We start from the raw sequence: 56,618 nt of genomic DNA, 5'->3' as shown, positions 1-56,618 counted from the left end.
GGTAGCGCCGAGCCGTGCTCGGCGAGCGCAGCGGTAATGGAGCAACAGCGTGATGACCAACGGTCGTCACCCACCAAAGCAGGAGCGTGACGACCAACGGTCGTCACCCACCAGGGCAAGAGCATGACGGCCAGCGGCCGTCACTACCGGGCTCAGGCGGCGGTCAGGCCGAAGCCGGCGCCGCCGGCGAGGCTGTCGAAGCCGGGGAACGAGGTGGCGACGTTGGCCACGTCGTTGATCCGCACTTCGCCCTCGGTCAACTGGCCGGCAATGGCGAAGGCCATGGCGATGCGGTGATCACCGTGGCTTTCGATGGTGCCGCTGCCCAGCACGGCACCGCCGTGGATGGTGGCGCCGTCTTCGGTTTCGTCCACCTGCACGCCCAGCGTGCGCAGGCCGGTGGCCATCGCGGCCAGGCGGTCGGATTCCTTGACCCGCAGTTCGGCCGCGCCGGTTACCACGGTCTGGCCTTCGGCCGCCGCGGCCGCCACGAACAGCGCGGGGAACTCGTCGATCATGTCGGGCACCAGCGCTTCGGGAATCTGCGCGCCCTTCAACGGGGCATAGCGCACCACCAGGTCCGCCACCGGCTCACCGCCTTGCTCGGCCGGGTTTTCTTCGGTGATGTCCGCGCCCATCAGCCGCAGCGCGTGCAGCAGGCCGGTGCGTCGCGGGTTCAGGCCAACCTGCTGCAGCCGCAGTTCGGAACCGGGAATGATGCTGGCCGCCACCAGGAAGAACGCGGCCGAAGAGAAGTCTGCCGGCACCACGATATCGGTGGCGCGCAGGCGCTGGCCGCCGCGCAGGCGGGCCTTGCCGGGCGAGTACGTGATCTCCACGCCGAAGGCGGCGAGCATGCGTTCGGTGTAGTCACGCGTCGGGTGCGGTTCCACCACGGAGGTCTCGCCTTCGGCGTACAGCCCGGCCAGCAGCACCGCGGATTTGACCTGCGCGCTGGCCACCGGCGAGGCGAAATCGATGCCCTTCAGCGCCTGGCCACCGTGCACGTGCAGCGGCGGGGTGCCATCGTCCTGGGTATCGATGCGCGCGCCCATCTGCGCCAGCGGCCCGGTGACCCGGCGCATCGGGCGGCGCGACAGCGACTCATCGCCGACCAGCACGCTGTCGAAGGCCTGCCCGGCCAGCACGCCGGCAATCAGGCGCATGCCGGTACCGGCGTTGCCGCAGTCCAGTTCGCCATCCGGTGCCTGCAGGCCGTCGATGCCCACGCCGTGCACCACGCGCCGTGACGGCGACGGGGTTTCCATGCGCGCGCCCATCTGGCTGAAGATGCGCGCGGTGGCGCGGGTGTCTTCGCCTTCCAGGAAGCCGTCGATGGTGGAGGTGCCGTCGGCCAGCGCGGCAAACATCACCGCGCGATGGGAAACCGATTTGTCGCCGGGAATGACCAGGCTGCCCTGCAGGGGCTGGCCCTTGCGGGCGATCCAGTGTTGCGCGTTGCTCATCGTCTGTTGCTTCCGTCAGCGCCGCGGTGCGGCGAGGGATCTGGGCGCGGGAGCGCGTGGGCACTCCCGCGGAACTTACTCAGGGCACGGCCACCGGATAGGAGCCGAGCACCTTGATCTGGGCCGCATGCCCTTCCAGTTCGGCCAGCGCGGCCTGCATCGGCGCATCGTCGATATGGCCGGACAGGTCGATGAAGAAGCCGTATTCCCACTTGCCGTGGTGCGAGGGCCGCGATTCGATGCGGTTCATGCTGATGCCATGGCGGGCGAACGGGCTGAGCACATCGAACAGCGCGCCGGGCTTGTCATGGATCAGCACCAGCACCGAGGTGCGGTCATGGCCGGAACTGGGGAACAGGCTGCGGCCGATCACCAGGAAGCGGGTGGTGTTGTCGGCATCGTTCTGGATCGGCTTGGTGACCACCTTCTTCAGGTTGTACACGTGGCCGGCGTTCTCACCGCCGATCGCCGCTGCGTCGTCGGCATTGCGGGCGCGCCGCGCGCCTTCGGCATTGCTGGACACGGGGATCTTCTCGGCCTTGGGCAGGTTGGCGCGCAGCCAGGCCGAGGTCTGCATGAACGACTGCGGATGCGCGTAGATGCGCTCGATGTCTTCCAGGTGGCCACTGCGCGACATGATGTACTGCTGCACGCGCAGCTCTGCTTCGCCGCAGATTTTCAGGTTGGAGGTCAGGAACATGTCCAGGGTGATCTGGATGGTGCCCTGCCCCGAGTTTTCCACCGGCACCACGCCGAAATCGGCGTTGCCCGCTTCCACTTCCTGGAACACTTCTTCGATGCTGGCCATCGGCAGGCCCAGCGCCGAACGGCCGAAGTGCTTGAGCACGGCCTGCTGGCTGAAGGTGCCTTCCGGGCCGAGGTAACCGATCTTCAGCGGCTCCTGCTGGGCCAGGCAGGCGGACATGATTTCGCGGTAGACATGCACCAGCAGTTCATCGCTGAGCGGGCCTTCGTTGCGGTCCACCACCATGCGCAGCACCTGGGCTTCGCGTTCGGGGCGGTAGTAATCCACGGCGGCGGCCAGCTTGCCCTTGGCCTTGCCGACCTGGTGGGCGAAGCGCGCGCGCTCGGCGATCAGTGACTGGATGTCGCGGTCGATCTGGTCGATCTTGCCGCGCACATCGGCCAATACCGGCGGTGCACTGGCGGGGGTTTCGGGCTTGGCGGGCTTGCTGGCCCGGGCCTTCGGCGAGGCCTTCTTCGGTGCTGCAGCGGGGGCCTTGGGGCTGGCCGGCTTGGCAGGTTTGCGTGCCATCGGTGTTCCTTGGTACAGGGCGCGCGGTCAGCGCGCGCCGGGGGTAGACACAGTGAAGCGGCTCAACCGTGACGCTGCTGGAAATCGGCCATGAAGGCAACGAGTGCCTCGGCACCCGCGACCGGGATGGCGTTGTACAGCGAGGCCCGGATGCCACCAACCGCCTTGTGGCCCTTCAGCGCGAGCAGGCCTGCGGCCTTGGCATCGGCGACAAAGCGCGCGTCCAGATCGGTGCTAGGCAGGAAGAACGGGATGTTCATCCGCGAGCGCGCCGACACGGCCACTTCGTTGCGGTAGAAGCCGCCGGAGGCGTCGATCGCCGAGTACACCAGCGCGGCCTTGGCGGCGTTGCGGCGGGCAAACTCGACCACCCCGCCTTCGGCCAGCATCCACTTGAACACCAGCCCGGCCAGGTACCAGTTCCAGGTAGGTGGGGTGTTGAGCATGGAGTCGCGGGCGGCGTGGGAGGCGTAAGTGAAGATGTCCGCACGCGGTTGGCCGGTGCGCTCGAGCAGGTCGCGGCGGATGATCACCACGGCGATGCCGACCGGGCCCAGGTTCTTCTGCGCACCGGCGTAGATGACGCCGAAACGGCTGATATCCAGCGGTTCGCTGGCGATGGACGAACTGAAGTCAGCCACCAGCGGGACATCGCCGGTATCGGGAATGTCACGGAACTCCACGCCATGGATGGTTTCATTGGCGGTGATGTGCACGTAGGCGGCATCCGGCGACAGCTGCCAGTCGGCGCGCGCGGGGATGTCACGGAAGGCGTTGGCTTCGCTGCTGGCGGCGATGTGCGCGCTGACATACGGCGAGGCCTGCTTGACCGCGGTCTTTCCCCAGTGGCCGGTGAGCACGTAGTCGGCACGCTGGCCGGGGCTGGCGAAGTTCATCGGGATCAGCGCCTGCTGGGTGGTGGCACCACCGGGCAGGAACAGCACCGCGTAGTCGTCGGGCACGCTGAGCAGCTGGCGCAGGTCGGCTTCTGCGGCGGCCGCGACGGCCATGAATTCCGGGCCGCGATGGCTCATTTCCACGATGGAGGCACCGGCGCCATGCCAGTCCAGCATCTCTTCCTGCGCCTGGCGCAGGACCACTTCCGGCAACGCTGCAGGGCCGGCACTGAAGTTGTACGCGCGGGTCATGTCACACCTGTGGGGCAAGACCCCTAGTATGCCGCAGCGCATCAGGCTTTAGACCGCGCCGTTCAAGGGAAATTTGGTTGCATTGGTATCCATTGGCGGCGATGACGGCCAGCGGCCGTCACTACCGGGCCCGGGGTGCTGGTAGCGCCGAGCCGTGCTCGGCGAGCGCAGCGGTAACCGGGCAACAGCGTGACGACCAACGGTCGTCACCCACCAGGGCAGCGGCAACAGCGTGACGACCAACGGTCGTCACCCACCAGGGCAGCGGCAACAGCGTGACGACCAACGGTCGTCACCTACCAGGGCAAGGGCAGCAGCGTGACGGCCAGCGGCCGTCACTACCGGTTCGCGCGGGCGTCGTTGCCGGGCTCAGCGGGCGCCGAACCACAGCAGCAGGCTCAGCACGCCGGCCAGCAGCAGGGCGCTGACCAGCAGCCACGGCCAGCGGCGCACGCGGCGCGGGGCCTGCGGTTCGGCCGCTTCGTCCACGTCGTTGAAGACGAACTCTTCCGTCGGCAGCGGGCGCTGGCGCGGGTCGTCGGGCAGTTCCAGCACGAAGCGGTGCTGGCCATCGAACACCACCTGGTCGCCGCCCTGCAGCCAGCAGTGGCGCACGGCCACGCCGTTGACCCGGCTGCCTTCGCCGGTGCCCAGGTCGCGCAGCAGGATCCGCTCGCCGTGGCTTTCGATGCGCGCGTGCTGGTCGGCAAACGCCGGCTCGTCGATCTCGATGTCCGCTTCGCTGCTGCGGCCCACCAGCAACGGTCCGTGCAGCGGGTAGCCGCGGCCGTGGTGCGGCCCGCCCACGCCGCGCAGCAGGCGCGGTTCGTCGGACTGTACCGCTGCCTGTGGCGAGGGCGGCAGCATCGGCGTATCCACTTCGCCCTGGATCAGCAGTTCCACGCCTTCCACGTACACCGCATCACCGGCGCGCAGCAGCGCCATGCGCTTTACCGGGCGTCCATTGACATGCACCCCGCGCACGCCGGCGGCCACCTGCAGCCACAGGCCGCGCTGGTCCAGGCTGAGCTGGGCCAGCAGCAGGCTGCCCTGGCTGGCTTCGACCAGGCGGATGCTGCCGTTGGCCTGGCGCACGATCTTCTGCACCCCCGGCACCAGCGGCTGGTCGGGTTGCGAGGGTTGGCTGTAGTGCACGAGCAGTTTAGGCATGCGGCGCAGACTAGCAGTTGGCTGGCATTCGCAGAAGAACCCTCGCTTGGCGTTTGCGCGGCTGATGCGCACAATGCACGCCCTGTCACCGCCCCACCCCGCAAAGGAACCCGCATGTCCAGCATCGATATCGTCCACGCCCACGCCCTGGCCGCACCGGCCGCGCGCCAGGCGATCGAGGAAGTGGCCGCCAAACTGGCTGATCGTTTTGGCCTGCAGTCCACCTGGCGCGGCGACGTGCTGGATTTCACCGGCAGCGGCGTGGACGGTGCCATCGAACTGCAGCCCAGCGCGGTGCGCGTGACCGCCAAGCTCGGCTTCCTGCTGTCGGCGATGAAGGGCATGGTGGAAAGCGAGATCCAGCGCGTGCTGAAGGAAAAACTGGGCTGATCCGACCGCAGGCTGAACTGCCGGCCGACGCTGCCGGCGGCCATCACGCCGCCCCAGCAGTTGCAGCGCTAGTCTGGTCCCTGCATCCGCCCATGCAGGAGACCCCATGAACCAGTATGACGAGCACGACCCCCGCAACGACGGACAGGACAAAGCCTCCTTCCAGGACCAGGCAGAGCGCGTTTCGCGCAAGCTCAGTGATTCGGCGCAGCAGGTCTGGCTGGCCGGCCTGGGTGCGCTGGGCCGCGCGCAGGCCGAAGGCAGCCGCTTCTTCGATGGCCTGGTGAAGGAAGGCGAAGCCTTCGAGAACCGCCGCCGCGAGAAAGCCACCGAAGACGGCCCGGGCTGGCGGGACAACGTGGAAGAACAGCTGGGCCAGGCGCGCGAGAAGGCCTCCGGCACGTGGGACAAGGTGGAAAAAGCCTTCGAGGACCGCGTGCACGGGGTGCTCAAGCGCCTGCACGTGCCCAATGCCGAAGACGTGACCGCGCTCAATGCACGCATCGATTCGCTGACCGCGCGCTTGAACCGCCTGGAAAGCCGCCAGGCCAGCCCGGCCAGTGGTGAACCGACCCCGGGCAGCCACCAGTCGCCCACCGGTAGCTGATCCTGCCGGAACGCTGTGTTGCCTGCCGCTTTGTTGCAACGCAGCAGACGGTGGGCGACACTGCAATCAACCCGTCATTACCCCGTTTGTCCCTCCCCTCACGGATTCGGTAATGGCGGGTTTTTCGTGCCTGCCGTTTGAGACGTGCGCCCCGCTTTGTGGGGATTGCCCTGACGCTATAAGCACTGCGCCCCAGTACACTGTCCGCCCCTTCCTGCGTTGTGCGTTGCTGCCTGCATGTTCTCCTGGATACTGGCCCTGCTGTTGGCCGTCACCTGTTTCGTCCTCGCCACCGGTTTTTTGTGGCTGGTCAAACGGCGTCGCAAGGAAATGCAACTGGGGCTGCAGGCCTTGGCGGGCATGCACTGGCGCGATTTCTCCGAACTGGTCAAGCGCGCCCTGCACGAGCGCCGCGGGCTGACCGAAATGAGCCGCCACGAGGACGATACCCGCGAGCCGCGCAGCGACTTCCTGATGGCCGATGCCAGCGGGCACTTCCTGGTGACCTGCAAGCATGGGCTGGCCTACCGCATCGGCACCGCGGCGATCAACGAACTGGGCGCGGCGGCGCGGCTGGCCGGCGCCCGCGGCGGCATCCTGATCACCGAAGGCCTGGTGGATGGCGATGGCCAGGCCATTGCGGAAAAGCAGGCCGTGGAAGTGCTGGATGGCCGCCGGCTGTGGCCGCTGCTGTCGCCCTACCTGCCCGGTGACATCGAATCGGGGGTCAAGAATGCGGCCCGCCACGAGGCGATCCGGCGTATCGTGATCGCTGCCTTCGCCTCCAGCACGCTGGGCCTGCTGGTGGGCATGGGCTACCAGACCGTGCAGGTGGCCGCGCCGGCTCCGGTGCAGGCCCCGGCCGTCGTCCAGGCCCCGGCTGCTGCACCTGCGGCGACCGCGGCTACCGATACCGCACCTGCAACTGCCGCCGCCGATCCGGCGCCGCCGGCCACGCAGGCCCCGGTGGCCGGCCCGGACCTCAACCCGGATACCGAAACGCTGGATCGCTACCAGCAGGAAATCTCCCGCGCCCTGAGCAAGCTGCCCGGCGTGCACAGCGGCATCTGGCAGACCCGGCAGACGCTGGTGGTGAACCGCAGCGGCGAACTGGACCAGGTGTGGCCGATGATCTGCGACCAGGTGACCCGCTACCCCGCACTGAGCAACGTGCGCATCCAGCTCAATTCCCGCCCCGGCGTGGACGAGCCGGTCCGCTGGCGCCAGTGCACCACCCTGTAACCGGGTAGTGACGGATGGGCTGGGTGACGACCGTTGGTCGTTACGCTATTTGCTTCAGGCCAGAGCGTGACGACCAACGGTCGTCACCCAACGACGCCGAGCCCGCCCAAGCAATCAACGATTATTCCCAGGCGCGAACCGCGCCACCAGATCCCACGCATCCCCCAGGAATATCTGCCGTACCCGCGTGATCGCCTGATCCCCGCGCCAGGTATGCCGCTCGATCACCAGACACGCCGTGCCCGCTTTGACATCCAGCAGCCTGGCGCTGGCCGCATCGGCCCCCCACGCACTGATGCGGTGCTGGGCACGCGTCCACGACACGTTCTGCAGCAGCCAGCTGCCCGGTGCGGTCACCGCGAAATCCACCTCCAGCACCTCCGGCACGCCGGTCGGGCTGATCAGCCGGTGTTCCAGCGCCAGCGGTCGGTCATCGGCCAGGTGCAGGCAGTCCATCGCCAGCAGGCTCGCCTCACCGGCCAGTTCCTGTTCGCCGTCATCGCCGTCGCGGGCGCTGCGCAGCTGGCGGCGCAGCAGCCGGTACGCATATTGATGGCCCATCGCGGTGACCTGCATGGCGATATCCGGGATCGCCAGCGCCACCTGTTCCAGGTGCGGTGACTGCCGCGCCACGAACGAACCGGCGCGCCGCCGGCGTTCGATCATCCCGCTTTCGGCTAGTGCGGTCAGCACCTTGTTCACCGTCATCCGCGAGCAGCCGTACTGCTCCATCAGCTCATGTTCGTACGGGATGCGGAATCCCGGCGCCCATTCGCCACTGAGGATGCGGCCTTCCAGTTCGCTGCGGATGCGCTGGTTGAGCGTGGCGGACTTGCTGGCCTTCACTGTGGTCTCGATTCGGAAAGAGGATCAGCCCAGCACGCCGCGCAGGGCCTGGGCAAAACGGGCGGTGATGGCGTCGCGCTGCAGGTGGCGGCCGTCGGCCACGCACTGGCGACCGCGCCGCCATGCCGAGCGCAGCGCGCCATTACGTGCGGCGAACACCCAGCTGTCAAGCAAGGCATCGCCGTCGCGGGCGAGCATCGCCGGGTGCCCGGCATCCAGTTCCAGCAGGTCGGCACTGGCGCCGGGCTGCAATCCGGCCAGCACGCCCAGCGCCTGCGCACCGCCGTGCTGCGCGCCATCGAACAGGAACCGGCCGCTGCTGCGCTGCGCATCCGGGGCAATGACGTTGCGCCCGCGCAGGCTGAGGCGCTGGCCGTATTCCAGCAGGCGCAGCTCTTCGGCCGCATCGATCAGCACGTTGGAATCCGAACCGATGCCGAAGCGTCCGCCTTCGCGCGCGAAGGCCTGCATCGGGAACAGGCCATCGCCGAGGTTGGCTTCGGTGATCGGGCACAGGCCGGCCACGGCGTGGCTGGCAACGATGCGCGCGCGTTCGTCGTCATCGATATGGGTGGCATGCACCAGGCACCAGCGCGCGTCCACCGCCGCGTTTTCATACAGCCAGCGCACCGGGCGCAGGCCGCTCCAACCCACGCAGGCATCCACCTCGCGCAGCTGTTCGGCAATGTGGATGTGCACCGGCCCGTCGTTCAGCGGCAACAGGGCAGACAGCTCCTCACCGGTCACCGCGCGCAGGCTGTGCGGGGCGATGCCGAGCACTGCATCGGGCAGCACGCGCAGGGCCGTGCGCGCGCCATCCAGCAGCTGCGCGAACCCGTCCACGTCGTGGATCAACCGGCGCTGGGCCGGATTGGGCGCGGCACCGCCGAAGTCGGCATGCGCGTAGAACACCGGCAGCAGGGTCAGGCCAATGCCGGTCTGCGCGGCGGCGGCGGCGATGCGCGCGGACATCTCGGCGCGGTCGGCATACGGCCGGCCATCGGCATCGTGGTGCAGGTAGTGGAACTCACCGACGCGGGTGAAGCCGGACTCCAGCATTTCCATGTAGGCCTGGGCGGCGATCGCCTCCACCGCTTCCGGCACCAGCCGGGCCAGGAAGCGGTACATCAGTTCGCGCCAGCTCCAGAAACTGTCGCCATCGCCACCACCGATTTCGGTCAGCCCGGCCATGCCGCGCTGGAAGGCGTGGCTGTGCAGGTTGGGCACGCCCGGCACCAGGATCTGCACGCCCTGGTCGCCCGCCTGCGTCGGCACGCCGACGTGGATCTCCCCGATGCAGCCATCGTCCACGGTCAGCCGGACATCGCGCGCCCAGCCCTGTGGCAGCAGTGCGCGGGCGGCGTGGAAGGCAGGGGGAGACAACGAATCCGTCATGGCTGGACAACCGGAAAGGGACGCCTATATTGTATAGACATATCAGCTCAGCCGTGTAGCCCAGCCCATGCACTGCGACACCCTCTGGACCAACGTACACCTGATGACCCTGCAGGGCGACGGCCTGGGCGTGATCGCCGATGCCGAACTGGCCAGCCTTGACGGTCGCATCGTGCATGTCGGCGCGGCCGGCAGTGGCGCGCAGCTGCAGCCGGCCACGCGCATCGACGGCGAAGGCCGCTGGATCTCGCCCGGGTTGATCGACTGCCACACCCACCTGGTCTACGCCGGCAACCGGGCCAACGAATTCGAGCAGCGCCTGCAGGGCGTCAGCTATGCCGACATCGCCCGCGCCGGCGGTGGCATCGTGTCCACCGTGCGTGCCACCCGCGCGGCCAGCCACGCAGAGCTGGTACGCCAGAGCCGCCCTCGCCTGCTGGCGATGCGCGCCGAAGGCATCACCACGCTGGAAATCAAATCCGGTTACGGGCTGGCCCTGGACGATGAGCGCAAGCAGCTGCAGGTCGCGCGCCAGCTTGGCGTGGACTGCAACGTGCACGTGGTGCCGACCTTCCTCGGCGCGCATGCGGTGCCGCCGGGACGGCAGGCGCAGGAGTACATCGATGAAGTCTGCAAGCTGATGATCCCTGCCATCGCCGCCGAAGGGCTGGCCGAGGCGGTGGACATCTTCTGCGAGGACATCGCGTTTTCCACCGCGCAGGCAGCGCAGGTCTTCGAGGCGGCACGCGCGCACGGGCTGGCGGTGAAGATCCATGCCGAGCAGCTCAGCAACCAGCACGGGGCCGAACTGGCCGCGCGCCACGGGGCGCTTTCGGCCGACCACATCGAGCACCTGGACGCGGCCGGCATCGCGGCGATGGCGGCCGCGGGCACGGTCGCCGTGCTGCTGCCCGGCGCGTTCTACTTCACCCGTGACACCACCCTGCCGCCGATCGAGGCGCTGCGTGCGGCCGGCGTGCCGCTGGCGCTGGCGACCGACAGCAACCCCGGTACCTCCCCGCTGACCAGCCCGCTGCTGGCGATGAACATGGGCGCCACGCTGTTCCGGCTGACCGTGGACGAATGCATCGCCGGCTTCACCCGCAACGCCGCGCGCGCGCTCGGCCGCGCCGACCGCATCGGCCAGCTGGCCGTGGGCATGGACGCAGACCTGGCGATCTGGGACATCGACGCCCCCGCCGACCTGGTCTACCGCATCGGCTTCAACCCGCTGCACGCGCGCGTGGTGCGCGGGCAGCCTGATCCCTTCTGATGGAGCACGCTTCAATGCAGCATGGAACACCCGACACCCTGGTGCTTCGCCCCGCCCACGTGCCGCTGGCGCAGTGGCGGCAGGTCTACCGTGGCGCGCGCATCGCGCTGGACGCGGCGGCCCTGCCGGCCGTGCGCGCCAGTGCCGCCACCGTCGAAGCGATCGTCGCCAAGGGCGCGCCGGTGTATGGCATCAACACCGGCTTCGGCAAGCTGGCCAGCGTGCGCATCGAACCGGAAGACCTGGCCACCCTGCAGCGGAACATCGTGCTGTCACATGCCGCCGGCGTCGGCGAACCGATGCCGCTGCCGGTGGTGCGGCTGATGATGGCGCTGAAGCTGGTCAGCCTGGCGCAGGGCGCCTCCGGCGTGCGCGTTGAGACACTGCAGCTGCTGGAAGCGCTGCTGCAGCAGGATGTGGTGCCGGTGATTCCGGCGCAGGGTTCGGTCGGTGCCTCCGGTGACCTGGCGCCGCTGTCCCACCTGGCCAGCATGATGATCGGCGTCGGCGAAGCGTTCGTTGGCGGACAGCGTCTCAGCGCTGCCGACGCGCTGGCGCGTGCCGGCCTGCAGCCGCTGCAGCTGGGAGCGAAGGAAGGCCTGGCGCTGCTCAACGGCACCCAGTTTTCCACCGCCTACGCGCTGGCCGGCCTGTTCGAGATCGAGATCGTGTTCCAGGCCGCCCTCGTCACCGGTGCGCTGTCGGTGGAAGCGGCCAAGGGTTCGGATACCCCGTTCGACCCGCGCATCCACAGCATCCGCGGCCAGCGCGGGCAGATCCTCACCGCCGCTGCGCTGCGCACGTTGATGCAGGGTTCGGCGATCCGCGAATCGCACCGCGACAACGACGTACGCGTGCAGGACCCGTACTGCCTGCGCTGCCAGCCGCAGGTGATGGGCGCGGCGCTGGACATCATCCGCCAGGCCGCCACCACGCTGGAAATCGAAGCCAACGGGGTGTCCGACAATCCGCTGGTGTTCACTGATACCGGTGAAGCGCTGAGCGGCGGCAACTTCCACGCCGAGCCGGTGGCCTTTGCCGCGGACATGCTGGCGATGGCGATCTGCGAGATCGGCTCGATCAGCGAACGCCGCACGGCGATGCTGGTGGACCCGGCGCTGTCCGGCCTGCCGGCGTTCCTGACCCCGCGTCCGGGCTTGAACTCCGGCTTCATGATCCCGCAGGTCACCGCCGCCGCGCTGGTATCGGAGAACAAGCAGCGCGCCTATCCGGCCAGCGTGGATTCCATTCCCACGTCGGCCAACCAGGAAGACCATGTGTCGATGGCCGCGCATGGCGCGCGGCGCCTGCTGCAGATGGCCGAGAACGCCGCCAACGTGGTCGGCATCGAGCTGCTGGCCGCCGCGCAGGGGTGTGATTTCCACGCGCCGCTGCAGTCCAGTGGCCCGCTGGAAGCGGTCCGCGTGCTGTTGCGCGCACAGGTGCCGACGCTGGAAGAAGACCGTTACTTCCATCCGGACATGCTGGCTGCCACCGACCTGGTGCGCAGTGGCGCGCTGGCGTCCGGGCTGGCCGATGTGCTGCCCAACGTGGAGCCGGTGGCATGAGCACGCAGCCGCCGTGGCTGGAGGTGCACGAAGGCGATGCGCCGCTGCTGATCAGCTTCCCGCACACCGGCACCGCGCTGCCGGACGACCTCGCCGGGCGCTTCGTCTCGCCGTGGCTGGCCCGGCGCGATGCCGACTGGTGGGTGCATGAGCTGTACGCCTTCGCGCGCGGACTCGGCGCGACCACGGTGCGTTCATCGATCTCGCGTTCGGTGATCGACCTCAACCGCGATCCCAGCGGGGTGTCGCTGTATCCGGGCCAGAACACCACCGGCCTGTGCCCGCTGACCACCTTCGACAACCAGCCGCTGTACAAGCCGGCGCAGGAACCGGACGAGGCCGAGATCCTGCGTCGCCGCGAGGCGTACTTCGCGCCTTACCACGCGGCGCTGGCGTCACAGATCGCCCGCCTGCGCGCGCGCCACGGCACCGTCGTGGTGTATGACGCGCATTCGATCCGCTCGCGCATCCCGCACCTGTTCGACGGCGAGCTGCCGCAGTTCAACCTGGGCACCGCCGGCCCGACCGGCGAAGTGGACACATCCTGCGACAACGCGCTGTCCGACGTGGTGGAAAACCTGTGCCGGCTGAGCGGCCTGCCGCACGTGCGCAACGGCCGCTTCAAGGGCGGCTGGATCACCCGCCATTACAGCGACATCCCCGGCGGCGTGCACAGCCTGCAGATGGAACTGGCCTGCCGCGGCTACATGGCCGAACCGGCCGCCGAGGCGCTGGATGCCCACAGTTGGCCCACCCCGTTGGATGACGACCACGCCACACCGCTGCGCCACACGCTGGCGCAGGTGCTCACCGCCTGCCTTGAATTCGCATCCAACCGGAGCGCCGCATGACCCGTAACGACCCGTCCCGCACCATCATCGCGCCGACCGGCACCACGCTGACCGCCAAGAGCTGGCTGACCGAAGCGCCGCTACGGATGCTGATGAACAACCTGCACCCGGACGTGGCCGAACGGCCGCAGGAACTGGTGGTGTACGGCGGCATCGGCCGCGCCGCGCGGGACTGGGAAAGCTTCGATGGCATCGTCGATGCGCTGACCCGGCTGGAGGACGACCAGACCCTGCTGGTGCAATCCGGCAAGCCGGTGGGGGTGTTCCGCACCCATGCCGATGCGCCGCGCGTGCTGATCGCCAATTCCAACCTGGTGCCGCGCTGGGCCAACTGGGACCACTTCAACGAACTGGATAAGAAGGGCCTGGCGATGTACGGCCAGATGACCGCCGGCAGCTGGATCTACATCGGCGCGCAGGGCATCGTGCAGGGCACTTTTGAAACCTTCGTGGAGATGGGCCGCCAGCACTATGACGGCAGCCTGGCCGGCAAGTGGCTGTTCACCGGCGGCCTGGGCGGCATGGGCGGCGCGCAGCCGCTGGCGGCGGTGATGGCCGGCGCCTCGTGCCTTGCGGTGGAATGCCGCAGGAGCAGCATCGAAATGCGCCTGCGCACCGGTTACCTGGACACCTGGACCGATGACCTGGATGAAGCACTGCGCCTGATCGAAGAATCCTGCACGGCGAAGAAGCCGCTGTCGGTCGGCCTGCTCGGCAATGTCGCCGACGTGCTGGACGAACTGCTGGTGCGCGGGATCAAGCCGGACCTGCTGACCGACCAGACTTCCGCGCATGACCCGGTCAACGGCTACCTGCCGCAGGGCTGGACGGTAGAGGAATGGGACGACAAGCGCGTGTCCGCGCCGAAGGTGGTGGAGAAAGCCGCGCGCGAATCGATGGCCAACCACATCCGCGCGATGCTCGCCTTCCACGCGCTGGGCGTGCCGACCGTGGACTACGGCAACAACCTGCGCCAGATGGCGCTGGAGGAAGGCGTCGAGGATGCGTTTGATTTCCCCGGTTTCGTGCCGGCCTACATCCGGCCGCTGTTCTGCCGCGGCATCGGCCCGTTCCGCTGGGCCGCGCTGAGCGGCGATCCGGAAGACATCGCCAAGACCGATGCCAAGGTCAAGGAACTGATACCGGACAACCCGCACCTGCACCGCTGGCTGGACATGGCGGCCGAGAAGATCAAGTTCCAGGGCCTGCCTGCGCGTATCTGCTGGGTCGGGCTGGGTGACCGCGATCGGCTTGGGCTGGCGTTCAACGAGATGGTGGCCAGCGGTGAACTGAAGGCTCCGGTGGTGATCGGCCGCGACCATCTGGACAGCGGCAGCGTGGCATCGCCGAACCGCGAAACCGAAGCGATGGCCGACGGCTCCGATGCGGTATCCGATTGGCCGCTGCTCAATGCCTTGTTGAACACCGCCAGCGGCGCGACGTGGGTGTCGCTGCATCACGGCGGCGGCGTGGGCATGGGCTTTTCGCAGCACGCCGGCATGGTGATCGTCTGCGACGGCACCGAAGCGGCCGCCAAGCGTATCGCCCGCGTGCTGTGGAACGACCCCGCCACCGGCGTAATGCGGCATGCCGATGCGGGTTATGAGATCGCCATCGACTGCGCAAAGGAAAAGGGCCTGGACCTGCCCGGCATCCTGCGCTGACCCGGTAGTGACTGCCGCTGGCCGTCACGCTCCTGCGTCGGTGGGTGACGACCGTTGGTCGTCACGCTCCTGCTTCGGTAGTGACGGCCGCTGGCCGTCATGCTCCTGCTTCGGTGGGTGACGACCGTTGGTCGTCACGCTTCCGCCCCTGCCGCTGCGCTCGCCGAGCACGGCTCGGCGCTACCAACGCCGCCCCATGCATCCACGTCTCGACAACCTACGAACACCCTGTTAACTTTCGCCGCCTCTACGTGGTTTACAGGATTCGTCCCCCAGCCGCGACCCACTCCGCTGCTGGCTCTACTGCTCATGACTTCTGCTCTCCCGCGCACCTGCGTGCTCACCGTTGCCGTGCTGACCGCCCTCGCCGCCCTGCCCGCCCATGCGGAAACGGCTGCCCAGCCCACCACCCTGGACCGCGTCGAAGTCACCGCCGCCGAGACCACCGATGCCGCGCGCAAGGCGCTGGCCCGCGTACCCGGCGCGGGCAACGTGATCGATCTGGCCAAGGTCGCGCAGGGCCGCGTCGGCGGCACCGCCGATGTGCTGGCCTACCAGCCGGGCATCAGTGCGCAGTCCCCCGGCAACGAAGGCACCAAGGTGTCCATCCGCGGTTCGGGCATCAACCGCGGCCCGGGTGCGCATGCCTCCGGTATCGCGGTGTCGCTGGATGGACTGCCGCTGACCGCCGCCGGCGGCACCCCGTACGAGCTGCTGGAACCGTTGTGGCTGTCGCGCGTGGACGTGCTGCGCGGCGCCAACGGCTTCGAGCGCGGCGCGCTGGCGCTGGGGGGTGCGATCAACTACGTCAGCCGCAGCGGCCGCGATGCACCGGGCCTGGAACTGCACTACGAAGCCGGCAGCCGCGGCTACCAGAAGCGCAGCCTGGGCTATGGCGGCGTGCAGGACGCGGTGGATTACTACTTCGCCTACACCGACACCGAATTCGACGGCTACCAGAAACATGCGAGCGGCGATGGCAAGGGCGCAATGGCCAACATCGGCTGGCAGATCAATCCGGACCTGCAGACGCGCTTCTTCCTGCGTTACCGCGAAACCAACCACGAAACACCCGGGCGGCTGACCCGCGCGCAGATCCGCAACGACCCGCGCGCGGCCAACCCGGCCAACCTGGCCATCGACGCGAAGCGGCCGCAGCCGGGCAGCACCTGGATCGGCAACATGACCACGCTGCAGTTGGACGAAGATTCCTCGCTGCAGGCCGGGCTGGTGTACCACAAGTACCCGATGGACTTGAACGAAAGCCTGTACCGCCAGCAGCTGGACTACGCCAACCTCAATGCCACGCTGGACTACCTCCGCCGGCACACCCTGTTCGGCCATGACAGCGTGACCACGCTCGGCCTGCGCGTCACCCACGACCTGGATGCCGACGTACGCGAGACGCTGCGCTTCGCCAGCAACGGCTATCCGGCCGGTACCCACACGCGTGACTTTTCCCACCACGGCACCGACAGCACGCTGCACGTGAGCAACGAACTGCAGCTGAGCGATGCACTGCGCGTGCAGACCGGGCTGGCGCTGGTGCAGACGCGGCGCACGGTGGAAGTCACCTGGCCGCGCACCGACGCGCGCTTGAACGAGCGCGACTGGGACTACGCGCCGCGGCTCGGCTTCACCTGGCAGGCCTCGCCGGCCGCGCAGTGGTTCGGCAACCTCAGCCGCTCGGTGGAGCCGGCCCATCCCTGGTCGATGATCTGGGGCTCCAACCAGTATTTCGCCGCCGGCAACGGTGCATCCAGCGGCCGCCAGCGCGCGCCGGTGGAGCTGGACAACCAGACCGCCACCACGCTTGAACTTGGCGCACGCGGCGAGGGACGCATCGGCCGCTGGGAGCTCACCGGCTACTACGCGCACGTCAACCATGAGCTGCTGAGCGTGGAAGTGGTGCCGGTGCCGAACCTGTTCATCGCCGAAAACAACGCCAGCCCCACCGTGCACCGGGGCATCGAAGCCGGACTGGACAGCACGCTGTGGCAGGGAGGAACCGGGCGTCTCTCGCTGCGCCAGGCGTACACCTTCAGTGACTTCCGCTACCGCCATGACGACCGCTTCGGTGACAACCGCCTGCCGGGCCTGCCGGTGCACTTCTACCAGGCCGAACTGCGCTACGACCATGCATCGGGCGCGTATGCCGCGTTGAACACCGAATACGCTTCCAGGGTGTTCGTCGACTACGCCAACAGCGTGCGTGCCGACAGCCATCTGATCTTCGGCAGCCGCGTGGGCTTCGACGCGCCCAGTGGGCGCTGGCAGGGCTGGCTGGAGCTGCGCAACCTGGGCGACCGCCATTACGCCGCCACGGTGACGCCGGGCTATGACGATGGCGGGCGCGATGTGGCGCGCTCCACGCCGGGCGAAGGCTTCGGCGTGTATGCCGGTGTGCGCCTGCGTTTCGAGTAAGACCCGGCAGCAGCGCGACCCGCCTTCACAGGGTGTTGGCGGGAAGGTTGGCAAAAAAGGCGATCCCTGAACGTCCGCGCCTGCCATGTCCCTTGCCCTGACCGACGCGCTCGCCATCGACGCCATCCTCGACGACACCCGCGTGGGGGTGTGGCAGTTCGATACCGTCACCCGCCAGCTGCGTGCCTCGGATACGGCCAGCGCACAACTGGCCGGCATCGGCGCGCAGGCACTGCGCAGTGCGTGGCGGCGCATCCTGCGGCAGGAACAGGACCAGCCGGTCTTTGAAATCGAGCTTCCGTGGACCGATGGCATCAGCCGCCGCTGGCTGATGCTGCGCGGCCGCCATGATCGCGCGCTCGGGCAGGTGCACGGCATGTGCGTGGACATGACCCGCCGGGTGCGTGCCGAACAACTGGTCCGCGAGCAGGCGATCCTGTTGGATACCCTGGCCCGTGGTACGCCGCCGCGCGAATGCCTGCGGGTACTCACCGAGGCCATCGAGCGCCTGAAGCCCGGCTTGCGCAGTGCCTTCTTCGTCACCCCCGGCGACCGGCAGCGGCCTGGTTATGGCAGCAGCTGCAACGTGCACCCAGCGATCACCGCACTGCTGGAACATGCCGACGCGGCGCCGCAGGCAGCGCATCTGGAACTGCCCGGCGGGGGCGACGCTGCCACCGACACGGCGTGGCACGCGAACTGGCGGGCCGCATGCATCGATCACGGCAGCCCCGCCTGCAGGCCCATCGCGGTGGCTCGGCAGGACCAGCCCGAACGTGCGTGGCTGCTGCTGTTCCTGTCCACGCCGCGCGCGCTCAGCGGCTGGGAACAGGAAGTGGCCAGCTTCGCTACCCGCATCGCCGCGCTGGTGCTGGACCGCGAAGACCAGCAGGTCGCCCTGCAGCAGGCCGCCGATGCGGTGGGCCGTGCGCTGCATGACACCGAGCGCGAGCGGCGCAGACTGCAGGCGTTCCTGAACAGCTCGCCCGACCTGGCCTACGTGTTCAACCTGGAGCATCGTTTCACCTACGCCAACCGTGCGTTGCTGCGCATGTGGGGCAAGACCGAAGAAGAGGCGCTGGGCCGCACCTGCCTGGAGCTGGGCTATCCGGACTGGCACGCGGCGATGCACAGCCGCGAGATCGAGCAGGTGATCGCCACGCGTCGGCCGATCCGCGGCGATGTTCCGTTCGAAGGTCCGCTGGGGCGGCGCATGTACGACTACATCTTCGTGCCGCAGCTGGGGTTGGATGGCGAGGTGGAGGCGATCATCGGCACCACGCGCGATGTCACCGAGCGCAGCGAACACGAAGACGAGCGCGCCCGCAACGAATCGCTGCTGCGCATGCTGGTGGACGAGCTGCAGCACCGCACCCGCAACATCATGTCGGTGGTGCGTGCGATGGCCAGCCGTACGCTGGCCACCAGCCGTGACATGGCCGATTTTTCCATCCGTTTCGATGCGCGTCTGGATGCGCTGGCACGCGCGCAGAGCCTGCTGTCGCGGCTGGGTGAACTGGATCGCGTGCAGTTCGACGTGCTGCTGCGCGCCGAGCTGTCCGCCCACGTGGATCCTGCCGCGCACGATGATCAGATCGTGCTGGAAGGACCGGCCGAGGTGCCGTTGCGTTCGGGCACGGTGCAGCCGCTGGCAATGGCCCTGCATGAGCTGGCCACCAATGCGGTCAAGTACGGGGCCCTGCGCCAGCAGGGCGGCCGCCTGCACGTGCGCTGGAACCTGGTCGGTGCAGGGGCATCCGAAGCGGCCAGCCCGCGCCTGCGCGTGGACTGGCAGGAGCATGGCGTGCGCGACCTGCCTGCCGACCCAGCGAGCATCCGCGGTGGCGGCGCCGGCCGCGAGCTGATCGAACGCGCCCTGCCGTACCAGATCGGTGCGAAGGTGGACTACGGTTTCGCCGAAGACGGACTGCGTTGTTCGATCCTGCTGGCGGTATCGGAGCAGGCGGTCGCGCTGGCCGACTGAGGCCTGCGCGCCTGGCCGCGACGCAGGCGGTCAGCCACCCGCAGCGCACCTGCCTGGCAAGCGGCGCCAGCGGGCGCCGTCGCTACAGGCCGTCCGCAGGGCGCTCAGGCTCAGCGCGGGGCGGTGCCGCCGATGACCGCTCGGCCCGCCGCCAACCGAGTACGTGCCATGCGCACAGGTAAGCTGCGAACAGTACCCCGGGGGCGACGAACAGGGCGAAAATCCAGCCGCGCGGCAGCATCCAGCAGGTGGCCATCAGCGTGCCGACCAGCGGCCATCTCCAGTGCAGCGGACGATTCTCCAGCCAGCGAAGGGTCAACACACCCAGCATCGGCCAAGCTGCCAAGCTGGCCAGGACGGCACACAGCAACCAAAGGCTTTGCCAGGACGGCGGCCACGCCAGCTCGGCCAGTTGCATGCCGAACAGCGTCGTCCCCATCGTGCTGTGCACGAACATGCCCGGCACGCAACTCAGCCAGATCAACAGCGAAACCACGCCGCGTCCGCTCATGGCATGGTGCCGCACGCGATGGGCGCGATCGGGCCAGTGTCGGCGGGTCCTTCCTGGCAAAGGGTGATGGTCATGGCGCACACCGTAGCGGTCATGCCACGGCGCCTCAAGCCGGTCAGCGCAGGAAGCCGGCGACGGCGAAGCCCAGCCCCACCAGACCGGCGGCCAGCAGCGGATAGGTCGCCCAGACCGGCGTCCCCTGGCCATGGCTGAAAGCGACGAATGCCGCCCGCACACTGCGCCCGCTGAGCCACGGCACCACCATCAGCGCCAGCAACGGCAGCAGCGAGGCCAAGCCGAAGGCCAGCAACAACGGACGCGGATCATTGGGCGCAAAGCCGCCCAGCGGATACAGCGCCACCCCCGACAACAATCCGGCGAAGAACAGCGTATTGGCGATGCGTATTTCCGTGCGATGTCGACGCGACAACGCGCCGCGCGACCAGCCCTTGTAGTGGCGGGGCAACCGCCGCGTCCACCAGGCCACCAGCATGCTGGCCAGGGTGCCGCCCAGGACCCCACTTTCCACCGCGCCCCACGCCTGTATCCCCAGCATCCCCGTCCCTTTGATGGATTGGATCAGCGGCCCAGTGCCGCCGCCACCGCGGCTTCGGCCAAGGGGGCCATCTTTGCATAGCCCGCCGGCGTGGGATGCACGCCATCATCGGCCAGCGCCTTGTCCAGTCCGCCGTCCGCATTGCCCAGCGCTGCGTGGTAATCCAGGTACACCAGCCGCTGCTGGTCCGCGTAGCGCTTCAATGCGTTATTCAACGCGCGCACGCTGGCGGCCGGCTGCAGGCCGGGACGCCACGGGTAGGCACTGACCGGCAGCACCGAAGACAGGACCACCTTGATGCCGTGCGCCTGCGCCAGTTCAACCATCGAATGCAGGTTGTCTTCGATCATTGCCTGGCTGGCCGGGCCGGTGTTGCCGGCGATGTCGTTGGTGCCGGCCAGGATCACCACCAGCGCAGGACGCAGCGCGATGACGTCCTGGCGGAAGCGCAGCAGCATCTGCGCGGTGGTCTGGCCAGAGATACCGCGGTTGAGGTAGCCCTTGCCCGCGAAGAAGGTCTCACTGCCGGTACGGCCCCAGCCTTCGGTGATGGAATCGCCGTAGAACACCACCCGCGCTTCACCCTCGCGTGGCGGCGGCAACGCGGCGTTCTGCTCGCGGTAGTACGCCAGCTGCGGCCAGTCGGACAGGCGCTGCTGCAGCGCGCGCACCTGCTGCGGTTGCAGCGATTCCGGCGCGGCGGTGAACAGCGGATCGGTCGCCGCAGGTTGCGCATGGACCGTACCCAACTGCGTTGCTGCGGCCAGGAGGATGGAGACGCGACGGAACAGCTTGCTCATCAGGCATCACGGAAAACGGCGGTGCAGCGAAGGTAGCACCCATCCCATTACTAATTACATAGTTGACACGCCGCGGCGCGGCGGAGCACGATGCACCCATCAACTAATTCGATAGTAGAAGCGCCCATGGCCCGTCCTGTTTCGTCCACGCTGACCGATTCCGAACGCCGCATCCTGGAGGTGTTGTGGAAGAAGAAGGAGGCCTCGGTGCGCGAGGTCGCCGATGAGCTGTCGCGCAGCAAGCCAGTGGCGTATACGACGGTACTGACAATGTTCAAGGTGCTGGACAAGAAGGGCCTGGTGCATCACCGCACCGAAGGACGCGCTTTCATCTACAGCGCAGCCATCAGCCGCGGTGAAGCCCGCCGCCAGGCACTGGAAAATCTCCTGCGCAGCTTCTTCAATGATTCGCCCAGCGTGCTGGCGCAGCACCTGATCGAAGAGCACGACATGGATGCCGATGAACTGGCCGCGCTGCAGAAGCGCGTCGACGATGCCCCCACTGCAAGGAAAGCGAAATGAGCCTGGAATGGGTCCCAACCCTGCTGATGATCGGTGCGCAGCACCTGTGGCAGAGCGCCCTGCTGATGGGCGTGGTGGCGCTGCTGCTGCGCCGCAGCCGGCTGAGTGCGGAAACCCGCTCGTGGGTGTTGCTGGCCGCGTTCGTGCTGGCCGCCGCATCGCCGTTGCTGGTACTGCTGCCGGGTGCGCCGGCGGCGAGTGAAACGCAGGGGATTGCGGTCGCCACCCTACCTGCGTCGGCCACGACGGCGGCGGTGTCGCCCGTGGCAACCGATGCCGCAGCGCCTGCCTCCCGGCTGCCTGCGATCAGCGCGATGCTGCTGCCGCTGCTGGCACTGGCCTGGTTGACCGGCACCCTCGTCCACCTGCTGCGCCTGGCGCGGGCATGGCAGCAGGCGCGCCGCCTGCATCGCACCGCCACGCTGTCGCCGGCGCTGGAATCGGCGCTGCGCTGGAGCTTGCCCCCCGGTGCGCGCATTGCCCTGTCGACCACTGCGCCCGGCCCGATGGTGGTGGGTCTATGGACCCCGCGCATCCTGATCCCGCCGCACCTGGTGGACGCACTGTCCGCATCCGCACTGCGCGACATGCTGTTGCATGAAGCCGCGCATATCCACCGCCGCGACCTGTGGGTGGCAGCCGCGCAGCACGCGGTGCTGGCGCTGTACTGGTGGAATCCGCTGACGAAGCGGCTGGGAATCGAGCTGGAACGGGCACGCGAGATGGCCTGTGATGCACGCGCGGCGCGTCAGTCCGGCGGCGGCCAGCAGTACGCTTCGTCGCTGTTGAAGGCGGTGGCCGGCCTGATGCCACGTTCGGCGGCACAGGGGCCGCTGGCGGTAGGCATGTCCGGCCAGCGCGGCGGCCTGGCCGAGCGCGTTGACGGCCTGCTGGCCATTGATACGCAGCGCGTTGCCCCGGCCCGGCGCATGGCCTGGACCACACTGTGCGTAGCCGGGCTGCTGGCGTGCGCCGGCCTCAGCGTTGCCGCCACGCCGCGGCTCGGTGCGCCGCTGGCCTCCACGCCGCGCGATGCAGGCGGACGCACCACCGCTGTGTACACCTCCGCGCAGGTAGAGCGGCTGATCGCCGCCGCAGCGTCGGGTGACAGCGCCGAAGTACAGCGCCTGGTCACCGCCGGCGTGCCGGTCGATGCACGCCAGCGCGGCGACGGCACCGCGCTGATCGCAGCGTCACGCAATGGCCAGCTGGCGATGGTCGATCAGTTGCTTGCGCTGGGCGCGCGCGCCGACCTGCCCTCCGCTGGCGATGGCAATCCGCTGATCGTCGCCGCCGGCCGTGGTCACTTGCCGGTGGTGCAGCGACTGCTGGCTGCCGGTGCCGACGTCAACCGGATCGTACCCGGTGACGAAACACCGCTGATCAATGCCGCGCGCTCTGGCGACCTGGCCACGCTCGCCTATCTGGTCGAACACGGCGCGGACGTGAACCTTGGCGTGGTCGCTGACCTGGGCCAGTGGCGTTCGCCATTGAACCAGGCGCGCAGCGCTGACATCCGCAGCTACCTGCAACAACGCGGGGCCGTCGCCGAGCGGCGCTGAATCCCGCACGGGCCTGCTCCTGGCAGGCCCGTCATCCCTGCGCGGGCCTGCGCATGGCAGGCCTGTCATCCCCGCGCGCGCCTGTGCATGGCAGGCCTGTCATCCCCCGCGCCCCGCTTGAACGTGCCCTGCCGGCGCGTGCGTTGCCCTGCCTGACGTTCCCCCTCCCACACCGGATCACCCGAGGCCCCGCATGGATTTCCTGACCGCTTCATCCCTGCGCCCTGCGCTGGCCATCGGCCTGCTGCTGGCTCTGCCCGTGCTGGCACTGGCCGGCGAAGACGCCGCCATCCGCAGCACGCTGCAGAACGGCCTGCGCCCGGCCCTGTTGCCGGAAGCCGCGCCGCTGCCGCACTGGTCGCTGCAGCAGCGCATGGCCCACCACCACGTGCCGGGCGTAGCAATCGCCGTGCTGCGCGATGGCAAGGTGGTACACAGCGCCGGCTACGGCACGCGCCAGGCCGGCGCCACGCTGCCGGTGGACGGCGACACGCTGTTTTCGGTCGGTTCGGTCAGCAAGGTGGTGACCGCCGCGACCACCCTGCGGCTGGTGGCCGATGGCCGGCTGGCGCTTGACCGCGACGTCAACCCGCTGCTGGCCGGCTGGAAAATCCCTGCCACGCCCGAGGTTCCCGCCCCGCACGTCACCCTGCGCATGCTGATGTCGCATACCTCCGGACTGGGCGTGCACGGGTTTGCCGACTACCTGCCCGACGAGCCCCTGCCCACCCTGCTGCAGACGCTGGACGGCGTGGCGCCGGCGAAGAACCGACCGGTGCGCCTGCTGCATGCGCCGGGTGAGCGCGGCAATTACTCCGGTGGCGGCGTGATGGTGGAGCAGCTGGTGCTGGAGCAGGCCAGCGGAAAGCCGCTGGAGGCGCTCGCACGTACCGAGGTATTCGCCCCGCTGCACATGCAGCGCAGCACCTATGCCACGCCTGCCGCCGGCACGCCCAACATCGCCAAGGCCCACGATGGCGAAGGCGCCGCCACGGCGCTGCCGCGCGGCTGGCAGAGCTTCCCGGAACAGGCGGCTTCGGGGTTGTGGACCAGCGCCAATGACCTGTCCGCCTTCGTTGCCGCGCTGCTGGACAGCTACCACGGGCGTGGCGCGTTCCTGCCACGCGCCATCGCCACCGACATGATGACCGAGGTCTCGCCGAGCTGGCATGGCTTGGGGCCGCGGCTGGACGGCGCGGGCAGCACGCGCATCTTCCACCACGGCGGTTCCAACGACAGCTACCGCGCGTGGATCGAGGGCTATCTGGAAACCGGCGACGGGCTGGTGATCCTGACCAATGGCGAGAACGGTGCGGCACTGGCCGCCGAGATCCGCAACGCGCTGTCCGATGCGATCGGCGGCGGGGTCAACCCGCTGCAGCGCACGCTGGCGCTGGACCTGGGCGCACCTGGCTATGCTGATTACACCGGCATCTTCGCCCAGGACAGCAGCGTGCCGATGGACCAGCGCCGCGCTCTGGCCGACTTCTTCGATGTACCGGCGCTGCAGGTCAGGATCGTCGACGGCGTGCTGCGGGTGGGCGTGGCCGGCCAGCCGCGCGATGGCGCGATGCTGGCGCTGGCCACGAACCGTTTCGTGTCGCCGGATATCGACGGGCTGCAGATCGAGTTCCACCGCGATGCGTTCGGCAAGGTCAACGCCTTCAGCGTTGAACACGGCCCGGCACGGGCGTATTACCGCCGCCGCTGAGGGCTGCGACCGCCCCGCCTTCACGCCATGGCGCGCCGCCACTGCCGATAGTGGCGGCATTCTTTCCAACTGCGCCCCGCCATGTCCCTGATTCCCAAGCGCCTGCAGCGTTTGCAGCGCTGGCCGCGCCCGGTGCGCATCCTGCTGGCGGTAGTGCTGGCGCTGTACCTGCTGTACCTGGTCGCCGGCAACGTGTTCCTCAACACGCCGTTGTTCGACATGGTGACCAACCGCAAGCCGGAGAAATTCCAGCTGCGCAATGGGCCGGCGCTGACCCTGGTGCCGGGCCATGCGGTGCTGTGGAACGTGCATGTGCGCGGGCAGGCCAACCGCACCGTGTATATCTTCAGTGCCGAACGGGCCAGTGCGTTCATTTCGTTGCCGGCACTGCTGCGCCGCGAGATCCACATCCCGCGCGTGGATGCAGCCGGCGTACGCGCGGTGATCACCCGCGTGGACAAGGTGATCCCGCCGCCGCCACGCGGCGACCGTGGCTGGACGGTGCGCATGGATGCGATCCACAGCGACAGCATCCGCAGCGGGCAGTTCGGCAAGCTGCTGATCTCCGGCAAGGCCAGCGCCACGGTGGGCTTCCTGAAGCAGATGAAGGGCGGCCCGTCCGAACTGTTCGATTCCAACGCCACCTTCGACGATGCGCGGATCAGCTGGGATGGTACGACCCTGCTGGACCAGGCCCATATCCAGGCGCGGGCCAGCTTCCCGCGCCACTACCGCGACGATGCGCCGGGCCTGCGCAAGCTTGGCATCCTGACCGCCGAGCTGGCCATCGACGGCCGCAGCCAGGCCGTGCGCATCGACACCGCCGGGGCCCATGCCACGGTCGGCACGGTGCCCTCCACCGCCCGCCTGCAGGGCCAGCTGGCGATGGACCATGGCACGCTGCGGCCTGGCGGGCACGTGGTGTGGCGCCTGCCGGTGCATGCCGGTGAGCACGCCAAGGATCGCGGCCTGCTGGCGCTGCAGCTGGACGTGGCCGATGACATCCGACTGCAGGCGCGGCTGCCGCGCGACGAAGCCAGCGGCAGTGAACTGGATGCCGACCTGCACATCGCCGGGCGCGAGATCCCGTTCCACGCGATGTCCGAGCTGCTGCCGCGCACGTCCGGGCAGTTGAAGGCGGCGTGGACGTTTGATTCGCTGAACTGGATATCCGACCTGATCGTGCGCAAACCGTGGTTCCGGCTGGATGGCGGCGGGCTGCTGCGGGCCGACGTGACGCTGGCCGATGGCCGGCTGGCACCGGGCAGCACCGCGGAGATTCCCAACGTGGCTGCCATCGCCGAAGTAGCCGGGGTACGGATGCAGGGCGATGCCCGTGCGCAGGGTCGGATCGTCGAAGGCCGCACGCCGCAGGTGCAGGTGCAGGTAGACGTGGACCAGTTCCGCGCCGCACCGTCCGATGCGCCTTCGCAGGTGCTGTTCGACGGGCGTGCGCTGGCGCTGGAACTCAGCGGCGACGCCCGCCTGCAGGAACTGAAGGAAGGCGTGCGGGCGCGGCTGCGTTTCAACAACGCGCAGGTGCCTGACCTGACCCGCTACAACCGCTACCTGGGCAACGAACAGGTGAAGCTGCTGGGCGGCACCGGGCTGATCAGCGGGGACGTGGAACTGGATGCCACCGGCCGGATCGGCACCGGCCGGGCCGACCTGAGCGGCCAGAATGCGCGCATGCAGGTGGCGGGCGTGGCGATGCGCGGCAACGCACTGCTGAAGGCCCGCGTACGGCGCGCCGATTTCAGCCAGAAGCAATTCGACCTGGGCGGCACTACGGTGCGCCTGCAGGAAGTGCGCATTGCTGATTCAAAGGACGCCGGCTGGTGGGGCGAGGTCGCGGTTCGCAGCGGGCACCTGGCCGCCGCGCCGCCGCTGAGCGCCGATGCGGTGGCCGACATCACCCTGCGTGACGCAGGCCCGTTGCTGGATGCCTTCGGTGAGCGCAGCAGCTACCCGCGCTGGGTGCTGGGGCTGGTCGACTCCGGGCAGGTGCAGGCCAGCGGACAACTGCGGCTGCGGCATGGCCAGCTGGTGGTGGATGACCTGCAGGCAGAGAACGAACGACTGTCGCTGCGCGGCCGGCTTGACCTGGGCAAGGCCGGCCGGCGCGGCGACATGTACCTGCGCTGGGGCGTGCTGGGTGCGGGCGTGGAGCTCAATGGCGAGCAGCGCAAGTGGCACCTGGCCGGTGCGCGCGAGTGGTACGAACAGCGCCCGCGCTACCTGCCTGCGAAGTGACCCGCCGCGCCGTATGACTCAGCGGTGGCGCGATTCCAGCAGCGTGCGCACGTCCTGCAGGCCCAGGCCGCGCGCGCGCAGCAGCACCAGCAGGTGGAAGACCAGGTCCGAGGCTTCGCCGAGCAGCTCGTCATCGCCCTGCACCACCGCTGCCAGCGCGGTCTCCACGCCTTCCTCGCCGACCTTCTGGGCGATACGACGGATGCCACCGTCGAACAGCGAAGTGGTGTAGCTGCCGGCCGGCCGCTGCGCCTCGCGCGTGGCCACCAGCTGGTCGAGCTGGCCGATGAAATCCTTCGGCGCCTGCGGGAAGCAGCTGTCCGCCCCGGTGTGGCAGGTGGGGCCGGCCGGGCGTGCCCGCACCAGCAGCGTATCGGCATCGCAGTCCACCGCGATCGACTGCACCGCCAGCACGTTGCCGGACTGCTCGCCCTTGGTCCACAGGCGCTGCTTGCTACGGCTGAAGAAGGTCATGTGGCCGGTCTGCAGCGTGACCTGCAGCGACTCCGCACTCACATAGCCCAGCATCAGCACCTGCAGGCTGTCGGCATCCTGCAGCACGGCCGGCAGCAGGCCATCGCCCTTGCTCCAGTCCAGGCGTTCCAGCGCCGGCAGTCCCGGCAGTACTTCAATAGACATCCCGCACCTCGATCTGTTGCTCGCGCAGATAGCGCTTCAATTCTGGAATGGCGATGGCCCCGCTGTGGAACACGCTGGCCGCCAGTGCGCCATCGACATCGGCCTGGTCGAACACCTGGGCGAAGTGTTCGCGGCTGCCGGCGCCGCCGGAGGCAATCAACGGCACGTGGCAGGCCGCGCGCGCATGCCGCAGCTGCTCCACGTCGTAACCGCGGCGCACGCCGTCGCTGTCCATGCAGTTCAGCACGATCTCGCCGGCGCCGCGCTGCTGCACCTCGCGCACCCAGTCCAGCGTGCGCACGGCCACGGCCTGGGTCTTGGAGGGATCACCGGTGAAGCGGCGCACACGCCACTGCCCGTCGGCTTCGCGTACCGAATCGATACCCACCACCACGCACTGCACGCCGAAGGCATCGGCCAGTTCGGTGATCAGTTCCGGGCGACCCAGCGCGGGCGAGTTGATCGAGATCTTGTCGGCACCGGCGTGCAGCACGCGGCGTGCGGTTTCCACGTCACTGATGCCACCGGCCACGCAGAACGGGATGTCGATCAAGCGCGCGATGCGCTCGATCCATTCCACGTCCACGCTGCGGCCATCCGGGCTGGCGCCGATGTCATAGAACACCAGCTCATCGGCCCCCTGGTCGCGGTAGCGCAGCGCCAGTTCGGCGATATCGCCCATGTCCACGTGGTCGCGGAAGCGCACGCCCTTGACCACGCGGCCATCGCGCACGTCCAGGCAGGGAATGATGCGGCGGCTCAACATGCCAGTGCCTCGGCCAGGTCCATCCGCTGCTCCAGCAGCGCCTTGCCAAGCACCGCGCCGCTGCAGCCGGCAGCGCGCGAAGCGGCCACGTCGGCCACGTCGCGGATGCCGCCGGAGGCCTGGATCGCCACGCCCGGCAGCAGTGCGGCCAGGTGCCGGTACAGATCCAGGTTGGGGCCGGCCAGCATGCCGTCGCGGGCGATGTCGGTGCACAACAGGTGGCGCATGCCGGCCGCAGCGTAGCGCTGGGCCAGGACGTCCAGCGTGACGCCGGCATTTTCGGTCCAGCCGTGGATCGGCAGCTGCCACTGGCCGTCCTGGTCCTGGCGGGCGTCCAGTGCGATGGTGATGCGCTCCGGCCCGAATTCGGCCAGCCAGCCGATCACCGCATCCGGTTCGCGCACGGCCAGCGACCCGACCACCACCCGGCTGGCACCGGCCTGCAGGATGCGTTGGACATCCTCGCGACCGCGCACGCCACCACCGGTCTGCACGTGCAGTCCCGCCTGCTGGCGGATCTGCGCCAGCAGCGGCGCCAGCGTGTAACCGCCGGCACGGGCGGCATCCAGGTCGACCAGGTGCATCCACTGTGCGCCCTGGCGGGCAAACGCCTGCGCGCGCGGCAGCGGATCATCGCCGTAGCGGGTTTCCTGGGCGTAGTCGCCCTGGCGCAGGCGCACCACGCGGCCTTCGCGGATATCAAGGGCGGGATAGACGATGAAACTCATTCGGCGGTGTCCTGCAGGAAGTTGCGCAACAGCAAGGCGCCGGTGTCACCGGAGCGTTCGGGGTGGTACTGCGCACCAAAATAGCGGCCATGTTCGACCACCGCGCTGAACAGCCCGCCATGGTCGCAGGCGGCCACGGTGTGCGCGTTCAACGGAGCAGCATAGCTGTGCACGAAATAAGCGCTGGCGCGTTCGGGGATGTCGCGCAGCAGCGGCGAGCCGCGGAGCGGCAGCAGACGGTTCCAGCCCATGTGCGGCACGCGGATGCCGGTGGCCGGTACCAGCTTGCGCACCGTGCCGGGAATCAGTCCCAGCGTCGCCACGCCACCGCCTTCTTCGGAACGTTCAAACAGCAACTGCATCCCCAGGCAGATGCCGAGCAGCGGCACCTCCAGCTGGCGCAGCGGCTCGAACAGGCCCTGCGCATGCAGGCGCTGCATGGCCGGTACCGCCGCGCCGACGCCGGGCAGGATCACCCGCCGCGCGTCGCGCAGTCCGTCGGCATCGCGCACCAGCCTGACCTGCGCGCCCAGCCGCTCCAAGGCGTAGCGCACCGAACCGAGGTTGGCACCGCCGGCATCGATCAAGGCGACTTCGGTCACAGCGCCCCCTTGGTGCTGGGCAGCTCGGTGCCCTGCCGGGCCACGGCGGTGCGCAGCGCGCGCGCCAGCGCCTTGAAGCAGGCTTCCACCTTGTGGTGGTCGTTGTCGCCGCGCACCTGCAGGTTGAGGTTCAACCCGGCGGCTTCGCACAGCGAGCGGAAGAAATGCGGCACCAGTTCGGTGGGCAGGTCGCCGACGCGCTCGCGCTTGAACTCGCCATCGAACACGAAGTACGGCCGTCCGCTGAAATCCAGCGCCGCGCTGGCCAGGGTCTCGTCCATCGGCAGGGTGAAGCCGTAGCGGCCGATGCCGCGCTTGTCACCCAGCGCTTCACGCAGCGCCTGGCCCAGCGCCAGCCCGGTGTCTTCGATGGTGTGGTGCTCGTCGATGTGCAGGTCGCCTTCGGCCTGGATGCGCACCGAGATGCCGCCGTGCTTGCCGATCTGTTCCAGCATGTGGTCGAAGAACGGCAGGCCGGTGTGGATCCGTGGCTCGGCCTGCGCGTCCAGGTCCAGTTCGACGCGGATGCGGGTTTCCTTGGTGTTGCGCTGTACCACTGCGGTGCGCGGCGCATCGGCCAGCGCGTGGGCGATGGCCGGCCAGTCCCAGTCGCCGCCGAACTCTTCGGTGCGCAGCTGGAAGCCGCGGATGTTGAGGTTCTGCGCGAACTGGATGTCGGTCAGGCGGTCGCCCACCATCGCCGAACGCGCCCAGTCGATGCTGCGGTCCTGCAGATAGGCGGTCATCAGCCCGATGCCGGGCTTGCGCGTGGGCAGGTTCTCGTGCGGCCAGCTGGTGTCGATCAGCACGTCACGGAAGGTAATCCCCTGGCTTTCGAACACGTGCATCATCAGCGCATGCGGCGCATCGAAGATCGCCTGCGGGTAGCTCTCGCTACCCAGGCCATCCTGGTTGCTGACGATGACGAACTGCCAACCCGCGTCGCGCAGCTTGATCAATGCCGGAATGACATCACGCACGAAGCGCAGCTTTTCGTAGGCGTCGATCTGGTGATCGGCGGGCTCTTCGATCAGGGTGCCGTCGCGGTCGATGAACAGGATGGGGGTCATGCAGCGGCCCTCCAGGCCGAGAGCGCGGCAAGCACGCGTTGGTTTTCATCGGTGCTGCCGATGCTGATGCGCAGCGCATCACCGAGTTGCGGCGCGGCGCGCTGGTCACGCACCACCACGCCGGCGGCCAGCAGCGCATCGAACGCGCCCTGCGCGTCGTCGAAACGCACGAGCAGATAATTGCCCGCCGAGGGGTACACCTGGCGCACGCCGTCCACGCCTGCCAGCGCGTCGGACAGTCGCGCGCGCTCGCGCACCACGTCATCGATGCGGGCGCGGGTGGCGGCCAGCGCGGCCGGCTGCAGCGCCGCCACGGCCAGTTCGGCACACGGCTGCGGCACCGGATACGGCGCCTGGCAGCGGCGCAGCGCGGCGATGATTTCCGGTGCAGCGATCAGGCTGCCCACGCGCGCGGCGGCCAGCGCATGCGCCTTGGACAACGTACGCAGCACGGCAAGGTTCGGGTAGTGCGCCAGCAGCGCGGTGGCCGATGGCTGGCCGCTGTATTCGATGTAGGCCTCGTCCACCACCACCACGGCCTGGCCCTGCAGCGCCTGCGCGGTGCGGGCGATGTCGGCGGCGCTGATCTCGCTGCCGGCCGGGTTGGACGGCGAACACAGGAACACCAGGCGAGCGCCCTGCCCGCGTGCGGTAGCGATCACCGCATCGAGGTCGACCTGCAGACCGGCAGGGCTGTCCACCAGCGGGACCTCCAGCAGCGGCGCACCCTGCAGCCGCGCGCACACCGCGTACATGCCGAACACCGGCGGCGTCGCCAGTACCGCATCCACGCCGGGGCGGCAGAACGCGCGCACCAGCAGGTCGATTGCTTCATCGCTGCCGCGCCCGACCAGCAGCTGTTGCGGGCTGACGCCGTACAACCCGGCCAAGGCCTGCAGCAACGCCGGCGGCTGCGGGTCCGGGTAGCGCCGGCTGCTGCCGCTGGCATCGGCCGGATTGGCCCATGCCGACTCGTTGGCGTTCAGCCACACATCGCCCTGCAGCGCCGTGCTGCGCGCCGAACTGTAGCCGGCAAAGGACTGCAGGTCCGGTCGCAGCAGCGCCAGCACGTCCTGCACGCTCGCGCTCATGCCACCGCCTCCATGCGCAGCGCGACCGCACGTTCGTGCGCATCCAAACCTTCGGCGCTGGCCAGGATGCGCGCGCAACCGCCGATGGCGACGATGCCCTCGGCGCTGGCGCTCTGCACGCTGATGGTGTTCTGGAAGCTGGCCACGCTGACCCCGCTCCACGCCCGCGCCGCACCGGCGGTGGGCAGTACGTGGTTGGTGCCGCTGCAGTAGTCACCGAGCGCTTCGGGGGTGTAATCGCCAAGGAACACCGAACCGGCCGCCTGCACCTGGCCCAGCCAGGCACGCGGTTCGCGCAGCGCCAGGATCAGGTGTTCCGGTGCGTAGCGGTTGCTGATTTCAAAGGCGTCCTGAAGGCGATCCACGAGGATCAGCCGGGACGCGCCCAGTGCCCGGCGTGCGATGGTTTCGCGCGGCAGCAGCGCCACCTGGCGCTCGACTTCGGCTTCCACCGCCTCCAGCAGCGCGGCATCGTCGGTCAGCAGCAGCACCTGCGAATCCGGGCCGTGCTCGGCCTGGGACAGCAGATCGGCGGCGACGAAGGCCGCATTTGCGCCGGCGTCGGCAATCACCAGCACCTCGGACGGGCCGGCCGGCATGTCGATGGCCACGCTTCCGTCCTGCGCCACTTGCTGCTTGGCTTCGGTCACGAAGGAGTTGCCCGGGCCGAACAGCTTGTCGCAGGCCGGTACGCTGGCGGTGCCATGGGCCATCGCGGCAATGGCCTGCGCGCCGCCCAGCTTGAACACGCGCTGCACGCCGGTCAGGCGCGCGGCGACCAGCACGGCGGGGTCGGCGCTGCCATCGGCGCGCGGCGGCGTGCACAGCACCACCTGCGGGCAGCCCGCCAGCGCCGCCGGCACACCCAGCATCAGAGCGGTCGACGGCAGCGGTGCGCTGCCCGCCGGCACGTACAGGCCCACGCGGCCGATCGGCCGGATCATCCGCTCGCAGTGCACGCCCGGCGCGGTTTCCACTGCGTAGCCCTGGCTCATGCCCGCTTCGTGGAATCGCCGGATGCGCGCGGCGGCTTCTTCCATCGCCGCGCGCAGGTCAACGGCGACGGCCTGTTCGGCCGCCTCGAATTCGGCAGCGGTGACTTCGATGTCGTCCAGTTGCACGCGATCAAAACGCGCGGTGATCTCGCGCAGGGCTGCATCGCCGTCGGCACGTACCTGCGCGATCAGCGCGGCCACGGCGTGGCGGGTCTGTGCGGCGACCGCCTGCACGGGGCGCTGCAAGGCTTCGGCGCGGTCCAGTTCATTGAGTTCCGACCAGTTAAGACGATTCATGCCAGCGACCGCTCCACGCTCAGTACCATCAGGCCCTGGGCGCCTGCGCGCTCCAGTTCTTCCATCCGCTGCCAGCTCAGTGGCCCCGGACACATCGTCTGCAGGCGCGGGGCGCCGTCGTCAGCAGGCAAACGCACCAGCGGTTCGGCGTCGGCCAGCAGCTTCTCCAGCGCGGCCACGTTGGCCGGCTCGGCGCGGAACATCAGCAGCTTGCGGTCCTGCACCTGCACCACGCCATCCAGGCGGCGCAGCAGCATCGCCAGCAGCGCACCGCGCGCATCGTCCGGGGCGATCACCGCACCGGCCAGCACGGCCTCGCTGTCGAGCAGGGTTTCCACCGGCTTGAGCTGGTTGGCGCGCAGCGTGCCGCCGCTGGAGACCAGGTCGCAGATGAGGTCGGCGGTGCCCAGGCGCGGGGCGATTTCCACCGAACCGGACAGTTCCACCACCTGCGCCTGGATGTCGCGTGCGTCCAGCCAGTCTTTCAGGATCGCCGGATAGCTGGTGGCGATGCGGGTGCCGGCCAGCTGCTGCGGCCCCTGCCAGTCCCACTCTTCGGGCACCGCCAGCATCAGCCGGCACGCGCCGAAGCCGAGCCCACGCAGTGCCTGGAAGGCCGGCTTCAGGCCGCGCTGCACGCGGGCGGCGCCCTGCTCGTCCAGTTCGTTGCGGCCAACGATGCCGAGGTCGCAGACGCCATCGGCGATCAAGCCGGGGATGTCATCGTCACGCACCAGCAGCAGGTCCACTGGCAGCGATTCGCCATAGCAGAACAGCTTGTCGCGGCTCTCGCGCCAGCTCAGCCCGCAGGCACTGAGCAGGTTGCGGGCCGGCTCGGCCAGGCGGCCGTTTTTCTGGATGGCGATACGCAGCCGGTCACGTGCCGGGGCTGCTTGCGATGCACTCATGGGGAAGGTCTCTTGGAATACGGGGTGGGAGCGGCGGGGGCGCTCCGGAAAGGGGGATCAGCGCGTGGCGAGGCGGGCAATGGCGGCGGCGTAGCCGCGATGGCCATGCTCCAGCGAACGCGCCACGCGCCCGGTGGTGGTCACGCTGACCCCCGTGCGCTCGTGGATCTCGCGATACGGCACGCCCTGCTGCAGCAGCGGGACCACCTTCCAGCGATCGGCAATGGCTTCCAGTTCGGCCGGGGTGCACAGGTCGCGCAGGAAGGCGGCCACTTCGGCCGGCTCGCGCAGGGCGGCAAAGGCCTCAGCCAGCGAGACAAGGTCGGCCTGGGTGTCTTTCTGATCGGGGGCGGGACGGGCTTTCATCGTGTCAGAGCAGGTATCAATGTAATAGCGCGCTAGTACATTAACGCAAACACGGCCTGACAGTCAAACCGGCGGGTGCCGGTGTGGCTGGATCTACGGTTGGGGTTCAGGTCAATCTTCTGCTTGCGGGCACTGGGGCGGCAAGCGTCCGGTGGAAGCGGTCTACCGGGCTTGGGCCGGGCGCGTCCTGTGGCGTGACAGCGGTACGCCGATCCATGATCGGCGTCATGCGTCAGGGCACGCGATGAAAAGCCGCCGACCCTGGGTCGGCGAAGATCGGTAGCGCCGATCCGTGATCGGCGTGATGCGTCAGGGCACGCGATGAAAAGCCGCCGACCATGGGTCGGCGCTACCGGCGGCTTGCGTGGCGTTTCACGCCATCGCGCGGGCCTGCTCCAGTTCCACCTGCAGGGTGCTGGCCAGCTCCTCGCGGGAGACTTCGAACTGCTGTTCGCGCAGCAGGTCCTTGACCGCCACCACGCCGCGCGCCAGTTCATCCTCGCCCGCCAGCACCACGAACCGGATGCCGGCCTTGGCGGCGTACTGGAACTGCTTGCCGATCTTCTTCGCTTCCATCTGCACTTCGGTGTTGATCCCGCCCACGCGCAGGCGGCGGGCGATATCCAGCGAATGCGGCATGCCCTGCTCATCCATCAGTGCCACCAGCGCATGCACGCTGCTGGCCTCGATGCCCTCGATCAGGCCGGCTTCGCGCAGCTGCCAGAACAGCCGCGTCAGCCCGATGGAGATGCCCACGCCGGGCAGCTTGGACTTGCTGTAGTGGCTGGCGAGGTCTTCGTAGCGGCCGCCCGAGCAGATCGAACCGATCTGCGGGTGGTCGGTCAGCAGGGTCTCGTAGACCGTGCCGGTGTAGTAATCCAGGCCACGGGCGATGGAGAAGTTCAGGCAGTACGCCTGCTCCGGCACGCCCAGCGCCTTGACCAGCTGCAGCACCTCGCGCAGCTCGGCCACGCCGGTGCGCAGGGTCTCGCTGGCGGCCGCATCGGCTTCCAGCAGGGCAAGCTGCGCCAGCGCATCGTCATGGCCCTGCGAACGCACGGCGACGAAGGCCAGGATGCGCTCGACCTGCGCGGCCGGGATGTTGAAATCGGCGCCGACCAGGGTGTCGCGGACATAGTCCGCACCGCGCTTGTCCAGCTTGTCCACCTCACGCAGCACGGCCAGCTGGCGCTCGCCTTCGGCCACGCCGAGCGTTTCAAAGAACCCGCGCAGCAGCTTGCGGTTGTTCAGCTGCACGGCGAAGGCACCGATGCGCAGTTCCGAGAACACCGCATGGATCACCGCCAGCACTTCGGCGTCGTAGCGGATGCTCAGCGCATCCTTGCCGATCACATCGATATCGCACTGGTAGAACTCGCGGAAGCGGCCGCGCTGGGCGCGCTCGCCACGGTAGACGCGCTGCATCTGGTAGCGGCGGAACGGGAAGGTCAGCTCGTGCTCGTGTTCGGCCACGTAGCGCGCCAGCGGCACGGTCAGGTCGAAGCGCAGCGCCAGTTCCGGCAGCGAGGTATCACCGGCCTGGGCGGCATTGGCCAGCGCGCCGGTGGACTGCACGAAATACACCTGGCGCTCGGTTTCGCCGCCGGATTTGGTCAGCAGCACGTCGGACAGCTCGAACACCGGGGTTTCCACCGGCAGGAACCCGAACCGCTCGTAGTTGCGGCGGATGACGTCCAGCATGCGCTGGAACGCAATCTGCTCGCGCGGCAGCAGTTCCATGATGCCGGGCGGGGTACGGGGCTTGATCACGTGGGGCTCCTGCGAAAAACGGGGGGAAGGGCAAGGACGGTTATTGTAGCGGCTGCACCGGCCGGCGCGCCTGCGCCAGGGCCAAGCGACCACATGCCGTATCATGGGCACTTCCCCCTGCTGCACGCGTCGCCCCCACGCCATGTCGCGTCCTGATCCCGCCCCCGCCGACACGCTGCGTACCGCCCCCGGCTGTACGACGCAGGACTGCCTGCACTGTTCGGTGCGCCACCTGGCGGTGTGTTCCGCGTTGTCGCCCGAAGAAGTACAGGCGCTGGAAGCGGTCACCGTGTCCCAGCAGGTGGCGATGGGCGCCACGCTGGCCCGCGCCGGTGAACCGCGCCAGCATGTCTATACCTTGACCCAGGGCGCCCTGCGGCTGGTGCGCACGCTGTCCGATGGCCGCCGCCAGATCAACGGCTTCGTGCTGCCGGGCGATTACCTGGGGCTGAGCAGCAGCGACCATCATCGCCACGATGTGGAAGCCATCGCCGACAGCCGCGTCTGCCGGGTCTCGCTGGCGCATATGCGCGACCTGCGCAGCCGCTACCCGCACCTGGAACGCAAACTGCTGCAGCGCGCCTGCCAGGCGCTGGACGAGGCGCAGGATGCCGCGCTGTCACTGGCCCGCCTGCAACCCACCGAGAAGGTCGCCGATTTCCTGCTGCGGCTGGCCGCGCGCGAAGCGCGGCTGGGCGGTGATCCGCTGCGGGTCACCCTGCCGATGGGCCGCGGCGACATCGCCGACCATCTCGGACTGACCATGGAAACGGTCAGCCGTACCTTCACCCGCCTGCGCCAGCAGGCGTTGATCGCCCTGCCCCACCTGAACGTGGTGGAGCTGCTGGACGAGCCGGCGCTGCAGACGTTGGCCACCGGGTAAGGCGCTGCGCGCGGCGCGACGGCTGGCGTCAGCCGGACACAGCCCGCGCTGCGCGCTCGCCGACCATGGGTCGGCGCTACCGGCGTTCCGGGCTCGGCAAGCCGGCCTGCAGCACCGCACGGAGCGCCGCATAGTCGGCCGCCAGCGGCTCGGCGTGTGCGGGCCTGCGCAGCAGTGCATCCAGCGCCAGCGGCACCGCCACCGTTTCACCGATCAGCGGTTCCACCACCGATTCGAACTTGGCCGGGTGGGCGGTGGCCACCACCGCCCAGTCACCCTTGCTTCCCTTGGCGCGCAGCGCGTTGAGCACGGTGACCGCGGTGGCGGTGTGCGGGCAGAACACGTCGCCGCTGCCGGCATGCGCACTGGCGATGGTCGCGCGGATCGCCACGTCATCCACCGCCTCTGCGGTGAAGGCCTGGCGCAACGCCGCATCATCGCCATTGAACAGCCAGCGCAGCCGCTCGAAGTTGCTCGGCGCGCCGACGTCCATGGCGTTGGCGGTGGTGGCCACGCTGTGTGCGGGCTGGTAGTCAGCACCGGCGAAGTAGCGCGGCAGCACATCGTTGGCATTGGTGGCCAGGGCGATGCGCCCGATCGGCAGGCCTATGGCCCGGGCCAGGATCGCGGCCATCGCATTGCCGAGGTTGCCGGTGGGGACCACCAGGTTCAACGCCGCCCTGCCCCCCTGCTCGTGCTGGAGCGCGGCATGGGCGTAGTAACTCATCTGCGGCAGCAGCCGGCCCAGGCTGATGCTGTTGGCCGAACTGAGCGGCACCGCGGCCTGCAGCGCGGCATCGCCGAGCGCCTGCTTGACCAGTGCCTGGCAGTCATCGAACGAACCGGCGACGCGGAATGCCTGGATGTTGTCGCCGAAGCAGCCCAGCTGGTGCGCCTGCCGCGGCGACACCCGGCCATCGGGATACAGCACCACCACGCGCAGGCCCGGCTGGCGATGGAAGGCCGCCGCGACGGCGGCACCGGTATCGCCGGAGGTGGCCACCACGATCGCCAGCGGCGTCGACGCGCCGCTGCGCAGCCGCGCCAGGGTGGCGGCGAGGAAGCGCGCGCCGACATCCTTGAACGCGGCCGTGGGCCCGTGGAAAAGTTCCAGCACGTGGTCGCCGCGGCGCGGCAAGGCACGCAGTGGCACCGGGAAATCGAAGGCTTCGGCGCAGATCGCCGGCAGCGCATCCGCCAGCGGGTCGCCGTCGAAGAACGGTGCCAGCACCTGCGCGGCGGTCTGCGCCAGGCTTGGCGTTGCGACCCATTGGCGCGGCGCGGGCAGTTGTTCCGGCACGTACAGGCCGCCATCGGGCGCCAGCCCGGCGGCGATCGCCGCACTGAGCGAAACGGCAGGAGACTGGCCGCGGGTAGAGACAAAGCGCATCGCACGTTCCTGTAGGGGGGAGAGAGTCACAACAGCACCGCCGCCGGCGCCGCCAGCGAAGACACCCAGGCCTGGCTGTCGAAGCCGGAGGCAGCGAACGCCGCCTGCACCGGCGCAGCAGCGGCCTGGGCACTGGCCTGGTCTTCGAACCAGGCGAACACACTGGGGCCGGCGCCGGAGATGCTGGCCCCCATCGCCCCGGCCGCCAGCGCGGCAGCGCGCGCGGCGTCGAAGCCGATGATCAACGGCGCGCGGCGCGGTTCGACCAGCACGTCACGCAGGCCGGCACGCACCAGCGTCGCATCGCCCTGGTGGCAGCCGGCCAGTACCAGCGCCAGGTTGGCGCTCTGCGCCACGAAATCGCCCAGCGCGTAGCTGCCCTGCAGCGCGGCGCGGGCGCGGCGCGTTTCCAGCACCGCATCCGGATGCACCAGCAGGCTGTGCCAGCGCGCCGGCACCGGGATCGGCACCAGCCGGTCGGCGGTGCTCAGCACCAGCCCACCCAGCAGCATCGGGCCGAGGTTGTCGCCATGGCGACCACCGCTGGCCACCAGTTCGCCTTCCAGCGCGAAGCGATACAGCGCGTGGCGGTCCAGCGCGCTGTCCAGCAGCGCATTGGCAGCCACCAGCGCGGCCACGCACGAGGCCGCCGATCCGCCCATGCCCGATCCCAGCGGGATGCCCTTGTCGATCTCCACCGCGAAGCCGAACGGCAGGTCCAACGCCTGCCGCAGCGCCAGCAGGGAGGCACCGGCGGTGTTCAACGCAGCCTCCCGTGGCAGCGGCACGTCCGCCCCGCGGATGGCCTCGATGCGCACCTCGCGCTCGGCGATGCGGCGCACGGTCACCGTGTCACCGACACCGGCGATGGCATGGCCGAGGATGTCGAAGCCCACCCCCACGTTGCCTACCGATGCCGGTGCGAAGGCACGTGCGATCACAGGCGCGCTCCTTCACCGGCCGCCACCCGCAGCAGATCGGCGAACACGCCGGCCGCGGTGACTTCCGGACCGGCGCCGGGGCCCTGCACCACCAGCGGGTTGTCGCAGTAGCGCCGGGTGCGGAACTGCACCACGTTGTCGGTCAGTTTGAGGTTGGCGAAGGCATGGTCCAGCGGTATCTCCACCAGCCCGACCGATGCGCCCTGCGCGGACAGCGCAGCGACATAGCGCAGCACGGCGCCGCGTGCGCGGGCCTGCTGCAGGCGCTGCAGCAGCGCGTCATCGTTGTCGCCCAGGCGCTGCATGAAAGCATCCACGCTGCCCGCACGCAGCGCCTCGGGCACCAGGCTTTCGACCTGCACCTGTTCCAGGCTCAGGTCGCGGCCGGCTTCGCGCGCCAGGATCACCAGCTTGCGTGCCACGTCGATGCCGGACAGGTCATCGCGCGGGTCCGGTTCGGTATAGCCCATGCCACGCGCCTGCTCCACCAGCGCGGAGAACGGCTGGCTGCCATCGAAGCGGTTGAACAGCCAGGCCAGCGTGCCGGAGAAGATGCCTTCGATGGACAGCACCTCATCGCCGGTATCGACCAGGTCGCGCAGCGTGGTGATCACCGGCAGGCCCGCGCCCACGGTGGCCTCGTAACGGAAGCGCGCCCCGCTGGCGGCAGCCGCAGCGCGGATCGACTGGTAGCGTGCCAGCGGACCGGAGCCGGCCTGTTTGTTCGGGGTGACCACGTGGATGCCGGCTGCCAGCCAGCCTTCGTAACGCCCGGCTACCTCGGCGCTGCCGCTGCAGTCGATGACCACCGCATGCGGCAGGTGCGCCGACAGCAGGTGCGCGGTGAACGCGTCCAGGTCGCTGGCCGACGCTGCGTCGGCCAAGGCGGCCCGCCAGGGCCCCTGCAGCGCGCGCGGGGCCAGGTGCATGCCGCGCCGTGACGCCACCGCGCGCAGGCGCAGGTCGATGTTGGCCTTGCCCAGCAGCTGCGGCTGCGCGGCCTGCAGCTGGTCCAGCAGTGCCGCGCCGACGTTGCCTGGCCCGATCACCCCGACCGCGAAGGTCTGCGGTGACAGCCAGAAACCGGCATGCGCCGCGCGCAGCGCGCGGGTGGCATCGCCACTGTCCACGGCCACCGAGATGTTGCGTTCCGACGAACCCTGCGCGATGGCCAGGATGTTGACCTGCGCCCTGCCCAGCGATTCGAACAGGCGCGCGGCCACGCCGGGCTGGCCGGCCATGCCATCCCCCACCGCCGCCAGCACGCTGACCCCGCCACGCAGCTGCACCCGCTGGACCTGGCCGACCGCCAGCTCATGGGCGAACGCCTGCAGCAACGCGTCGCGGCCGCGTTCGGATTCATTGCCGCGGACCACGCAGCAGATCGAGTGTTCGGAAGACCCCTGCGAGATCATCACCACCGACACCTGCGCCTGGCGCAGCGCGGAAAACACCCGCTCCGCCGTGCCCGGCACGCCGATCAGGCCGGTGCCTTCCAGGTTCAGCACGGCCAGTTCCGCACTCAGGGTCAGTCCCTTGATCGGCCCGCGCACCGAGCGCTCGGCGGTGATGCGGGTGCCGGGGTGTTCGGGCTGGAACGTATTGCGGATCAGGATCGGCAGGCCGCGCTGGATCGCCGGGGACATGGTCTGCGGATGCACCACCTTGGCCCCGAAGTAGGCCAGTTCGCAGGCCTCGTCGTAGCTCAACGCTTCAAGCTGCACCGCTTCGGGCACCAGCCGCGGATCAGCCGACAGAACGCCATCGACGTCGGTCCATATCTGCAGCTCATCGGCGTTGAACAGCGCAGCGAAGATCGCCCCGGAGTAATCACTGCCGTTGCGGCCAAGGGTGGTGATGCGGTCCCGGCGGTCGCGGGCGATGAAGCCGGTGACCACGATGCGCTGCTGCACGTTCGCCTGCCGCCACGCGTGCAGGCGCTGTGCGCTGGTTTCCCAGTCCACGTTGACGCCCAGCTCGCCGTGTTCGACCACCAGCACCTCGCGCGCATCCAGCACCGCGCATGGCTCGCCGCTGGCCTGGAAATGCTGGCCCAGCAGGTGTGCCGAACACACTTCACCTAGGCCCTGCACCCGGTCGAGCACCTCCTCGGGCAGGCCACCGATCACCGCCAGTGCGGCCAGCAGTTCGGCGAGCTCATCGAACCGCGCATCGAGCCATTCCACGCTGGCGCCGGCGTGTTCACCGAGCAGCGAAGCAGCCGCGCCGCGATGGCGCGCGCGCAGGTCATGCCAGTCTTCGCGCCACTGCGCATCGCCGGCCGCGGCCAACCGCGCCAGCGCGATCAGCGCATCGGTCACGCCCTTCATGGCAGACACCACGGTGACCTGCAGCGCTTCCGGACGCGCCTGCAGCAGCCGCGCGACATGGCGGTAGCAGTCGGCATCGGCGACGGAGGTGCCGCCGAACTTGTGCACCACCACGTGCGGTTGCACGGCAGAACGTGGCGGAGCGGAATCGGCGGAGGGTGCAGCAGCGGCAATGGACATGGTGACCTCGGTGGGAGGCCCCGCATCGCGCCAGTGGAAGGTTTCCCCGCCACCTGGTTCGGTGCGGGGCCGTGGTTTTCGTGAGTTACGCGAAGACGACGGACCGCACCCTGCGGGTGGTGGTGGTAATGGTGGTAATGGTGGTGGTGCCGGCCATGGAGCCCGCGCGCAGGCCTGCCGCAGAAGCGGCAGGAAGCGAGGCGAAGGTGGCGGCGGCAAGGACCATGCCGCTAGAAAACACCGCCGGGCAAGCCGCTGTCAAGTGTTGCAGTGCAGAAAACACGTGCCTTCATCGGCGGCCAACGCCGGCGAAAATGGTTGCATCAGAGACGATGCAGGCCACGCCTGCGTTCAGCCGGCATGTTCGGCGATCGCCGGCGGCGTACGGTGTGCGTGCGCGCACCACAGCACGCCGGCAACCAGGCAGCCGATCGCAATGGTTTCCAGCAGGGTGGGCCAACGGCGCTGCCAGGCGAACCCATACAACAGCGCGAACAGGGTCTCGAACACGATCATCTGTCCGGTCAGGGTCAGCGGCAGCAGCCGGCTGGCGCGGTTCCAGCAGGCATTGCCAAGCAGCGAGGCGATCACCGCAACGCCGGCGCTGACCATCCAGAACAGTCCCCACTGGGCCGGCGCATGCACGCTGCCATCGAACACGAACGCCGACGGCACCAGCAGCAGCGCCAGGGCACCGGTGACCACGCCGGTGAGCAGCGACCAGTCGTGTGCGGACAGGTCTGGACGACGGGCCAGCCAGCGGCTGTTGCCCACCGAATACGCCGCCCATGAAAGCAGCGCGCCGAAGGCACATACAAGGCCCAGCACGCGCTGCCGCCACGGCGTCTGCACATGTTCGGACACCAGGGCTTCGTACCCCACCAGCGCCACGCCCAGCAGGCACAGCAGCAGCGCCGGCGCCAGTTGGCGCAGCTGCACCGCGCCTTCTTCGCGCACCGCGACCAGGGTCACCACCACCGGAATCAGCCCGACGATCAGCGAAGCAGCCGCGCCGCCCGCCCACTGCACCGCCGTGGCCAGCAGCAGGAAATACACCAGGTTGCCGGCCAGGCTCAGCCACACCAGTCCGCGCCATTCGGCCATGCCGATCCGCGGCGCCAGCCGCTTCCAGCGCGGCGCCAGCAACAACAGCGCCACCAGCCCGTAGATCAGGTAGCGGCCGGCCGACAACTGCAGGGCATCGAATGCCAGCAATACCGCAGGGGCCAGGAACACCACGCCCCACAGCGCACCGGCCATCACGCCGTTGCCGATCCCCACGCCCATCGAACGATTCATCGCACACCCATGCTGCAGACAGGCGCGAAGTCTAGTGCGCCGCGGTGGCGCGCGTCTTGACCCGGGCTACGGTGACTGGCGCCGCCACATCGACGGGGTGAGTCCGGTCTCGCGCCGCAACGCACGGCTCAACGCGCTCTGTTCGGAGTAACCGGCGAGCTGGGCGACAGTGCTGATCGGCACCTGGGTGCTGCGCAGCAGGTGGCGCGCCCAGCGCAGCCGCAGCGCACTCAGCCAGGCCTGCGGCGGCAGCCCCAGCTCGCGCAGGAAGCGGGCATGCAGGTGGCTGCTGCTCAGGCCTGCCAGGCGGGCCATGCGTTCCACCGGCCAGGCTTCGCCGGGGGCTGCCTGGATGCGAGCGCACAAGGCCTGCAGGCGTGCACCGCTGCCATCGGGCGCGAATGCCTGCAGCAGCAGCGGCAGCAGGTGCTCGCCCGAGCTCCCGGCCGGTAGTGCCTGCAACGAGGTACGCAGCGCCTGCGGCAACGACAGCCAGCGCTGCCCGCGCAGGTGTTCCAGAGTGTGGTCGTCGAACCAGGCGGCGTCGCAGTCGATGATCAGGTGCTGGTTGATGCCCTGCCCGACCTGGTCATGGTTCTCGCCGGGCGCCACGAGCACGCCCTGCAGCGCATCCAGCCGCGCACCGTGACCGTCGAGCTCGAACTGCAGCTCACCGTGCAACGGCAACACCCACTGGGCGTAGGCGTGGCGATCGCCGCCCCAGGCGTCGCCGTAACTGCGGACATGGAAGCGCGGCGCGTGCATGGCAGGAGTCTGCCGCCGCAACGGCAGCCGCGCAATGCCGGCCGGTCAGGCCCGGCGCGGCAGCCGGGCTTCGAACACCACGTCCTGCGCTTCGTTGCGTGCCTTCAGCTGGCCGCCGTGCGCACGCACGAACTGGTCGGCGATGAACAGGCCCAGGCCCAGGCCCTTGCTGGCGTGGAAGCTGGCCTTGAACGGTTCGAACAGGCGCGGCAGCAGGCTTTCACCGATCTGCCCGCGGTTGCGCACGCGCAGCACCACCTGGGCCGGGTCTTCGCCATCCACGTGCACCTGGATCGGCGCCTGCCCACCATGCAGCAGCGCATTGCCGATCAGGTTGGAGGCCACCTGGGCCAGCCGGTCCGGGTCGCCCTGCATGCGCGCATCGCCCAGCGCGACCACTTCGATCGCGGCCGTCGCATTGCCCTGCTCCACTTCCTGCACGACCGCGTCCACCACGCTGGCAGCGTTGCACGGGGTACGCTCCAGGCGCAGCCCGCCGGAGCGGATGCGTGAGAAGTCGAGCAGCTGGTCAACCATGCGCGCCATCCGCAGCGTGCTGGTTTCCAGGTGGCGCAGGGTCTGCTGCGCGCTGGCATCGGCCGGAATGTCGAGCGACAGTTTGTCCGCACACAGCAGGATCGCCGACAGCGGCGTGCGCAGGTCGTGGGTCAGCACCGCCATCATGGTTTCGTTGAGCGTCAGCGCGCGCTCCAGCGCTTCGTTGCGCGATTTCAACAGGCGCTTCTGCTGGTAGAGCTCGATGAACACACCGATCTTGCCGAGGATGATCTGCGGTTCGATCGGCTTGTGCAGGAAGTCCACTGCACCGCTTTCATAGCCCTTGAACGCACGCACCGGATCCTGCGGCGAGGCGGTCAGGAAGATGATCGGCACGTCGCGGCTGCGCGCCGAGCCGCGCATCAGTTCGGCCAGCGCGAAACCATCCATTTCCGGCATCTGCACGTCCAGCAGGGCCAGCGCGACTTCGTGTTCAAGCAGCAGTTCCAGCGCCTCGTTGCCGGAGGCAGCGCAGAGGATGCGCAGGCCATCACGGCGCAGCAGCGCTTCCATCGCGACCAGGTTCTGCGGCACGTCATCGACGATCAGTATGTTGACCGGCGAGGCGTCTGCCACTGGCGCGGGAGCAAGCAGGTTCATTTCATTTCCTTCAGGCATTCGCATATCTCGTCCAGCGTCAGCACCGCATCGGCGCCGGCACGCTGCAGGGCCGAGGCAGGCATCATCGACGCCTCGGCATCTTCGGGGCATTGCAGCCAGGCCTGGCCACCGGCCTGGCGCACCGCGGCCACGCCTTCGCTGCCATCGCTGCTGGCCCCGGTCAGCAGGATCGCCAGAACATCGGGGCCAAACACCGCCGCGGCCGATTCGAACAACGGATCGATGGCCGGGCGCGAGAACAACACGGCCTCATCCAGCGACAACGCGATGGAGGCTTCGTCTTCGACCAGCATATGGTAGTCCGGCGCCGCGAAGGTCACCGTGCCCACCTCCAGCGGCTGCTTGTCCTCGGCCTCGCGCACCCGCAGCGCCGAGCCCGGATCGAGCAGTTCGGCGATGCGGCTGGGCCGGTCACGGGGGATGTGCAGCACCACCAGCGCCGGGCAGGGCAGCGCCGCCGGCAACGCACCCAGCACCCGCTGCAGCGCCGAAACGCCGCCGGCCGAAGCACCGATCACCAACAGGCGCGGGACCAGGGCGTCCATCAGGCCGCCTTCCGGTACAGGCGCTGTTCGCGCGCAGCGGCTTCAAAGGCGTTGCCGTGCTCGCCGAACTGCAGCGATTCCTTGCTGCCCAGGCCCAGGAAACCGCGATGCACCAGCGCTTCGCGGAACAGGCCGACGGCGCGGTCCTGCAGCGGACGGTTGAAGTAGATCAGCACGTTGCGGCAGGACACCAGGTGCACTTCGGAGAACACCGTGTCGGTGGCCAGGCTGTGGTCGGCGAACACCACGTTGCGGCGCAGGCGACGATCGAACATCGCCCCGTCGTAGCCGGTGGTGTAGTAGTCCGACAACGAACCGTGACCGCCGGCCTGCAGGTAATTGCGGCTGAACTGGGCGATGCGGTCGATACCGTAGGTGCCCGACTCGGCGGCCGCCAAAGCGGCCGGGTTGATGTCGGTGGCGTAGATGATGCTGCGGTCCAGCAGCCCCTCTTCCTGCAGCAGGATCGCCAGCGACCAGACTTCCTCGCCGGTGCTGCAGCCGGCCACCCACAGCTTGATCGACGGATAGGTCTTCAACACCGGCACGGCGTGCTCGCGCAGCGCCTGGAAGTAGGCCGGGTCACGGAACATCTCCGACACCTGCACGGTGAAGAACTGCATGGCCTGGGTGAACAGTTCGGGCTCGTGCAGCAGCCGGTGTTGCAGGTCCGACAGGCGCGCACACTCGTAGCGCTGCATCGCCTGGTGCATCCGACGCCGCAGCGAAGACACCGCATAGTTGCGGAAATCGTAGTGGTAGCGCTGGTAGATCGCCTCCACCAGCACCTTCAGTTCCAGGTCGAACAGCTCCTGATCGTTCATTGCCGCGAGCACCACACACGGCACAACGACACCAGCTTGTCGACGTCGATGGGCTTGGCGATGTAGTCGTTGGCGCCGGCCTGCAGGCAACGCTCGCGGTCGTCGGGCATGGCCTTGGCGGTCAGCGCGATGATCGGCAGGTCCTTGTGCTGGCGCTGGCTGCGGATTTCCCGCATCGCGGTCAAGCCATCCATCTCCGGCATCATGATGTCCATCAGCACCAGGTCCACTTCCACGCTGGCCAGGCGATCGACGGCTTCGCGGCCGTTGCGGGCGATTTCCAGCTTCACCCCCAGCGGTTCGAGGACGCTGGACAGCGCGAAGATGTTGCGCACATCGTCTTCGGCCAGCAGCACCGTGCGGCCATCGAGCACCGAATCGCGGCGCCGCGCTTCGCGCAGCAGGCGCTGCTGGTCACTGGGCAGGTTCGCTTCCACGCTGTGCAGGAACAGGGTGACCTCGTCGAGCAGGCGCTCCGGCGAGCGGGCGCCCTTGATGATGATGCTCTTGGAGTAACGGCGCAGGCGCTGTTCTTCTTCGCGGCCCAGCGCGCGGCCGGTATACACGATCACCGGCGGGAAGCTGACATCTTCGCTGCCGGCCATGAACTCCAGCAGGTCGTAGCCACTGCCATCGGGCAGCGCCAGGTCGGTCACCATGCAGTCGAAGGTCGCGCTGCTGAGCTGCTGCACCGCCTCGGCGAGGGTGCCCACGGCCGTGATTTCCAGCTGCTCCCGGCCCAGCAGCAGTTCCAGGTTTCCGCGCAGTTCGGTGTCGTCTTCCACGATCAGCAGACGGCGCACGTCGCGCTGGCTGGTCTTTTCCAGGTGCTGGATCGCCTCGACCAGCCGCTCACGGGTGGCCGGCTTGATCACGTAACCGATGGCGCCCAGTTCCATCGCCAGCTGGCTGCGCTCCATGCCCGACACCACGTGCACGGGGATGTGGCGGGTCAGCGGATCGCGCTTCAGGCGCTCCAGCACGCTCAGGCCGGACACATCGGGCAGGCCGATATCCAGCAGCACGCCACTGGGGCGCAGCTCGCGCGCCAGCGACAAGGCTTCTTCGGCGGTGGTGGCCACCACGCAGTCGAAATCGAGTTCGCGCGCCAGCGCGACCAGCGCTTCGGCGAACGTCGCGTCATCTTCCACGGCCAGGATCAGGCGCTCACTGCGCTGGGCGCTGGCACCATTGGCTACGGCCGTCTTCCAGGCGCCCAACGACGGCGAAACCGCGTCGCTGCGCACCGGCGACGGGCCGGCGCCGGACGCTGCCCGGGCCGGTGACGGTGCCGAAGCGACCACCGGCTGCGGCGCGTGCGCCGTGCCCAATGTCGCGGGCGCGTCGGCCTGCTCCGGTGCTCCGCTCAGCGGCAATTCCACCGTGAAGGTACTGCCGCGACCCGGCTCGCTGTCCACGCGGATGTCACCGCCCATGCGGGTTGCCAGGTCGCGCGAAATGGAAAGCCCCAGTCCGGTGCCGCCGTAGCGGCGGCGGGTACTGCCATCGGCCTGGCGGAAGGCTTCGAAGATGGCGTCCAGCTGCTCGGCGGCGATGCCGATACCGCTGTCGCGCACCACGAAACGCACGCGGTCGCGGCCGACCGCCTGCACCTGCAGGCTGACCGTGCCGTGTTCGGTGAACTTCACCGCGTTGGCCAGCAGGTTCTTCAGGATCTGCTGCAGGCGTTGGCTGTCGGCGGTGAACTGGCTGGGCGCGCCGGCGTCGGCGACGATCTCCAGCACCAGTCCCTTTTCGCGCGCCAGCGGCTCGAAGGTCTCGCGCAGGCGCTGCAATGCACCTTCCACCACGACGATTTCGTCGGCCAGCTCCACGTGACCGGCCTCGATGCGGGCCAGGTCCAGGATGTCGTTGATCAGGGCCAGCAGGTCGTTGTTGGACGACAGGATGGCCTGCGCGTACTTGACCTGCTCATCGCTGAGCGTGCCATCGCGGTTGTCCGAAAGCAGCTTGGCCAGGATCAGCGAGCTGTTGAGCGGGGTGCGCAGCTCATGCGACATGTTGGCCAGGAACTCGGACTTGTAGCGCGAGGCGGCCGACAGTTCATTGGAATTGCGCACCAGCTGCGCCTGCGCCACCAGCAGCGCCTGCTTCTGGCCTTCCAGCTCATGCGTGCGCTCTTCCAGCTGCACGTTGGTCTGTTCCATCTCGGCCTGCTGCTGCTCCAGGTTGGTCTGCGAATGCAGCAGGCTGCGGCTCTGTTCTTCCAGTTCTTCGTTGGCCACCCGCAGCTCTTCCTGCTGGGCCTGCAGTTCTTCGCCCTGGCGCTGGGATTCTTCCAGCAGCTCGGCCAGCCGCGCGCGCAGCACCGCCGCGCGCAGCGCGATGCCGATGGTGTCGGCGCAGCGCTGCAGCAGCTCGCGGTCCAGCTGCGGGGCACGACCCGGGCGGATCCGGCCCAGTTCCACCACGCCGACGATCTGCTCATCGCTGAAGATCGGCGCCAGCACGCGCTCGCGCAACTGGGTGCTGCCCAGGCTGGTACTGATCTGCAGCACGCTGCCCTCGCCTTCCTGCAGGTGGCGCACCTTGCCCTCGCGGATCACCTGGCCCAGCTGTCCTTCCTCCAGGCCCAGCGACTGCGGAATGGACGCCGGCAGTGCCACGCCGCCGGTCAGCAGCAACTGGTGGTTCTCGATGCGGTACATCACCGCGGTCTGCGCCTTCAGCTGCTCGGCCAGGGTGGTCATCGCCGCTTCGGCGATTTTTTCCGGCCCCAGGTCGCCGCGCAGGCTCATCGCCACCACGTTTTCGCTTTCCTGCAGCCACAGCGCCTCGGACGCTTCGCGGCGCGCCTGGATTGCGCGATTGACGATCAACGCGATCATCAGGAAGGCGAATCCGCCAATGGTCCGGTTGACGAAAGAGAAAGCTGAATTGGTACTGGCCGGGGCAATGTTGTAGCCCACTGCGAGGAACACACAGGCCGCCACCGCAACCACCAACGGCAGCCCGGCATGGCGCTGGAATACCGTCACGCCGATCGCCAGGAAATACGCCAGCCACACCGCATAGCCAAGTGGCACAACCAGTTCAAGCGCGGCGGTTGCTCCCAGCAGGGCGGCCGACAAAGCCCATACCCACGGGTCGCGCATACTTGAAGCTGACGTCATCGTTGGAGATCCCGGCACAAAGAAGTGAGATGTTAACTGAATGCCCGTCGTTTCCGGCACGACTTTCGGCACGTGCCCGCCTACACAATTCCTTCACACTGTCGCTTCTAGCGTCACCGGCCTCAGGGGTTTCAGCGCAGTCCCGTGGTAAACGCCGTCTCCAAGCTCACCGCCCAGACAGATACGTCCCGACAGTTGACGCTCCTCATCGAGAGCGTCACTGACCATGCCCTGTACCTGATGGATCCGGACGGCGTGGTCTGCACCTGGAATCCCGGCGCGCAGCGGATCAAGGGCTACAGCGCCGAGGAAGTGATCGGCACCCATTTCAGCCGCTTCCACTGCCCCGCCGACCGCGATGCCGGCGAGCCCGAACGCTCGCTGGCGATCGCCATGAGCGAAGGCCGCTATGCCGGCGAAGGCTGGCGCCTGCGCAGTGACGGCACCCGCTTCCGCGCCAGCGTGGTCATCGAGCCGGTATTCGAGGCCGAGCACCTGGTCGGCTTCGTCAAGGTGACCCGCGATATCACCGAAAGCTACCAGGCGCAGGTGCTGCTGCGGGATGCGCAACGTGCGCTGGCCAGCACCCAGCAGTTCGAGAAAGTCAGCCAGCTCAGCCGCGGGCTGGCGCACGAGTTCAACAACCTGCTGACCACCATCCACAATGCGCTGGACCTGATCGCGCTGCGCTGTGCAGCCGATGAGACCACCGAGCGCCTGATCGGCAATGCGCAGGCCGCGGCCGACCGTGGCGCGCTGCTGACCCGGCAGCTGCTGGCCTTCGGCGCGGGCCAGACGCTGGTGCGCGAACGCGTCACCACCGCGAACTGGCTGCAGCCGGCAATGGCAGCGCTGCAGCAGCGTTGCCTGGCCCATCATTCGCTCAGCCTGCAGCTGCGCAGCGACCTGCCGGATGTGCTGCTGGATCCCGGGCAGCTGGAGGCGGCGCTGTCCAACCTGGTCGGCAATGCCTGCGATGCCATGCCGCAGGGCGGTCGTATCTGTATCATCGGGGACATCGAGCGTCGCCTGGATCCGCAGGCCGATACGCCGACCTACCGTAATTTCGTCGCCATCCGCGTTCAGGATGAAGGCCACGGCATGGCGCCAGACGTCGCCGCGCGGGCCAGCGAGCCGTTTTTCACGACCAAGGACATTGGCAAGGGCAGCGGTCTGGGCCTGAGCCAGGTGTTCGGTTTCATCACCCAATGCGGCGGTTTCGTCGACGTGTCCAGCACCGAAGGTGGTGGCACGACGGTCAGCCTGCTGCTGCCTGCCCTGGAGGTTCCCGCCAATGACTGATTCCATCCGCGTACTCATGGTCGAAGACCAGGAAGACCTGCGCGACATGATCGGACTGGCCCTGCAGGACATGGGCATCAACGTCGATACCACCGCCGATGGCCACGAGGCGCTGGCGATGATGGCCGGCGAGCATCGGTACGATGTGGTGTTCAGCGATGTCAGCATGCCCAACGGCATGTCCGGGATCGAGCTCAGCGAACATGTCGCCCGTACCCAGCCCGGCGCACGGATGATCCTGTCCTCCGGTTATGCCCGCTCGCAGCTGCCGCCGCTGCCGGGGCACGTGGAATTCCTGCCCAAGCCGTATCGGCTGCGGCAGCTGGTGGAGCTGCTGACTGCACGTTGATCGGCCGCGGCGACGGGTCGGGCCGCTTCCGCTTGGGCTATGCGCCCGTTAGTTGATTGCCGTCAGATCAAGCCAACCTGACCAGACCAGCTGGATGCCGATGCACAGCAGCACGAAGGCCACCAGTTGCTGCATCACCACCGCGCCCGAGGGTCCCAGACGGGTGACGACCACGATCGAGTTGCGCAGCACCAGGTAGATCACCAGCGCCACCATCAGCGCCCCACCGACCGCGACGATCGCACCCGACAGGAAATGCAGCGGATGCATTGATTCTCCGTGGGCACCCAGGGTGATGCAGGCAGAAATCACGCCCGGTCCGGTCGTCAAAGGGAACGTGAGTGGATAGAAACTGCGCTGCATCAGCTGGTGGTCCGCGATGCCCGCCGCCTCGGTTTCCTGCGCGGTCGGCGAGGTGTCCGGGCGCGGAGCGAGCATGCGCCATGCGCTGGCCGCCACCAGAAGCCCGCCACCAAAACGCACCACCGCCAACGAGATGCCGAAAATGGTCAGCACGTAGGTGCCGACCAACATCGAGGCGATGATCACCCACCCCACGTTCAATGCGATCTGGCGCGCAAGCAGGCGCGCGAGGTCGTGCTTGGTGCCGACCGAAGAGACGAAGATCGAGGCGATGCTCAGCGGGTTGATGATCGGCAACAGCGTCACCGGGACCAGCGCCATTTCCTTCAACAGCGCGACCATGTATTCCATGCCAACTCCACGCCAGCGGGCGGTCGACCCGCGCCAGGCAGGTGGGACTCCGGCACCCGCGATGTGGGTGGCCAGAAAAGGGATTGGCAGGATCCTGGCGGAATCGAGGCGGGCACCCCATCGGACGCGGCCGAGTTGCGTTCAACCTTCGCATGTCAGCATGGCGCGCCCCGCCGCTACGCGGGGACCTTTCGAACGTTCTGACAACTTCACGACACTCCGAAGGACGGGCGATCGCCGCCACGCGCGTCGAAAGGCGCGGGCGGCGACACGCAGCGGACCGCTGCCGGGCCAACGCCAGGGACGCCCTGCCAGGAGCTCAAGGAGGTTTATCTGAAAATGGACTTCGCTTGCCTTCGCGCTTGCTCCGCTGCCGCGCACGACTGCCCAGGTGCACCAGGCCAAGGACGCAGGCAAAGGCGATTGCGACTTCCGACACCGCGAGCAGGAGGTGCATACGGGTAATCCTCGGCCTGGGGAAATCGGGCCTGCAGCTGACACGCTAGCGCCCTGTCCTCGCCCCGGTCTGCAAACACGTGCGCATTTCCGGAATCGCTTCTCACGCCTGTCCTTCTGCCCCTGAATGACTCACCAAACCACCGGCGCAACGCTGAATGATTAAGGGTAAGGTCCCGCACCCGGGGACGGAGCACGAAAGGCGATGTCACAATCGACGCGCAGACGCCGTGATCGACTCAACGTTGCCGAGACAGAAGCACCTACCCATGCAGAACAGATCCACCAAGGAAGGCCCCCTGCCCTCGTTTCACTCCTGCCTGGAACTGGCCTGTGCCGTCAGCGGCATGCGGGTCGCACTGATCGGCGAGGTCGGTGAACAGCAATGGCGCGCCGTGCACGCACTGGACCGTGCCGGGCTCGGCATCTCCGCCGGCCTGCGGCTGGATCTGATCAACACTTTCTGCCGCGACGTGACCGCAACCCAGGAAGCGATCTGGTTCGGCGACTACCGCCAGGACCAGCAGCGCTGCGACAGTCCCATCCCGGCGATGCACGGCTTCCGCAGCTACATCTCGGTGCCGGTGGTGCTGGCCGATGGACGGGTGTTCGGCACCCTGTGCACGCTGGACCCGGAGCCGCGCCCGATCACCGATGAAGTCCTGCACGCCATGCGTGCACTGGGTGCAGTGGTGGCCGAGCAGATCAGCGCGGCGGAAGCACATGACACCGATGACCACCACGACGGCGTCGAGCGGGATCGGGCCACGTCTTCTGAAAGCCGCCTGCAGGCCTCCGAAGTGCTCAACAGCGCGCTGCGCCAGGAAGGCAAGGAGCGCGAGGAGTTCATCGCGGTGCTGGCACACGATCTGCGCAACCCGCTGCAGGCGATCCGGGTGACCTCCGACCTGCTGTCCCTGTCGGCCACCAGCGAGGCGCAGCAGAGTCTGCTGCGGCACCTGGACGACAGCGCTGACCGGATGGCGGAACTGATCGATGTGACGCTGGATTTCGCGCGCGGCCGCCTCGGCTCGGGCATCGCCCTGCGCGTGCGGCCCTGGCGTGACCTGTCTGCCTTGCTGGCCAACGCCGCCGAGCGGGCAATGGCGCCCTACCCCGGCTGCCCGTTGATCGTTGAACTGGCCCTTCCCCAGGTGGTGACCTGCGATGCCGACCGCCTCTCGCAACTGGTCAGCAACCTGCTGATCAACGCGGCCATCCACGGCCGCAAGGGCAGTCCGATCGCCCTGCGCGGCCACGCCGACGACACGGCGCTGGTGCTGGAAGTGCGCAACGAGGGCGTGATCGCCGAGGCGTCGATGAAGACCCTGTTCGAGCCCTTCCACCGCACTGGCGACCAGCGGCTGGATTCCGGCCTGGGCCTGGGGCTGTACATCGCTTCGCAGATCGCCGTTTCGCATGGCGGCGCGCTGACGGTGCAGTCCGCGGACGCCATCGGCACCACCTTTACCCTGCGCATGCCATTGCGCTGAGCCGTACAGGCGTCAGCAAAGGCAGCTCATTCCGGCGGCGCTTCGATGGTGTAGCCGCGTGCGCGCAGCGCGCCCAGATAATCTTCCGGTCCCAGCAGCAGGCTGACCGGCACCGTGGAGAACGTGCTGGCGTGCTGGGCCAGCGCCTTGTCGGCCAGGCCCAGCCACTGCGTGCGCGCCTGCTGCCCCAGGTCGTTCCAGCCGCGGCTGCGCGCGAACGCCGAATCCTGCACTACGTCTCTGCAGGTGCGCGCCATGGACATCACGGCCAGCCGGCGCAGGGCCCCGATATCTCCAGCAGCCCAGGCATTGGCACGCTCGCGCAGTACCGGGGCCTGGAATTCCACCGTATCCAGGGTGCGCTCGAAGCAGGCGCGGTCGTCCACCTCGCTGCCCTGCAATTCCTTCAGGGCGCCGCGCGCATCGGCAATGGGCAGCTTCACCCGCGCCTCTTCCGGCTCCAGCTTGTTGGCTTTGTAGGCACGTTCAAGGGCCTCGGTGACCTGCCCGCTGTCGCGCAGCCCCTGGCGCTTGAGGAAGGCCATGTACAGCTCGCCCGAAGCGATCATCGGGCGCTTCTTTTCCACCCCGCCATTGCGCCCCAGGTAGGTGGCCTTCAAGCCCAGCCATCGCGCGTAGGTGTCCGGTGCCACGATCTGATGCAGGGTGCGCCCCTGCGGATCCTTGGCGGTCTTCATCGCCAGCGGCAGCAGGGTGAGGCCGCGCAGCAGGCCGAGCTTGACGTCCGGTGTCCAGCCGGGCGGACCCAGCACGTGGTCGGAGGCGGCGATGACCTGCTGCACCTGGTCCGAACGCCAGGTCACGCCGGCCGGCAACGGTGCCACCGTACCCAACAGCCACAACACATGGCCCTGCGCGTTGCTCACCTTCCACAAGCCCGGACCGGGCTGCTCGCCGGTGACCTGGACGGCCGCCATGTCCACCACGGGCCCTTCTGCGGTGACGGCCTGCGCGGCGACAGAGAGCGGCGCGCACAGCAGCAGCGCCAGGATGAAACCGCACCTGATCCATTGCCCGTCATGTCGGTGCTGCATGGCCAACCCCTTGAGTGATCGCGCACTGTATCCAGTGCCTCTGCGTGCTGTGTAAAACGTTCGTTGGCGCCGGTCTGCGCTGGAACCGCGGGCGGCCCGGCGCTACGCTGGCGCCCTCTCCTTGTTCCGGGCCCACTCCATGTTGCAGATGCGTCCTGGCTGCGAATGCTGCGACACCGACCTGCCCGCCGCGTCGACCGGCGCGTGGATCTGCTCGTTCGAGTGCACGTTCTGCACCGCCTGCGTGCAGGGACGACTGGGTGGACGCTGCCCGAACTGCGGCGGCACGCTGTGCCCGCGCCCGACGCGCGAGGGCGCCGCGCTGGCGCGCAACCCCGCCTCGCCGGTGCGGGTCTTTACGCCGGCAGGCGACTGATCCAGGCCGCGCGCGGGCGCTGCGGCGTGCCGGCGTCAGCGGCAGTTGTCGGCGTCGACGCGGCGGATCGACTCGATCCTGCCGTCACCGGTCGCAACGTGCAGGCATTCGCGGGTCTGCGCATTCCACCACGTCACCACCGAGCGGCCATCGCGCTGCTGCGCGTCGCGATCGGTAAAGCCGCGTGCCCGCAGTTGCGTGTCCGCACCGGCGGCACGTGCGCCTAGCAGGTCGTCCATGCTGGCGGATGCTCCCGCGCTGTTGCCAGAGCGCCACGGCACCTGCCTGGAGCGCTCGCGCAGGCCGGCGCCGTAGCCATCGCTGTAAGCGCCCTGATCGGCATCGGCGTCGTAGCCGTGGACCGCATCGCGGTAGCCGCGTTCGTAGTCGGCTTCGTGGTGCGCATCATCGTCGTGGTCACCATCGTCGTGGTGGTGCGCCTGGTGCGCGAGTGCGGCAATGCCGAGGATGGCCGCGGCGGCCACGGCCACCTTGGCGCCATCGCTCATCCCGTCCTTCTTTCCGCCAGGCTGCTTGCCACAGTCCGGTGCGGGCGTGGTGACCGCCGAGGCGATGCGGCCACGGTCACTGCGGACCATCACGCAGCGCTGGTCGCGCTCGTTCCACCAGTTGCCGTACTCACCGGAAACCGATTGCCGCGCATAGCCACGGGCACCCAGCGTGCGGGCGGCATCGCGATCATCCAGGCCCTGCAGGTCGCCCAGGCCGGGTGCGGGGTCCTGCGCAGAAACGCGCGAGGAGGCGCACAGCGCCGACAGCATGATCGCGACCGCCAAAGCACTGCGATGGGCAATGGACATTGCAGATCTCCGGATGGGCAGGCCGGGCTGGCCGCGTTGAGTGGAGCTTGCCACAGGGAATGACGGGTGCGACAGAGTGCCGGTGGTAATGTGCGCCAACGGGCCCCTCCTGCCCGACAGCGGACCCCGGC

50 protein-coding genes are annotated in these 56,618 nt (G+C 68.6%); 18 read left to right on the top strand and 32 right to left on the bottom strand.

The window, feature by feature from the left end; translation table 11 throughout:
• Window positions 1-152: 152 nt before the first annotated feature.
• The 4 genes from aroA to ABB28_RS00655 all read right to left on the bottom strand — a co-directional run bounded on the left by aroA (window position 153) and on the right by ABB28_RS00655 (window position 5,060).
• On the bottom strand, window positions 153-1,466 hold the full coding sequence (aroA, locus tag ABB28_RS00670; RefSeq protein WP_057506776.1) for a 3-phosphoshikimate 1-carboxyvinyltransferase: 1,314 nt from the start codon (window positions 1,464-1,466) through the stop codon (window positions 153-155).
• Window positions 1,467-1,545: 79 nt separating this feature from the next.
• Window positions 1,546-2,742 (bottom strand): prephenate dehydratase, encoded by a 1,197-nt coding sequence (gene pheA, locus ABB28_RS00665; protein WP_057506775.1) that lies wholly within the window; start codon window positions 2,740-2,742, stop codon window positions 1,546-1,548.
• 62 nt (window positions 2,743-2,804) lie between these two features.
• A complete protein-coding gene (gene serC, locus ABB28_RS00660) occupies window positions 2,805-3,890 on the bottom strand; it encodes a 3-phosphoserine/phosphohydroxythreonine transaminase (protein ID WP_057506774.1) in 1,086 nt (361 codons plus the stop codon).
• A gap of 369 nt (window positions 3,891-4,259) precedes the next feature.
• Window positions 4,260-5,060 (bottom strand): FHA domain-containing protein, encoded by an 801-nt coding sequence (locus tag ABB28_RS00655; RefSeq protein ID WP_057506773.1) that lies wholly within the window; start codon window positions 5,058-5,060, stop codon window positions 4,260-4,262.
• A 114-nt stretch (window positions 5,061-5,174) separates the two neighbouring features.
• Here ABB28_RS00655 and ABB28_RS00650 point away from each other — a divergent pair, with 114 nt between their 5' ends.
• From ABB28_RS00650 to ABB28_RS00640, 3 genes are all read left to right on the top strand, one after another.
• Window positions 5,175-5,450 carry a polyhydroxyalkanoic acid system family protein gene (locus tag ABB28_RS00650; protein ID WP_057506772.1) on the top strand — a complete coding sequence of 92 codons (276 nt, stop codon included), beginning with the start codon at window positions 5,175-5,177 and terminating at the stop codon, window positions 5,448-5,450.
• Between the two features lie 106 nt (window positions 5,451-5,556).
• Window positions 5,557-6,057: a phasin family protein gene (locus tag ABB28_RS00645; protein WP_057506771.1), complete on the top strand. Its 501-nt coding sequence runs from the start codon at window positions 5,557-5,559 to the stop codon at window positions 6,055-6,057.
• Window positions 6,058-6,294: 237 nt separating this feature from the next.
• A complete protein-coding gene (locus ABB28_RS00640) occupies window positions 6,295-7,299 on the top strand; it encodes a restriction endonuclease (protein ID WP_057506770.1) in 1,005 nt (334 codons plus the stop codon).
• A 114-nt stretch (window positions 7,300-7,413) separates the two neighbouring features.
• Here the strand turns inward: ABB28_RS00640 and hutC are convergent, their stop codons facing one another.
• The gene (hutC, locus tag ABB28_RS00635; protein ID WP_057506769.1) at window positions 7,414-8,145 is read right to left on the bottom strand and encodes a histidine utilization transcriptional repressor HutC; all 732 of its coding nucleotides are present in this window, start codon (window positions 8,143-8,145) and stop codon (window positions 7,414-7,416) included.
• 24 nt (window positions 8,146-8,169) lie between these two features.
• On the bottom strand, window positions 8,170-9,540 hold the full coding sequence (locus ABB28_RS00630; protein WP_057506768.1) for a formimidoylglutamate deiminase: 1,371 nt from the start codon (window positions 9,538-9,540) through the stop codon (window positions 8,170-8,172).
• A gap of 67 nt (window positions 9,541-9,607) precedes the next feature.
• Between ABB28_RS00630 and hutI the strand changes: the two genes are divergently transcribed.
• The 6 genes from hutI to ABB28_RS00600 all read left to right on the top strand — a co-directional run bounded on the left by hutI (window position 9,608) and on the right by ABB28_RS00600 (window position 19,304).
• Window positions 9,608-10,813: an imidazolonepropionase gene (gene hutI, locus ABB28_RS00625; protein WP_057506767.1), complete on the top strand. Its 1,206-nt coding sequence runs from the start codon at window positions 9,608-9,610 to the stop codon at window positions 10,811-10,813.
• A gap of 14 nt (window positions 10,814-10,827) precedes the next feature.
• Window positions 10,828-12,381: a histidine ammonia-lyase gene (hutH, locus tag ABB28_RS00620; protein WP_057506766.1), complete on the top strand. Its 1,554-nt coding sequence runs from the start codon at window positions 10,828-10,830 to the stop codon at window positions 12,379-12,381.
• The gene (gene hutG / locus ABB28_RS00615; RefSeq protein WP_057506765.1) at window positions 12,378-13,232 is read left to right on the top strand and encodes an N-formylglutamate deformylase; all 855 of its coding nucleotides are present in this window, start codon (window positions 12,378-12,380) and stop codon (window positions 13,230-13,232) included. The genes hutH and hutG overlap by 4 nt, the downstream gene beginning before the upstream one ends.
• Window positions 13,229-14,896, top strand: a complete 1,668-nt coding sequence (gene hutU, locus ABB28_RS00610; RefSeq protein ID WP_057506764.1) for a urocanate hydratase — start codon at window positions 13,229-13,231, stop codon at window positions 14,894-14,896. Before hutG ends, hutU begins: the two co-directional genes overlap by 4 nt.
• A 309-nt stretch (window positions 14,897-15,205) precedes the next feature.
• The gene (locus ABB28_RS00605; RefSeq protein WP_057506763.1) at window positions 15,206-17,320 is read left to right on the top strand and encodes a TonB-dependent receptor family protein; all 2,115 of its coding nucleotides are present in this window, start codon (window positions 15,206-15,208) and stop codon (window positions 17,318-17,320) included.
• A gap of 85 nt (window positions 17,321-17,405) precedes the next feature.
• Window positions 17,406-19,304 (top strand): sensor histidine kinase, encoded by a 1,899-nt coding sequence (locus tag ABB28_RS00600; RefSeq protein WP_057506762.1) that lies wholly within the window; start codon window positions 17,406-17,408, stop codon window positions 19,302-19,304.
• A gap of 82 nt (window positions 19,305-19,386) precedes the next feature.
• Here the strand turns inward: ABB28_RS00600 and ABB28_RS00595 are convergent, their stop codons facing one another.
• From ABB28_RS00595 to ABB28_RS00585, 3 genes are all read right to left on the bottom strand, one after another.
• On the bottom strand, window positions 19,387-19,815 hold the full coding sequence (locus ABB28_RS00595; protein ID WP_057506761.1) for a hypothetical protein: 429 nt from the start codon (window positions 19,813-19,815) through the stop codon (window positions 19,387-19,389).
• A 115-nt stretch (window positions 19,816-19,930) separates the two neighbouring features.
• On the bottom strand, window positions 19,931-20,371 hold the full coding sequence (locus ABB28_RS00590; RefSeq protein ID WP_057506760.1) for a hypothetical protein: 441 nt from the start codon (window positions 20,369-20,371) through the stop codon (window positions 19,931-19,933).
• A gap of 23 nt (window positions 20,372-20,394) precedes the next feature.
• Window positions 20,395-21,171, bottom strand: coding sequence for an SGNH/GDSL hydrolase family protein (locus ABB28_RS00585; protein WP_057506759.1), 777 nt, complete (start codon window positions 21,169-21,171; stop codon window positions 20,395-20,397).
• Window positions 21,172-21,297: 126 nt separating this feature from the next.
• On the opposite strand from ABB28_RS00585, the gene ABB28_RS00580 reads away from it, so the two are divergent.
• The 4 genes from ABB28_RS00580 (at window position 21,298) to ABB28_RS00565 (ending at window position 27,219) form a co-directional block, all read left to right on the top strand.
• Complete coding sequence (locus ABB28_RS00580; RefSeq protein ID WP_057506758.1) at window positions 21,298-21,693, top strand: BlaI/MecI/CopY family transcriptional regulator; 396 nt, start codon at window positions 21,298-21,300, stop codon at window positions 21,691-21,693.
• On the top strand, window positions 21,690-23,255 hold the full coding sequence (locus tag ABB28_RS00575) for a M56 family metallopeptidase (RefSeq protein WP_057506757.1): 1,566 nt from the start codon (window positions 21,690-21,692) through the stop codon (window positions 23,253-23,255). The genes ABB28_RS00580 and ABB28_RS00575 overlap by 4 nt, the downstream gene beginning before the upstream one ends.
• 193 nt (window positions 23,256-23,448) lie before the next feature.
• Window positions 23,449-24,966, top strand: a complete 1,518-nt coding sequence (locus ABB28_RS00570; RefSeq protein ID WP_057506756.1) for a serine hydrolase domain-containing protein — start codon at window positions 23,449-23,451, stop codon at window positions 24,964-24,966.
• Between the two features lie 90 nt (window positions 24,967-25,056).
• Entirely contained in the window at window positions 25,057-27,219 is a 2,163-nt protein-coding gene (locus ABB28_RS00565; RefSeq protein WP_425479496.1) for a translocation/assembly module TamB domain-containing protein, read from the top strand.
• 18 nt (window positions 27,220-27,237) lie between these two features.
• Here ABB28_RS00565 and hisIE read toward each other — a convergent pair whose 3' ends face one another.
• The 10 genes from hisIE to hisS form a co-directional block, all read right to left on the bottom strand.
• Window positions 27,238-27,858 carry a bifunctional phosphoribosyl-AMP cyclohydrolase/phosphoribosyl-ATP diphosphatase HisIE gene (gene hisIE / locus ABB28_RS00560; protein WP_057506754.1) on the bottom strand — a complete coding sequence of 207 codons (621 nt, stop codon included), beginning with the start codon at window positions 27,856-27,858 and terminating at the stop codon, window positions 27,238-27,240.
• The gene (hisF, locus tag ABB28_RS00555) at window positions 27,848-28,624 is read right to left on the bottom strand and encodes an imidazole glycerol phosphate synthase subunit HisF (protein ID WP_057506753.1); all 777 of its coding nucleotides are present in this window, start codon (window positions 28,622-28,624) and stop codon (window positions 27,848-27,850) included. The genes hisIE and hisF overlap by 11 nt, the downstream gene beginning before the upstream one ends.
• Window positions 28,618-29,352 (bottom strand): 1-(5-phosphoribosyl)-5-[(5-phosphoribosylamino)methylideneamino]imidazole-4-carboxamide isomerase, encoded by a 735-nt coding sequence (hisA, locus tag ABB28_RS00550; protein WP_057506752.1) that lies wholly within the window; start codon window positions 29,350-29,352, stop codon window positions 28,618-28,620. Before hisA ends, hisF begins: the two co-directional genes overlap by 7 nt.
• Window positions 29,349-29,954, bottom strand: a complete 606-nt coding sequence (gene hisH, locus ABB28_RS00545) for an imidazole glycerol phosphate synthase subunit HisH (protein ID WP_057506751.1) — start codon at window positions 29,952-29,954, stop codon at window positions 29,349-29,351. The genes hisA and hisH overlap by 4 nt, the downstream gene beginning before the upstream one ends.
• Window positions 29,951-31,024: a bifunctional histidinol-phosphatase/imidazoleglycerol-phosphate dehydratase HisB gene (gene hisB / locus ABB28_RS00540; protein ID WP_057506750.1), complete on the bottom strand. Its 1,074-nt coding sequence runs from the start codon at window positions 31,022-31,024 to the stop codon at window positions 29,951-29,953. The genes hisH and hisB overlap by 4 nt, the downstream gene beginning before the upstream one ends.
• Complete coding sequence (gene hisC / locus ABB28_RS00535) at window positions 31,021-32,115, bottom strand: histidinol-phosphate transaminase (RefSeq protein ID WP_057506749.1); 1,095 nt, start codon at window positions 32,113-32,115, stop codon at window positions 31,021-31,023. Before hisC ends, hisB begins: the two co-directional genes overlap by 4 nt.
• Window positions 32,112-33,407 (bottom strand): histidinol dehydrogenase, encoded by a 1,296-nt coding sequence (gene hisD, locus ABB28_RS00530; RefSeq protein WP_057506748.1) that lies wholly within the window; start codon window positions 33,405-33,407, stop codon window positions 32,112-32,114. Before hisD ends, hisC begins: the two co-directional genes overlap by 4 nt.
• Entirely contained in the window at window positions 33,404-34,315 is a 912-nt protein-coding gene (gene hisG, locus ABB28_RS00525) for an ATP phosphoribosyltransferase (RefSeq protein ID WP_057506747.1), read from the bottom strand. Before hisG ends, hisD begins: the two co-directional genes overlap by 4 nt.
• Window positions 34,316-34,372: 57 nt before the next feature.
• Complete coding sequence (locus tag ABB28_RS00520) at window positions 34,373-34,681, bottom strand: YerC/YecD family TrpR-related protein (protein WP_057506746.1); 309 nt, start codon at window positions 34,679-34,681, stop codon at window positions 34,373-34,375.
• Window positions 34,682-35,053: 372 nt separating this feature from the next.
• Window positions 35,054-36,451 carry a histidine--tRNA ligase gene (hisS, locus tag ABB28_RS00515; protein ID WP_057506745.1) on the bottom strand — a complete coding sequence of 466 codons (1,398 nt, stop codon included), beginning with the start codon at window positions 36,449-36,451 and terminating at the stop codon, window positions 35,054-35,056.
• Window positions 36,452-36,593: 142 nt separating this feature from the next.
• On the opposite strand from hisS, the gene ABB28_RS00510 reads away from it, so the two are divergent.
• The gene (locus ABB28_RS00510) at window positions 36,594-37,334 is read left to right on the top strand and encodes a Crp/Fnr family transcriptional regulator (RefSeq protein WP_057506744.1); all 741 of its coding nucleotides are present in this window, start codon (window positions 36,594-36,596) and stop codon (window positions 37,332-37,334) included.
• Between the two features lie 76 nt (window positions 37,335-37,410).
• On the opposite strand, the gene thrC is transcribed toward ABB28_RS00510, so the two are convergent.
• The 10 genes from thrC to ABB28_RS00465 all read right to left on the bottom strand — a co-directional run bounded on the left by thrC (window position 37,411) and on the right by ABB28_RS00465 (window position 49,921).
• Window positions 37,411-38,724 carry a threonine synthase gene (thrC, locus tag ABB28_RS00505; RefSeq protein WP_057506743.1) on the bottom strand — a complete coding sequence of 438 codons (1,314 nt, stop codon included), beginning with the start codon at window positions 38,722-38,724 and terminating at the stop codon, window positions 37,411-37,413.
• Window positions 38,725-38,750: 26 nt separating this feature from the next.
• On the bottom strand, window positions 38,751-39,665 hold the full coding sequence (locus ABB28_RS00500) for a homoserine kinase (RefSeq protein ID WP_057506742.1): 915 nt from the start codon (window positions 39,663-39,665) through the stop codon (window positions 38,751-38,753).
• A complete protein-coding gene (gene thrA / locus ABB28_RS00495; protein ID WP_083491847.1) occupies window positions 39,662-42,175 on the bottom strand; it encodes a bifunctional aspartate kinase/homoserine dehydrogenase I in 2,514 nt (837 codons plus the stop codon). Before thrA ends, ABB28_RS00500 begins: the two co-directional genes overlap by 4 nt.
• Before the next feature lie 85 nt (window positions 42,176-42,260).
• The gene (locus tag ABB28_RS18150; protein ID WP_152983334.1) at window positions 42,261-42,458 is read right to left on the bottom strand and encodes a hypothetical protein; all 198 of its coding nucleotides are present in this window, start codon (window positions 42,456-42,458) and stop codon (window positions 42,261-42,263) included.
• 68 nt (window positions 42,459-42,526) lie between these two features.
• Entirely contained in the window at window positions 42,527-43,474 is a 948-nt protein-coding gene (locus ABB28_RS00490) for a DMT family transporter (protein WP_057506740.1), read from the bottom strand.
• A gap of 66 nt (window positions 43,475-43,540) precedes the next feature.
• The gene (locus tag ABB28_RS00485; protein WP_057506739.1) at window positions 43,541-44,239 is read right to left on the bottom strand and encodes an AraC family transcriptional regulator; all 699 of its coding nucleotides are present in this window, start codon (window positions 44,237-44,239) and stop codon (window positions 43,541-43,543) included.
• 45 nt (window positions 44,240-44,284) lie between these two features.
• Entirely contained in the window at window positions 44,285-45,397 is a 1,113-nt protein-coding gene (locus ABB28_RS00480) for a hybrid sensor histidine kinase/response regulator (RefSeq protein WP_057506738.1), read from the bottom strand.
• Entirely contained in the window at window positions 45,394-45,963 is a 570-nt protein-coding gene (locus tag ABB28_RS00475) for a chemotaxis protein CheB (RefSeq protein ID WP_057506737.1), read from the bottom strand. The genes ABB28_RS00480 and ABB28_RS00475 overlap by 4 nt, the downstream gene beginning before the upstream one ends.
• Complete coding sequence (locus ABB28_RS00470) at window positions 45,963-46,787, bottom strand: CheR family methyltransferase (protein WP_057506736.1); 825 nt, start codon at window positions 46,785-46,787, stop codon at window positions 45,963-45,965. Before ABB28_RS00470 ends, ABB28_RS00475 begins: the two co-directional genes overlap by 1 nt.
• Entirely contained in the window at window positions 46,784-49,921 is a 3,138-nt protein-coding gene (locus ABB28_RS00465) for a response regulator (RefSeq protein ID WP_057506735.1), read from the bottom strand. Before ABB28_RS00465 ends, ABB28_RS00470 begins: the two co-directional genes overlap by 4 nt.
• A gap of 144 nt (window positions 49,922-50,065) precedes the next feature.
• Here ABB28_RS00465 and ABB28_RS00460 point away from each other — a divergent pair, with 144 nt between their 5' ends.
• Both ABB28_RS00460 and ABB28_RS00455 read left to right on the top strand, forming a co-directional pair.
• Entirely contained in the window at window positions 50,066-51,223 is a 1,158-nt protein-coding gene (locus tag ABB28_RS00460) for a two-component system sensor histidine kinase NtrB (protein ID WP_057506734.1), read from the top strand.
• The gene (locus tag ABB28_RS00455) at window positions 51,216-51,572 is read left to right on the top strand and encodes a response regulator (protein WP_057506733.1); all 357 of its coding nucleotides are present in this window, start codon (window positions 51,216-51,218) and stop codon (window positions 51,570-51,572) included. Before ABB28_RS00460 ends, ABB28_RS00455 begins: the two co-directional genes overlap by 8 nt.
• A gap of 48 nt (window positions 51,573-51,620) precedes the next feature.
• Here ABB28_RS00455 and ABB28_RS00450 read toward each other — a convergent pair whose 3' ends face one another.
• The gene (locus tag ABB28_RS00450) at window positions 51,621-52,286 is read right to left on the bottom strand and encodes a MarC family protein (protein ID WP_057506732.1); all 666 of its coding nucleotides are present in this window, start codon (window positions 52,284-52,286) and stop codon (window positions 51,621-51,623) included.
• Between the two features lie 725 nt (window positions 52,287-53,011).
• Between ABB28_RS00450 and ABB28_RS00445 the strand changes: the two genes are divergently transcribed.
• On the top strand, window positions 53,012-54,235 hold the full coding sequence (locus ABB28_RS00445) for a sensor histidine kinase (RefSeq protein WP_057506731.1): 1,224 nt from the start codon (window positions 53,012-53,014) through the stop codon (window positions 54,233-54,235).
• Window positions 54,236-54,261: 26 nt separating this feature from the next.
• On the opposite strand, the gene ABB28_RS00440 is transcribed toward ABB28_RS00445, so the two are convergent.
• On the bottom strand, window positions 54,262-55,290 hold the full coding sequence (locus ABB28_RS00440; protein WP_057506730.1) for a TraB/GumN family protein: 1,029 nt from the start codon (window positions 55,288-55,290) through the stop codon (window positions 54,262-54,264).
• Window positions 55,291-55,429: 139 nt separating this feature from the next.
• Between ABB28_RS00440 and ABB28_RS00435 the strand changes: the two genes are divergently transcribed.
• Window positions 55,430-55,666 carry a DUF1272 domain-containing protein gene (locus tag ABB28_RS00435; RefSeq protein WP_057506729.1) on the top strand — a complete coding sequence of 79 codons (237 nt, stop codon included), beginning with the start codon at window positions 55,430-55,432 and terminating at the stop codon, window positions 55,664-55,666.
• Window positions 55,667-55,701: 35 nt separating this feature from the next.
• Here ABB28_RS00435 and ABB28_RS00430 read toward each other — a convergent pair whose 3' ends face one another.
• Window positions 55,702-56,487 carry a hypothetical protein gene (locus ABB28_RS00430; protein WP_057506728.1) on the bottom strand — a complete coding sequence of 262 codons (786 nt, stop codon included), beginning with the start codon at window positions 56,485-56,487 and terminating at the stop codon, window positions 55,702-55,704.
• Between the last annotated feature and the right edge of the window lie 131 nt (window positions 56,488-56,618).

The sequence above is a fragment of the Stenotrophomonas chelatiphaga genome (genome assembly GCF_001431535.1).
GTDB classification, from domain to species: domain Bacteria; phylum Pseudomonadota; class Gammaproteobacteria; order Xanthomonadales; family Xanthomonadaceae; genus Stenotrophomonas; species Stenotrophomonas chelatiphaga.
This window is presented reverse-complemented; position numbering and strand designations above follow the sequence as displayed.

Bases quoted from the DNA above. Each gene is read 5' to 3' on its own strand.
- aroA (WP_057506776.1), bottom strand. From the start codon at position 1,466: ATGAGCAACGCGCAACACTGGATCGCCCGCAAGGGCCAGCCCCTGCAG.
- pheA (WP_057506775.1), bottom strand. From the start codon at position 2,742: ATGGCACGCAAACCTGCCAAGCCGGCCAGCCCCAAGGCCCCCGCTGCA.
- serC (WP_057506774.1), bottom strand. From the start codon at position 3,890: ATGACCCGCGCGTACAACTTCAGTGCCGGCCCTGCAGCGTTGCCGGAA.
- ABB28_RS00655 (WP_057506773.1), bottom strand. From the start codon at position 5,060: ATGCCTAAACTGCTCGTGCACTACAGCCAACCCTCGCAACCCGACCAG.
- ABB28_RS00650 (WP_057506772.1), top strand. From the start codon at position 5,175: ATGTCCAGCATCGATATCGTCCACGCCCACGCCCTGGCCGCACCGGCC.
- ABB28_RS00645 (WP_057506771.1), top strand. From the start codon at position 5,557: ATGAACCAGTATGACGAGCACGACCCCCGCAACGACGGACAGGACAAA.
- ABB28_RS00640 (WP_057506770.1), top strand. From the start codon at position 6,295: ATGTTCTCCTGGATACTGGCCCTGCTGTTGGCCGTCACCTGTTTCGTC.
- ABB28_RS00630 (WP_057506768.1), bottom strand. From the start codon at position 9,540: ATGACGGATTCGTTGTCTCCCCCTGCCTTCCACGCCGCCCGCGCACTG.
- hutI (WP_057506767.1), top strand. From the start codon at position 9,608: ATGCACTGCGACACCCTCTGGACCAACGTACACCTGATGACCCTGCAG.
- hutH (WP_057506766.1), top strand. From the start codon at position 10,828: ATGCAGCATGGAACACCCGACACCCTGGTGCTTCGCCCCGCCCACGTG.
- hutG (WP_057506765.1), top strand. From the start codon at position 12,378: ATGAGCACGCAGCCGCCGTGGCTGGAGGTGCACGAAGGCGATGCGCCG.
- hutU (WP_057506764.1), top strand. From the start codon at position 13,229: ATGACCCGTAACGACCCGTCCCGCACCATCATCGCGCCGACCGGCACC.
- ABB28_RS00605 (WP_057506763.1), top strand. From the start codon at position 15,206: ATGACTTCTGCTCTCCCGCGCACCTGCGTGCTCACCGTTGCCGTGCTG.
- ABB28_RS00600 (WP_057506762.1), top strand. From the start codon at position 17,406: ATGTCCCTTGCCCTGACCGACGCGCTCGCCATCGACGCCATCCTCGAC.
- ABB28_RS00595 (WP_057506761.1), bottom strand. From the start codon at position 19,815: ATGAGCGGACGCGGCGTGGTTTCGCTGTTGATCTGGCTGAGTTGCGTG.
- ABB28_RS00590 (WP_057506760.1), bottom strand. From the start codon at position 20,371: ATGCTGGGGATACAGGCGTGGGGCGCGGTGGAAAGTGGGGTCCTGGGC.
- ABB28_RS00585 (WP_057506759.1), bottom strand. From the start codon at position 21,171: ATGAGCAAGCTGTTCCGTCGCGTCTCCATCCTCCTGGCCGCAGCAACG.
- ABB28_RS00580 (WP_057506758.1), top strand. From the start codon at position 21,298: ATGGCCCGTCCTGTTTCGTCCACGCTGACCGATTCCGAACGCCGCATC.
- ABB28_RS00575 (WP_057506757.1), top strand. From the start codon at position 21,690: ATGAGCCTGGAATGGGTCCCAACCCTGCTGATGATCGGTGCGCAGCAC.
- ABB28_RS00570 (WP_057506756.1), top strand. From the start codon at position 23,449: ATGGATTTCCTGACCGCTTCATCCCTGCGCCCTGCGCTGGCCATCGGC.
- hisIE (WP_057506754.1), bottom strand. From the start codon at position 27,858: ATGTCTATTGAAGTACTGCCGGGACTGCCGGCGCTGGAACGCCTGGAC.
- hisF (WP_057506753.1), bottom strand. From the start codon at position 28,624: ATGTTGAGCCGCCGCATCATTCCCTGCCTGGACGTGCGCGATGGCCGC.
- hisA (WP_057506752.1), bottom strand. From the start codon at position 29,352: ATGAGTTTCATCGTCTATCCCGCCCTTGATATCCGCGAAGGCCGCGTG.
- hisB (WP_057506750.1), bottom strand. From the start codon at position 31,024: ATGACCCCCATCCTGTTCATCGACCGCGACGGCACCCTGATCGAAGAG.
- hisC (WP_057506749.1), bottom strand. From the start codon at position 32,115: ATGAGCGCGAGCGTGCAGGACGTGCTGGCGCTGCTGCGACCGGACCTG.
- hisD (WP_057506748.1), bottom strand. From the start codon at position 33,407: ATGAATCGTCTTAACTGGTCGGAACTCAATGAACTGGACCGCGCCGAA.
- hisG (WP_057506747.1), bottom strand. From the start codon at position 34,315: ATGAGTGCATCGCAAGCAGCCCCGGCACGTGACCGGCTGCGTATCGCC.
- ABB28_RS00520 (WP_057506746.1), bottom strand. From the start codon at position 34,681: ATGAAAGCCCGTCCCGCCCCCGATCAGAAAGACACCCAGGCCGACCTT.
- ABB28_RS00510 (WP_057506744.1), top strand. From the start codon at position 36,594: ATGTCGCGTCCTGATCCCGCCCCCGCCGACACGCTGCGTACCGCCCCC.
- thrC (WP_057506743.1), bottom strand. From the start codon at position 38,724: ATGCGCTTTGTCTCTACCCGCGGCCAGTCTCCTGCCGTTTCGCTCAGT.
- thrA (WP_083491847.1), bottom strand. From the start codon at position 42,175: ATGTCCATTGCCGCTGCTGCACCCTCCGCCGATTCCGCTCCGCCACGT.
- ABB28_RS00490 (WP_057506740.1), bottom strand. From the start codon at position 43,474: ATGAATCGTTCGATGGGCGTGGGGATCGGCAACGGCGTGATGGCCGGT.
- ABB28_RS00485 (WP_057506739.1), bottom strand. From the start codon at position 44,239: ATGCACGCGCCGCGCTTCCATGTCCGCAGTTACGGCGACGCCTGGGGC.
- ABB28_RS00480 (WP_057506738.1), bottom strand. From the start codon at position 45,397: ATGAACCTGCTTGCTCCCGCGCCAGTGGCAGACGCCTCGCCGGTCAAC.
- ABB28_RS00475 (WP_057506737.1), bottom strand. From the start codon at position 45,963: ATGGACGCCCTGGTCCCGCGCCTGTTGGTGATCGGTGCTTCGGCCGGC.
- ABB28_RS00470 (WP_057506736.1), bottom strand. From the start codon at position 46,787: ATGAACGATCAGGAGCTGTTCGACCTGGAACTGAAGGTGCTGGTGGAG.
- ABB28_RS00465 (WP_057506735.1), bottom strand. From the start codon at position 49,921: ATGACGTCAGCTTCAAGTATGCGCGACCCGTGGGTATGGGCTTTGTCG.
- ABB28_RS00455 (WP_057506733.1), top strand. From the start codon at position 51,216: ATGACTGATTCCATCCGCGTACTCATGGTCGAAGACCAGGAAGACCTG.
- ABB28_RS00450 (WP_057506732.1), bottom strand. From the start codon at position 52,286: ATGGAATACATGGTCGCGCTGTTGAAGGAAATGGCGCTGGTCCCGGTG.
- ABB28_RS00445 (WP_057506731.1), top strand. From the start codon at position 53,012: ATGCAGAACAGATCCACCAAGGAAGGCCCCCTGCCCTCGTTTCACTCC.
- ABB28_RS00440 (WP_057506730.1), bottom strand. From the start codon at position 55,290: ATGCAGCACCGACATGACGGGCAATGGATCAGGTGCGGTTTCATCCTG.
- ABB28_RS00435 (WP_057506729.1), top strand. From the start codon at position 55,430: ATGTTGCAGATGCGTCCTGGCTGCGAATGCTGCGACACCGACCTGCCC.
- ABB28_RS00430 (WP_057506728.1), bottom strand. From the start codon at position 56,487: ATGTCCATTGCCCATCGCAGTGCTTTGGCGGTCGCGATCATGCTGTCG.